At 51.0% G+C, this 46,720-nt stretch carries 33 protein-coding genes (1 of these 33 running past the window's edge); 16 read left to right on the forward strand and 17 right to left on the reverse strand.

Translation table 11 applies throughout. The annotated features are described in order from the left end of the window. The 5 genes from MRY86_RS25330 to MRY86_RS27270 form a co-directional block, all read right to left on the reverse strand. On the reverse strand, positions 1–573 hold the 5' end (the start) of the coding sequence (locus MRY86_RS25330; protein WP_293563471.1) for an S-adenosylmethionine:tRNA ribosyltransferase-isomerase. 657 nt of this gene lie to the left of the window's left edge; the window shows 573 of its 1,230 coding nt (coding positions 1–573); its start codon is at positions 571–573; its stop codon lies off the left edge, out of view. A gap of 102 nt (positions 574–675) precedes the next feature. Further along, on the reverse strand, positions 676–3,114 hold the full coding sequence (locus MRY86_RS25335) for a heavy metal translocating P-type ATPase metal-binding domain-containing protein (RefSeq protein ID WP_293563472.1): 2,439 nt from the start codon (positions 3,112–3,114) through the stop codon (positions 676–678). Positions 3,115–3,306: 192 nt separating this feature from the next. Continuing rightward, on the reverse strand, positions 3,307–4,605 hold the full coding sequence (locus tag MRY86_RS25340) for a hypothetical protein (protein WP_293563473.1): 1,299 nt from the start codon (positions 4,603–4,605) through the stop codon (positions 3,307–3,309). Positions 4,606–4,742: 137 nt separating this feature from the next. Then, positions 4,743–5,960: a tRNA (adenosine(37)-N6)-dimethylallyltransferase MiaA gene (miaA, locus tag MRY86_RS25345; RefSeq protein ID WP_293563474.1), complete on the reverse strand. Its 1,218-nt coding sequence runs from the start codon at positions 5,958–5,960 to the stop codon at positions 4,743–4,745. A 302-nt stretch (positions 5,961–6,262) separates the two neighbouring features. After that, positions 6,263–6,337, reverse strand: coding sequence for a zinc finger domain-containing protein (locus MRY86_RS27270; protein ID WP_363325366.1), 75 nt, complete (start codon positions 6,335–6,337; stop codon positions 6,263–6,265). A gap of 827 nt (positions 6,338–7,164) precedes the next feature. Between MRY86_RS27270 and MRY86_RS25355 the strand changes: the two genes are divergently transcribed. After that, complete coding sequence (locus tag MRY86_RS25355) at positions 7,165–7,956, forward strand: helix-turn-helix transcriptional regulator (RefSeq protein WP_293563476.1); 792 nt, start codon at positions 7,165–7,167, stop codon at positions 7,954–7,956. A gap of 55 nt (positions 7,957–8,011) precedes the next feature. Then, on the forward strand, positions 8,012–9,322 hold the full coding sequence (locus MRY86_RS25360; RefSeq protein ID WP_293563477.1) for an aspartate aminotransferase family protein: 1,311 nt from the start codon (positions 8,012–8,014) through the stop codon (positions 9,320–9,322). A gap of 289 nt (positions 9,323–9,611) precedes the next feature. On the opposite strand, the gene MRY86_RS25365 is transcribed toward MRY86_RS25360, so the two are convergent. Continuing rightward, positions 9,612–13,649: an ATP-binding protein gene (locus MRY86_RS25365; RefSeq protein ID WP_293563478.1), complete on the reverse strand. Its 4,038-nt coding sequence runs from the start codon at positions 13,647–13,649 to the stop codon at positions 9,612–9,614. A 274-nt stretch (positions 13,650–13,923) separates the two neighbouring features. Between MRY86_RS25365 and MRY86_RS25370 the strand changes: the two genes are divergently transcribed. Continuing rightward, positions 13,924–14,457: a DUF1573 domain-containing protein gene (locus MRY86_RS25370; protein WP_293563479.1), complete on the forward strand. Its 534-nt coding sequence runs from the start codon at positions 13,924–13,926 to the stop codon at positions 14,455–14,457. Positions 14,458–14,538: 81 nt separating this feature from the next. Further along, complete coding sequence (locus tag MRY86_RS25375) at positions 14,539–15,402, forward strand: UbiA-like polyprenyltransferase (protein WP_293563480.1); 864 nt, start codon at positions 14,539–14,541, stop codon at positions 15,400–15,402. 3 nt (positions 15,403–15,405) lie between these two features. Here MRY86_RS25375 and MRY86_RS25380 read toward each other — a convergent pair whose 3' ends face one another. After that, complete coding sequence (locus tag MRY86_RS25380) at positions 15,406–16,887, reverse strand: deoxyribodipyrimidine photo-lyase (RefSeq protein WP_293563481.1); 1,482 nt, start codon at positions 16,885–16,887, stop codon at positions 15,406–15,408. A gap of 330 nt (positions 16,888–17,217) precedes the next feature. Here MRY86_RS25380 and MRY86_RS25385 point away from each other — a divergent pair, with 330 nt between their 5' ends. Together MRY86_RS25385 and MRY86_RS25390 are read left to right on the forward strand one after the other, a co-directional pair. Continuing rightward, positions 17,218–17,688 carry a ribonuclease H-like YkuK family protein gene (locus tag MRY86_RS25385; RefSeq protein WP_282777471.1) on the forward strand — a complete coding sequence of 157 codons (471 nt, stop codon included), beginning with the start codon at positions 17,218–17,220 and terminating at the stop codon, positions 17,686–17,688. A 537-nt stretch (positions 17,689–18,225) separates the two neighbouring features. Continuing rightward, positions 18,226–18,960, forward strand: coding sequence for an MIP/aquaporin family protein (locus tag MRY86_RS25390; RefSeq protein WP_293563482.1), 735 nt, complete (start codon positions 18,226–18,228; stop codon positions 18,958–18,960). 135 nt (positions 18,961–19,095) lie between these two features. On the opposite strand, the gene MRY86_RS25395 is transcribed toward MRY86_RS25390, so the two are convergent. Then, entirely contained in the window at positions 19,096–20,280 is a 1,185-nt protein-coding gene (locus MRY86_RS25395) for a Gfo/Idh/MocA family oxidoreductase (protein WP_293563483.1), read from the reverse strand. Positions 20,281–20,438: 158 nt separating this feature from the next. Between MRY86_RS25395 and MRY86_RS25400 the strand changes: the two genes are divergently transcribed. From MRY86_RS25400 to MRY86_RS25415, 4 genes are all read left to right on the forward strand, one after another. After that, complete coding sequence (locus MRY86_RS25400; protein WP_293563484.1) at positions 20,439–21,833, forward strand: DUF1080 domain-containing protein; 1,395 nt, start codon at positions 20,439–20,441, stop codon at positions 21,831–21,833. 218 nt (positions 21,834–22,051) lie between these two features. Continuing rightward, on the forward strand, positions 22,052–26,938 hold the full coding sequence (locus MRY86_RS25405; RefSeq protein WP_293572038.1) for a translocation/assembly module TamB domain-containing protein: 4,887 nt from the start codon (positions 22,052–22,054) through the stop codon (positions 26,936–26,938). Positions 26,939–27,006: 68 nt separating this feature from the next. Continuing rightward, positions 27,007–27,246, forward strand: coding sequence for a Rho termination factor N-terminal domain-containing protein (locus MRY86_RS25410; protein WP_293572040.1), 240 nt, complete (start codon positions 27,007–27,009; stop codon positions 27,244–27,246). A gap of 6 nt (positions 27,247–27,252) precedes the next feature. Further along, complete coding sequence (locus MRY86_RS25415; protein WP_293572042.1) at positions 27,253–28,614, forward strand: deoxyribodipyrimidine photo-lyase; 1,362 nt, start codon at positions 27,253–27,255, stop codon at positions 28,612–28,614. Position 28,615: 1 nt separating this feature from the next. Here the strand turns inward: MRY86_RS25415 and MRY86_RS25420 are convergent, their stop codons facing one another. Together MRY86_RS25420 and MRY86_RS25425 are read right to left on the reverse strand one after the other, a co-directional pair. Further along, positions 28,616–29,368 carry a GNAT family N-acetyltransferase gene (locus tag MRY86_RS25420; RefSeq protein WP_293566880.1) on the reverse strand — a complete coding sequence of 251 codons (753 nt, stop codon included), beginning with the start codon at positions 29,366–29,368 and terminating at the stop codon, positions 28,616–28,618. A gap of 155 nt (positions 29,369–29,523) precedes the next feature. Beyond that, entirely contained in the window at positions 29,524–30,699 is a 1,176-nt protein-coding gene (locus tag MRY86_RS25425) for a hypothetical protein (protein WP_293566881.1), read from the reverse strand. A gap of 159 nt (positions 30,700–30,858) precedes the next feature. Here MRY86_RS25425 and MRY86_RS25430 point away from each other — a divergent pair, with 159 nt between their 5' ends. The 3 genes from MRY86_RS25430 (at position 30,859) to MRY86_RS25440 (ending at position 35,606) form a co-directional block, all read left to right on the forward strand. Beyond that, the gene (locus MRY86_RS25430; RefSeq protein WP_293566882.1) at positions 30,859–32,337 is read left to right on the forward strand and encodes a magnesium chelatase; all 1,479 of its coding nucleotides are present in this window, start codon (positions 30,859–30,861) and stop codon (positions 32,335–32,337) included. Positions 32,338–32,500: 163 nt separating this feature from the next. Further along, entirely contained in the window at positions 32,501–33,115 is a 615-nt protein-coding gene (locus tag MRY86_RS25435) for an L-threonylcarbamoyladenylate synthase (protein ID WP_293566883.1), read from the forward strand. Positions 33,116–33,272: 157 nt separating this feature from the next. Beyond that, on the forward strand, positions 33,273–35,606 hold the full coding sequence (locus MRY86_RS25440) for a TonB-dependent receptor (RefSeq protein ID WP_293566884.1): 2,334 nt from the start codon (positions 33,273–33,275) through the stop codon (positions 35,604–35,606). A 58-nt stretch (positions 35,607–35,664) separates the two neighbouring features. Here the strand turns inward: MRY86_RS25440 and MRY86_RS25445 are convergent, their stop codons facing one another. Next, positions 35,665–37,602: a T9SS type A sorting domain-containing protein gene (locus tag MRY86_RS25445; RefSeq protein WP_293566885.1), complete on the reverse strand. Its 1,938-nt coding sequence runs from the start codon at positions 37,600–37,602 to the stop codon at positions 35,665–35,667. 148 nt (positions 37,603–37,750) lie between these two features. Between MRY86_RS25445 and MRY86_RS25450 the strand changes: the two genes are divergently transcribed. Beyond that, the gene (locus tag MRY86_RS25450) at positions 37,751–38,251 is read left to right on the forward strand and encodes a hypothetical protein (protein WP_293566886.1); all 501 of its coding nucleotides are present in this window, start codon (positions 37,751–37,753) and stop codon (positions 38,249–38,251) included. 23 nt (positions 38,252–38,274) lie between these two features. Here MRY86_RS25450 and msrB read toward each other — a convergent pair whose 3' ends face one another. From msrB to MRY86_RS25470, 4 genes are all read right to left on the reverse strand, one after another. Next, positions 38,275–38,832: a peptide-methionine (R)-S-oxide reductase MsrB gene (msrB, locus tag MRY86_RS25455; RefSeq protein WP_293566887.1), complete on the reverse strand. Its 558-nt coding sequence runs from the start codon at positions 38,830–38,832 to the stop codon at positions 38,275–38,277. A 172-nt stretch (positions 38,833–39,004) separates the two neighbouring features. Further along, a complete protein-coding gene (locus MRY86_RS25460; protein ID WP_293566888.1) occupies positions 39,005–39,259 on the reverse strand; it encodes a DUF4235 domain-containing protein in 255 nt (84 codons plus the stop codon). An 11-nt stretch (positions 39,260–39,270) separates the two neighbouring features. Then, the gene (locus MRY86_RS25465; protein WP_293566889.1) at positions 39,271–40,074 is read right to left on the reverse strand and encodes a DUF1206 domain-containing protein; all 804 of its coding nucleotides are present in this window, start codon (positions 40,072–40,074) and stop codon (positions 39,271–39,273) included. 103 nt (positions 40,075–40,177) lie between these two features. Next, complete coding sequence (locus MRY86_RS25470; RefSeq protein WP_293566890.1) at positions 40,178–40,801, reverse strand: hypothetical protein; 624 nt, start codon at positions 40,799–40,801, stop codon at positions 40,178–40,180. A 348-nt stretch (positions 40,802–41,149) separates the two neighbouring features. On the opposite strand from MRY86_RS25470, the gene MRY86_RS25475 reads away from it, so the two are divergent. Continuing rightward, positions 41,150–41,998, forward strand: a complete 849-nt coding sequence (locus MRY86_RS25475) for a sulfurtransferase (protein ID WP_293566891.1) — start codon at positions 41,150–41,152, stop codon at positions 41,996–41,998. 15 nt (positions 41,999–42,013) lie between these two features. Here MRY86_RS25475 and MRY86_RS25480 read toward each other — a convergent pair whose 3' ends face one another. Continuing rightward, complete coding sequence (locus MRY86_RS25480; protein ID WP_293566892.1) at positions 42,014–42,712, reverse strand: hypothetical protein; 699 nt, start codon at positions 42,710–42,712, stop codon at positions 42,014–42,016. Between the two features lie 283 nt (positions 42,713–42,995). On the opposite strand from MRY86_RS25480, the gene MRY86_RS25485 reads away from it, so the two are divergent. Further along, positions 42,996–45,341, forward strand: a complete 2,346-nt coding sequence (locus MRY86_RS25485) for a TonB-dependent receptor (RefSeq protein WP_293566893.1) — start codon at positions 42,996–42,998, stop codon at positions 45,339–45,341. A 435-nt stretch (positions 45,342–45,776) separates the two neighbouring features. Here the strand turns inward: MRY86_RS25485 and MRY86_RS25490 are convergent, their stop codons facing one another. Then, positions 45,777–46,373 (reverse strand): porin family protein, encoded by a 597-nt coding sequence (locus MRY86_RS25490; protein ID WP_293566894.1) that lies wholly within the window; start codon positions 46,371–46,373, stop codon positions 45,777–45,779. Positions 46,374–46,720: the final 347 nt, after the last annotated feature.

Genomic DNA, 46,720 nt, shown 5'->3' on the forward strand with positions numbered 1-46,720 from the left:
GTAGACGGTTTGGTAACGGTCTTCGTCTTCCGGCACGTTTTCCCGGTTGAGGTAGGGGGGCAAGGGGATAATGCCCGCCGCCGCGAGTAATGATCCGAATGCAATGCGGTCATTATTCCATTCGAATTCGATTTCGAAAGCATTTTCCATGCGGCCGATCCGCGTGGCTTTGAGTTGTACATCGCCGGATTCGGTAGCGATGCTCTTTTCGATTACTCCGGTTTTCCATTTCCGGTTGCCGCCTACGAGGCATTTCCAGCGCACGTTCTGCGTACTGGAAAAGTTTTGCTGGTATTCAGCCGGTGTCAGGGGCTCCAGGCAGAGGATCTCCAGCCGTTTGTCGTTGGGCAGGGTAAAATGCAGGCGTGCGTGGATGACCTTGGTGTTGTTGAAAACGAGCAGTGCTCCCTCGGGTAGCAGTTCCGGCAGCGCCCGAAAGGAATGAGCATCGATTTTTCCGCCCTTATAGAGCAGCAGCTTGGAGGCATCCCGCTCTTCTAGAGGGAATTTAGCAATCCGGGACTCGGGCAGTTCGTAGGAGAAATCCTTAATGTTGATAGTCTTGGGATCCACTAGGCTCTGGTAATTGGTTCGCAATCGCGCAAATGTAAAAAATCACATAACAACTCCAGTGCTTTTGGGTTCGCAAGCCTGATTTGTAAGCACCTGCAACGCTTAAAGCTTCAGCTTTCGGGCCAGGATGTTGCTGGACAGCGTCCCAAACAATACGATGCTTATAGAACTGAGTGGCATCAAAATGGCTGCTACGATGGGCGACAAAGCACCCTGCACGGCAAAGCTCAGCCCGATAATATTGTAGATGAGTGCAAAACCATAGGCATAGTACACCAGCCGGATACTCTTACGCGCAAACTCAACGAAGTCGGGCAGGCGGTCGAAGTGAGCTGCATCGAGGATCGCATCACAGGCCGGGGTGAAGTTATTGGTGTTTTCTGCTACCACGATTCCGGCATCGCTCTGCTTCAGCGCACCGGCATCGTTCAGCCCATCGCCCAGCATCATCACATTTTCTCCCTTCGCCTGCAGTTTGCGGACGAATTGCAGTTTATCCTGTGGGTTCTGCCGGAAAAACATTTCCCCTTTGCCTTCGAATGCAGGTTCCAGCAAGCTCCGTTCCCGGTCGTTGTCGCCGGATAGGAGGAAAAGGCGGGCGCGCTGAGCAAAGTAATGCACGACTTCCCAAAGACCGGTACGGAAATGGTTTTCCAGACGGAACGCCCCTCTTACGTGTCCGTTGATTTGGATGTACACCCCGCTTTCTGCCGCCACTTTCTTATCCATAAATGCAGCGGAGCCGGCTTTCAGGTGATAATGAGATACGTTGCCGGCCACACCTTGCCCGACCACTTCCTCCCAGTTGGAGACCGGGTACAAAGTGGCATCCTGAGCGGGTTCATCGGCGCTGAGGTAGGCTACGATTTGCTGGCTCAGGGTATGGCTCGAAGGCTTGAGCAGGGCTCGGACCATTTGCTTTTCGTGGGCATCGAGCGGTGCGCCCTCGAAGTGGATGGAACTTTGATGGCGATCGGTGAGGGTGCCGGTTTTATCAAAAATGACGGATTGTACGTTGCTTACCGCTTCGATTACTGCCGTGTTTTTCAGGAAAAACCGGTTGCGGGCCAGCACGCGCAGCGCATTACCAAAAATAAAGGGCACTGCCAGTGCCACGGCACAGGGGCAGGCGATGATCAATACTGCTGTAAAGGCATTAATCGCGAGGCCGGTATCGTACTGCAGCCAGTAACCCAGTGTGGTGAAGGCGATAATCAGGATGGCAAAGGTGAAGTACTTGCCCACCCGGTTTGCGAGTTCACTGGTGCGGGAATCGGTGGCCTTGGTGAAGGCTTCATCGTTCCACAGCTGAGTCAGGTAGCTCTGGGAAACGCGGCGGGTCAGGCTGACTTCAATGCTGCTGCCGGTTTGCCGCCCTCCGGCATACACTTTCTCCCCGCTGTTACGCCCAACGGGTTCCGATTCGCCAGTCACAAAACTGTAGTCAATCGCTGCTTCTCCGTTAAGCAGGACACCATCGGCAGGGATGAGCTCGCCATTTTTGACCTCTATGATGTCGCCCGGGTCCAGCTTGTCGAGGGTGGTGGAGGTGGTGCTGCCGTCCTCGTTTTTACGGTGGGCCGCAATAGGGAAATAGGACTTGTAATCGCGCTCGAAGGAAATACTATGGTAGGTCCGTTGCTGAAACCATTTGCCAGCCAGCAGGAAGAAGACGAGCCCGGCAAGGCTGTCGAGGTAGCCCGCTCCGGTATGGGTCAGGATTTCAAATGCAGAACGGCCGAAAAGGGTCAATACGCCCAGCGCAATCGGCACGTCAATATTCAGGTTGCGGTTTTTCAGGCCCAGCCATGCAGATTTGAGGTAGTCGCTGCCGGAATAAAAGACCAGGGGCAGCGCCAGGAGGATGTTCAGGTACCCAAACAGTTGGAAAAACTCGCCTTCCAGCGTCTTGTCCAGCCCCAGGTATTCCGGGAAGCTGAGCAGCATGATGTTGCCAAATGCAAAACCAGCCACCCCAAATTTGTAGTAAAAGGAGCGGTCGACCAAAGGTTTCTGATCACCGTCCAGGTTGCTGAGGTTGATGGCAGGGGTGTAGGCAATGCTGTCCAGCAGTTCGACCAGTTGCCGGAGGCTGATCACCGACTCGTCAAAGGTGACATACACTTCCTTTTTGACGAAGTTGACGGTAGTCGCCTGAATGCCAGGATTGAACTTGTAGAGGTTTTCCAGCAGCCAAAGGCAGGAAGCGCAGTGGATGGCCGGGATGAAGAAAGTGACGCGGGTCTGGTCATCATTGGCAAAATCGATGAGCTTTTCGCGGACATCAGGATCGTCCAGATAAGCAAAGGCGGCCTGCTTTTTGCCCTTGAGGCTCATACCAGCCTGCTCATCAATATCGTAATAACGGCACATGCCATTATCATCCAGTATTTCGAAGACCGTCTTGCAGCCTTCGCAGCAGAAGTCTTTGTCGTCCAGCTGAATATGGGTGGGCGCACAGGGCTCACCACAGTGGAAACACGCGGGTGCAATATTGGGCACAGCCCCTTGTGTCATTGGCTTAGTGCTAACGGTCGGCATGTTTGGCTTTTTTCATTGGTTACGGCCCGGGCCGTTTACCTTTTGCGAACTAGAAAAACAGTTGTCTTTCGTTTGTTTTGTGCCATAAATGTACGATACCGTGAAGGGCAGGCGGGTGACTTTTGTCACTGGTTTCTGATGATTCTTGTTGGTAAAGGGGATTTGCTTTTTATGTTTCCGGCAACAGAGGTTTTACAGGCTTTTATTCCCTGCTTCCACCGGTTCCAGCTTGGTTTGCTGACCTTCAGAATGTTCCCCCTGCCGCTCCCGTTCATACTGCCGGATGAGGTAGGCGTACCAGGCCACGCCAACAATGTACATAGCTACGGTAATGAGAAAGATGCTTACATAGCGGAACTCCATTTGCCGCAGCCAGCCGAACAGTTTCATGGAAATGAACCAGCTGCCCGACCAGACAGAAGCGTTGAGGGCACTCATGATTTCCTGGTTTCTGGGGCCCACGTAGTACATCGTAAGTTCGGAAGTCATGGGCGCCGCAGCGCTCATAAGGGGCTGTCGCAGCACATAGGCTCCGATGGCAATGCCCAGGGCGAATGGCAGGTGGGCGTAGTACTCCGTGGTGGCCAGGGCAAACAGCATAAAAATGGAAGCCGACTGAAAAAAGGTAATGGCGACCTTGTATCCAAAGCTGCGCCGGACATACGGCATGATGGCCACAGTCATGGCGACCAGGAAAAAGGTCAGGGAGCCTACCAATGAGAACTGATCGGAAGGCAGCCCATGCACATTGAGGAAAAACAGATTGATAACGGGTATGGTAAAACCGGCACCAACGGCTATGATCAGAGTGGGCGTGAGGGCTTTGAAAATCGTGCCGCAGTCGTACCCGTGCAGCACTTTCCGGAAAGGCACTTTTTGCGAAAGCTGTTCCGGCACCCGAATCCGGGAGACAAAGAAGGCACCGGTGAGCCCCAAAACAGAGATGCCCTGCAGTACCCGCTTTTCTGTAAAAAATGCCGGGTCGATCTGAGTCAGGATGAAATTGCCAATACCGATCAGGCAAATGGTACCGGAGAAGGACAAAAAGGAAAGCGAAATGGCTTCTGAGTGGGCCTCTTTACGGGCATTCAACAAGATAAAGGGCAGCACTGTGATTTGCATGCAGGTATAAGCCAGCCCCCAGAGCATGGCAGAAGCATTCACCACCTGCGTCCAGCCTGCTCCGATAGCGTGCAGCAACACCAGCGACATGACCGGGGTAGCAATCGTAGCCACGTAGAAGAAGGGCTTCAAACGCCGCCCTTTGATGAATAAACCGATTAGGAAAGCCAGGCAAAAGACCGCCAGGAACCGGTAGGAAAGCACTTCCGCCACTTCATAATCTGCAAAGCCTTCCTCTGCCATGTAGTAATTGAGGAGCAGGAAGAAAGCCGTATTGATGCCCTGCACAAAGAACTGCGCCACAATCAGATAGATGACGTGGCGGGGAACTTGCCTATAGCCGTTAAGTACGCTTTGCAGTGGGCTCATGCTTAGTAAAAGGTCTGGAAATTAAAAACCGATGTGCCAGCAGACAGGGCCGTCATCGGTTTGGAATAGGGCACGCTGAGGTGCTTGATTCAAAGACAGGAACGCATAAGGATGAGGATAGTTTGGAGGGGCCTGCTTTATCCCGGGATGCGGTAAGTATTGCCGGTGGGAGAGATAGCGGCTTGCATCCAGTTTGGGAGGTTTTCCGGTAGGGCAATCGGCCATTTTAATTCATCGGTGGGCAAGGCGGTATGAAGAAAAGCAGCTTCGTCTTCCAGCGCCAGGAGCCGTACTTGATGCCATAGTATCCAAGACAAGGGAGGAGGAGGCGCCTGGTCAACCACCGTTAGGCTTTGGTCTTTGCGCGAGGCCCTTTCAAATCGGGCAATACAAGTGCCATCCTGATAGAGCTTGCCATCCAAATTATCCTCGTGGCGCGCTTGCGACCAGGTCAACCGGTGTTGTATGGCCTGGTCCGTGTATTTTCGGATCTCCTCCCACTCAGAAGGGTGGAAAAGCTTCCAAAACCCGTCTCTGCGAAACCACGTCATTTGCCGTTTGGCATAGCGGCGGCTGTTGCGCTTGATGAGGTCTATGGCTTCCTCCAGGTTGGTTTGCTGGCTGAAGTAGTCGAATAATTCCTGGTAGCCGACGGTCTGCAGGGCAGTGAGTTGGCGTTTAGGGAATAAGGAGCGGGCTTCTTCCAGGAGTCCGGCCTCAAGCATCATGTCCACTCGTTGGTTGATGCGCTCGTAAAGCGTTGCTCTTGGCCACTGCAGCTGCAGGTAGATGGGTTGGAAGGGCCGCTGCCCAGCTGCTTTTTGGCGAAAGCTGGAAAAAGGCTTTCCGCTGGAACGGCAAACGGATAGCGCACGGATGAGCCGGTGCGGGTTATCGAGGTCCACCTCAGCGTAGTAGTCCGGATCGGCGGTTTTCAGGGCTTCCTGCAGATAGGCAAGCCCATGGGCACGAAAGTCGGCCTCCACACCTGCCTGTACCGCTTTCGGGACGTCCGGGAAAGTATCCAGCCCTTCACAAACGGCTTTCAGGTAGAGCCCGCTGCCACCGGTGAGGATGACGACCTCGTGTTTAGTGAAAAGCCCTTGCAGCAGCTTCAGCGCCTCTGTTTCATATTGCCCTACGCTGTAGTTGGTTTCTATGCTATGGCTGTCAATAAAGTAATGTTTAGCAGCCGCTAGCTCCTCTGCGTCAGGCTTGGCGGTCCCAATCGTCATCTCCCGAAAAAACTGACGGCTGTCGGCAGAGACAATAACGGTATCGTAGTGCTGTGCCAGTTGAATGGCGAGCCTTGTCTTACCACTTGCCGTAGGGCCGGAAAGGACAATGAGGTGCATAACGCTGAAGGTTGTTCGTTGCGGCCAAAGTAGGGAAAATCCCGGATTCCATCGGTCAGGGACAACATTCAAAGCCGTGCAGCGGTTTATTCCCCTGAAAAAATGATCTATCTTTGCCAAAAAGGACCTTCATATAATGATGAACCAATCCCGACTATTACTTTTCTTTTTTGCGCTGTCCACTTTGACTTATATGGCATGCGATGACGATGGCGATATGCGTGCGCCCGTAGATTACAACCCAAATTGCTGCGTGTACAGCACGATGCAACGCGATGATGTGAACCAGCGATGGGAAGCTGTTATCGAATTAGCAACTGGCAATTGGGACACCATACCGGAGACCGTCCGGCCAGCTGCGAGCTTTCAGTTGCCAATTGGGGTCAACCGCCTGAATGACTTTTCCGGCAACCGTCATCTGTACACCGATTTCAACGGGGTTAATCTGGTGGTGCAGGACCTGACCACCTTCGACACCACGAGGCTTGCACTGAATGATCCGGAGACCGGACAGAAAATTGAGGGTTCGCTCTTTTTACAGGAGGGCCGGAACAGCGATGAGTACTTCCTGTACAGCGGACTGGAAGGGCGCGTGTACGGTATTGACCTGGCAGCCCGGTCTTTAAGCGTAGCTTTAGATACCTTCCCTCTGGGATTTGATTTGCTGAACGACTTCGTCTACAGCCCTTCTGAAAATTACTTTGTTTTTATGGGGCAGATCAATCAGGGGTTCACCGAGCGGCTGTACACGGCTACGATTTACGATAATGCCAGCAAGAACCTTGTGGCCCGCGATACCTTCCCGCAGCGGCTATTTGGTTTTGTCCCCGACCCGGATGCCGGACGGATGTTTGCCCTGACCTTCCCGGAGAATCAATTCGGCTATCGGTTGTATGAGGTGGAATTTCGTGGAACAGACGGGCTGTCCTACACGGAGCTTTCGGCTGAGAACCTCGCGATCGGACAGTTGTCAGAGCAGCTGCAAACCCTGCACACCGCCAGCAACAGCTACCTTTGCTATGGCGAATCTCCGCCCTTCAAAGTGATCTATCAGCTGGACCTTGATAGTGGGGATTTGAGGTCGCAGATTGTGCTTGAGGAATATGGCACAATGGTTAAATTGGATGGGGAGTAAGCCGCAGCAACAAAACCTCGGTAAGGAGAAATAGCTGAATCTCAGAGAAGAAAACCTTATTTTAGCCTCATGGAGGCTTACTACAGGACCTTTCGGCTTGGTATTGATGATCAGCTCAGCCCTTTCGTATTGAAAAAGGAAAGGCGGAATGCCGTTGAGTTGCTAACGGTACCTTTTCCTTCTCTGGAGTTTATCTTCCCGGTAAATCTGTCCCTCTTTGAAACTACGGGGTATCACCGTGTCCATTCCGCCATGATCGGGCGCATTCAGGTACAGCCTATCAGGACTTATCTTCAGGCTGATTACGAGGCGTTTTGCTTTTTTCTGCATCCCGTAACTTTTTTTGAGGCAACAGGATTAAGTGCTGAGCACCTTTCTGATGCGGAGGTGATGGAGGCTTTCCTTACGCCGCTTTCACAGATAGTAGAAGTGGGTCCCTTGCCTGGCCCCGAAAAGTTTGAGCAGCTAGTCCGTGAAAAGTGCCTGAGTCTTCCAAAGCGCCGTTCCTGTTATCGTGTCGTGGATCATTTTCTGCAGGAAGTCCATGCTCTGCCAAATTACCGTATTCAGGAAGCCGCTGATTCTATTTCTTTTTCCGGGAAGCACCTCCGGTCCACCTTCCGCTCCATTTGCGGTATTTCTCCTAAGAAGTACCTGCAACTGCTGCAACTACAGGGCGTGCTTCGGGACATGGTCAGTTCAAATCACTATAGCCTGACGGAGATCGCTTTGCGCAATGGCTTTTACGACCAATCGCACTTTAACAGGGTCTTCCGCAAATATGCCGGGCTTACCCCACGGCAGTTCCGGCAGGGCTATATTCCCTATTCGAAGAAATATAAAAACACAATTGTGCTGTAGGTGCGTTTTTTCCTATTCCAGGATTCGGGAAAAGAAGATATTTCCGGAAAAAAGTATGAGCACCGAGTCCACCCATCCCGAATGGCTTCAGGAAGCCGAGCAGCACCTCATCCGCTACTGTGAAAACTTCAGTGATGTCCTGATCACCAAAGCATCAGGGGCTTATCTTTATACCGATGATGGGCGTCAGATATTGGATTTCACCTCCGGGCAAATGTGCGCCATCTTTGGCCACAGCCATCCTCGTATTGTGGAGGCCTTGCACCGGGGCACGCAGTCTTCCATTCATTTGCTGAGCGCGATGTTGTCGCCTTCCGTCATTGAGCTGTCCCGGCGTTTAGCGGAATTGCTGCCGCCCGAGCTGTCCCGGGCTATGTTCCTTTCCACCGGGGGCGAATCTAATGAGATGGCGATCCGGATGGCGAAGCTGGCAACGGGCGGCTTTGAGGTGATTGGGTTCACGGGTTCCTGGCATGGCATGACAGCAGGTGCACAGTCCTATACCTACTCCCTCACGCGCCGGTCTTATGGCCCGGTTATGCCCGGCAGTTACGCTATTCCTGCGCCGAACAGTTACCGGTGCCCGGTGAAGCACTGCTCCGGGCAATGCGACAATACCTGTCTCGATATAGGTATGGATCTTGTTGACCGGCAGTCCGTTGGTGCTTATGCGGCGGTGATTGTGGAGCCGGTGTTGAGTGCAGCTGGCATCATCGAACTGACTCCGGAATACCTGAAAGCCCTGAAGATGCATTGTGATGCCCGGGGGCTGCTGCTGATTTTCGATGAGGCTCAAACCGGTATTGGCCGGCTTGGGGATAATTTTGGATTTGAGCAAAGTGGGGTAGTGCCCGATTTTCTTACGCTCTCTAAAACGCTCGGTGGAGGGCTGCCGCTTTCTGCTGTGGTTACCAGCGACACGCTGGAGCAGGATTGCTACGATAAAGGCTTCATCAGTGTTACATCTCATGTATCTGATCCACTACCTGCTGAAGTAGGCGTGACAGTGCTGTCTATTCTGGTGGAAGAAAAAATGCGGGAACGCGCTCAGAAAATGGGGGATTACCTCAAAAGAGGGCTCGAAGCGTTGCAGGAGCGCTACGACTGTATAGGGGACGTAAGAGGCAGGGGGCTGTTGCTGGGGATGGAAATCGTGAAAGACCGGGCATCAAAAGTGCCGGACTCCGAACTAGGCAGCAAAATTGCAGAGCAGTGCCTGAAAAATGGGCTGAGTATGAATATCGTCCGCATCAAAGGCTACGGAGGGGTATTCCGCATCGCTCCTCCGCTGACGATCACACAGGAGGAGCTTGATCAGGGAATTGATATTCTGAACCGGTCCATTCGTGAAGTTTTGAGCATCTAGGCCAGGTGGATTAGTTTTCTACCCAAATAAACAGCTGTTGCTAACAGAGAGGAAAATCAGCCCATAAAAAAAGGGAAGCCGAAATGGCTTCCCGAAATATTGAATCGATATTTTGTCGATTCCCCCTTGCTTGTTGCTTTTGTGTTGTGTTGGGACAATTTGGTTGCACACTGGTTAGTAGTGCTCTTGCAACTGTTAGTACAAATTTAGGGTACAACAGCACAGGGTTCGTTAACATATGTTGCAATCTTGTTCACTTATGTTGCATTTCAGTCTTTTTTACTGAAAATCAAGCTTTTCCAGAGGCTTCGCTGGGAGGGTAGCCATATCTTTCCTTAAATTTCGTGGCAAAGTACTGAGGGCTGCCAAAGCCCACTTTATGGCTTATTTCCCCAATGGTGAGGCCGGGTTGGCGAAGCAATTCCAGGGCTTTTTTTAACCGGTAGTTGCGCAGGAACTCCGATGCGGTCTGACCGGTCAGGGCTTTAAGCTTGCGGTGCAACTGAGACCGGCTGAGTAAGAGGGTACTGCTCAGTTGCTCAACGGAAAATTGCTCATCAGTGAGGTGGTCTTCTATTGCGGCGTAAGCTTTTTGCAGGAACTCGTGTTCGAGATCCGGGACAGCGGGTGCAGGTGCCCCTTCACTTTCTCCCTTAAAGTATTGTTGGAGCCGGGCGCGCTGCTCCAGCAAATTGTGGATTTGTGCCATCAGCTCCTCCGCGTAAAAAGGTTTGGATAAATAAGCATCTGCCCCCTTTTTGAGGCCGGTCAGCCGGCTTTTGAGTGCAGATTTGGCGGTCAGCATCACCACAGGTATGTGACTGGTACGAATGTCCGCTTTCAATTGAGCCGTCATTGCATAACCATCTAATCGAGGCATCATCACATCGCTGATGATGATATCCGGCTGTGTGGCAGTGGCCATTTGTAAGCCTTCAACACCATCCTTTGCAGTAGACAGGTCAAATGCTTTACCAAGGATACTGCATAAAAAATCCCGGAGGTCCTTATTGTCTTCTACAATCAGAATCGTAGTGCCCTGTTTTGCGGCTTCAGGAATCGGCGGTTTGACTGTTTCGCCGGCTGTACTGTCGCCGCCCGCAGCGTTTTCGTCGGCAAGCGTGGTGTATAACGGCAGCCCAAGGGTGAACCGTGATCCTTTACCGGGCTCACTTTCCAGATGGATACTGCCGCCAAGCTTTTGGGCGAGCTCATTGCAAAGGGCAAGGCCTATGCCTGTCCCTCCGGCAGACTTGGTGGAAGAATCATCAACCTGGTAAAACCGGTCGAAGACCCGTTCGTGGTGCTCCGGCGCGATGCCCGGCCCAGTGTCCTCTACACTGATTTCAACTTTCTGGCGGTCGGGCATACCCGTTGCTGAGACCTTGATCTCACCGCCTTCTGGTGTGAATTTTAGCGCATTCGACAGTAAGTTGTGTATGATTTTGCTCACCTTTTCCGTATCCATTTCCACCCACTTCAGATGGGGGCGCCCGGTTATTTCCAGTTCAAGTTTGATGCTTTTATCCTGGGCAGCGCCTTCATAATCCTTCAAAATAGAGATCAGCAACTGATTGAGGTCTGCCTGCTGCAGCTTTACGGAGATCAGCCCTTCTTCCAGCCGGTTGATATCTAAAAGTTGATTGACCAGTTGGAGCATGCGCTCACTATTGCTGATGATTAGCTCTGCCCAGTTTTTTGCGTTTTTGTTTTGCAGCTGTGCACCCAATCTCCTTGCCGGTTCTAAAATGAGCGTGAGCGGAGTGCGGAATTCATGGGTGATATTGGAGAAGAAATTGGACTTCATACGGTCTAATGCAGCAAGGCGTTCCGCTTCACGTTGCTCATAGGCCAACTGCGTCTTCAGGCGGTCCCGGTTGACCTGGAACCGGTAGGCAGAGAAGAACAAAGTAAAAAACAACGCCAGATACAAAAGGTAGGCCCAGTTGGTTGCCCACCAGGGAGGGCTAATCGTGATTTTCAATACCGCTGGTTCTGTACTCCAGATATCTTCATTATTGGCGCCCCACACTTTAAAGGTATACTGTCCGGGCGTAAGGTTAGCATAGGCTACTTCCCGCCGCGTTTTTGCATCGACGGGGGCATTGTCCAGCCCAACCATCTGATACCGGTACCGGTTATTTTGGGATGCTGCGAAATCCAGAGCTGCAAACTGAAAAAAGAGCTGATCCTGATGGTGCCTGAGCTGAATGTGATCAATGAGCTCAATAGGCTTGAAGGCATTGGCATCCTCAACGGCTTCCCGCCAGGGCATATTATTAATGTTCAGCCCGGTAAGGTAAACCTTTGGGGGCAGGCTCCTTAGTTTGACCGCTTTGGGGTGGAATACATGTACGCCATTAACACCACCGATAAGGAAACGGCCGTCCCTGGCCCGGTGATAGGACGAGGTGTTGAACTCATTGCTTTGGAGCCCATCGGCGGAGGTATAGTTCTTAAAGGTACCCAGCTCAGGATGGTATTTGGACAGCCCGCGGTTGGTGGTGATCCATAGGTAGCCTTCCTGATCGGGCAGCAGGCCATAGGCTACATTATTGGGCAGCCCATCTTTCGTCGTAATAGTTTTAAAGGTCCCAGTCTGCGTGTCAAATTGGTTTAAACCGCCCCCCTTTGTACCAATCCAAAGCTTATTGGTCTCTCCGGGGCGCTTGCCAATGCTGAGGACATAGTTTTCGCTGATACTCTGAGGGTTATTGATGTCAAAATCGTAAACCCGATGATCAAAACCATCCGTTGAGGTCCGTTGCAGACGCAGCAAGCCATATTGCGTACCCGCCCAAACGATGTCTGATGCGTCTTCGTAATGGAAAACTGTGATGGTTGCATTTTCCTGCCGCTCGTCAAACCAGTCTGACATGGCGTAATAATGGAAGGTTTCTGTGTCCGGTTGGAAAATTGCCAGCTGCCCGTCCCTGCTGGAGAACCATATATTGCCCGCCCGGTCGATAAGCAAAGGGGAATTGGGATTGGGCTTACAGGTATAGGGGTAGAATTGGACTTCACCCGTTCGTTCATTTATTTTTACCAGAGCAGTTTGTTTTTCAATAATCGGGTAGTGAAACCAGAAGATATCAGGCTCCGTATTGAGGACCCAAGTGGCTTTCTCTATCCAGGAAGGGAAGGCGGCAGGTAGTTCATAATTTCCGTTGTCCGGGTTCAGGACTCTAAGTGAAACAGATACCCACACCCAGCACCTGCCTTTGAGGTCGGTATAGAGTTGCCGGGTACTGGTGCCTGGCAGTAAGTGGTTAAAGCGGGTATTGGAGGGATTGTATTTCCGGATACCATAGCCATTGGTGCCAAGCCATACCACCCCGGTACGGTCAACATACACGGTGGGCGTGAAATAGGCGTTTTTGGTTGTGAACAAAATTTCAAGTTGCGCCTCGCGGCCACGCTCGGGGTGTATTTTATACAGTCCTGCTGAGACGCCCCATACCGTGCCTGATTTGTCGATGGTTATATCCGGCAGAAAGCCCTGTAGTTCTTCAGGAAGTGGGATATCCCAGCTTTTGCCTTCGCGGTAAATTTTTATCTCCTGGTTGGTTGGCATGATCAGGTACCCATCGCTGGTCATTTCCATATTCCGGAAACCAAAAGGAATTTCTATACTAAGCGCACGAACTTCATCTGACATCTCTTCCCATTCCTGGTAGTTGTTCCGGTCCAGCCGGAAAAGCCGGTTGCTGATGGCAAAATAGAGGGTGTCGGATACGGTGGACAGGCAAGTGGCAACGCTACTGAGGTTAGGGTTTGGAATAGGCTCAATAGGGTAGCTTTCGATTTTGCTGCTGAGTTGGACACTTTCCAATCCTTCCCAGAGGGCTTCGCCTTCAGGGACAACGAGCCGGCATAAGCCTCTGCCGGTGCCTACCCAGAAAATGCTGTCGTTTTCCTGTTCGATGCTGAAAATTCGATTGGAATTTAACCCACGGCCAGGAGCCTCTTCATAATCCAGTTTGTAAAAGCGCTCTTTTGTGCGGTCAAAAACATTAAGCCCGTTGTTGTGCGTGCCGACCCATATCCGGCCAAAGGAATCTTCAAATAAAACATTCACGACATGCCCGGAAAGTGAAAAAGAATCAGCTGGGAAATGGCTGTACAGCTTAAAGTCATAGCCATCATAGCGGTTGAGGCCATCTTTGGTGGCGAACCACATAAAGCCAAGACTATCCTGAAGGATATCATGGATCATACCCTGCGTTAGCCCGTCCTCGATGGTCAGTTCATCGAGCTTAACAGTCTGTGCATACTTGGTTGTCAGGCTAGCCAGCAACAAGAATATCGTAACAGTGAGGCTTTTCATCAGGTTAAAAATAGCGATTTAGGACGAAGTAACTTACCATCGGACAATCTTCTACATATCCTTGACAAAGGTTTACGGTATTCTTGCACAGAAAGATACGCAAACAGGCAAGAATCCGGATTAACAGCTCGTTAACAAAACTTCAATGCTGATTAACGGGAGCTTCTGTAGCATTCCCTACCTTTGTAATTGTAATAAAAAGGGAATTGACCGGGAGAACTATTTATAAAGCCCATTGTTCCCACTTTTATCTTAAATCCAAAACTAAAGTAAAATGTTGAAGCAAATCAAAGTTCTGATGTTCGCCCTGTTGGCGGTAGGTTTTGTAGCAAGCTGTAACAACAGCGAAAGCGCAGCTCAGGAAGAGGCGCGTGAGGATCTGTCTAGCAATACTGTACAGCCTGCCAATCAAGCTGCTGCCCAGCCTGCTGCTGCACAGCCTGCTGCTCCTGCTGGCCCAACGACAACCATGACCTTTGAAGAAACAGAATTCGACTTCGGTACCGTTAACGAAGGCGAGAAAGTTTCTCACACTTATACTTTTACCAATACTGGTGATGAGCCATTGATCCTCAGCAACGCTAAAGGCAGCTGTGGTTGCACCGTTCCTAGCTGGCCACGTGAGCCAATCGCTCCAGGCGCTACCGGCGAAATCACTGTTGAGTTCAACTCTAAGAACAAGAAAGGTAAGCGTAACCAGAAGGTGACCATTACTGCAAACACGAACCCACCACAGAGCTTCATCTACCTCAAAGGTGATGTAACGCCTGCAGCTGGTGGTGATGCAACTCCTGCAGTAACACAGTAAGCTGAAAAGACTTTTAAAAGTCAAATAAACAAAGAGGCTCGCAAATCCATATGGTTTTGCGGGCTTTCTTATTTTTGCGGCATGAAGAACTACCTCTCGCTGGTCAAATTCAGCCATACCATCTTTGCCCTGCCATTTGCTTTGCTGGGCTTCTTTCTGGCCACTCTGGAATCAGAGCAGGTGCTTAGCATCCGTTTGTTTTCGCTGGTTGTCCTATGTATGGTTTTTGCCCGCAGTGCGGCAATGGCCTTCAACCGCTATCTCGACCGGGACATAGATGAGAAAAACCCCCGCACCGCCACCCGGGAAATCCCCGCCGGCGTGATCTCTCCCAAAGCGGCCCTGGCTTTTGTCTTCATCAACAGCTTGCTATTCATCGCGACTACCTGGTTTATAAACGAACTGTGTTTTCTGCTTTCACCGGTAGCCCTGCTGGTCATTTTAGGCTACAGCTACACCAAGCGGTTTACCTTCCTTTGCCACTTTGTACTTGGGCTGGGGCTTTCACTCGCTCCAATCGGGGCTTATCTATCGGTCATGGGGCAGTTTGACCTGATCCCGGTGCTGTATTCAGGCGCTGTATTGTTATGGGTATCTGGCTTTGATATCATTTATGCTTTGCAGGACGATGACTTCGACCGCTCCCTTTCCTTAAACTCTGTACCGGTAAAAATGGGCCGCCCGGGCGCACTTCGCCTTTCGAATCTCCTGCATGCCGGAAGCGCCATTTTTATAATCACTGCAGCCTGGCAACTACAGGCGACCTACCCGGAATTCCAGTGGTTGCATTGGCTGGCTGCCGCCATTTTCCTTGGGCTGCTATTCTATCAGCACACCCTGGTCCGCCCAGATGACCTCAGCAAAGTGAATATCGCCTTCTTTACCACTAATGGCATCGCCAGCCTGCTATTTGGTGCTTTGGTTATCCTCGATATCTACCTGTAATACTTATTCCTGCCGCCGTTCCCCGGGGTTCACATGCCTGGCTTTGATGCGGGCGCCCTCTTGCTGAGCGGTTTGACTATTCTTTAGCCCCCAAAGCTGATCGCTGGCATGGCGCATGGCTTTTTTCAGGTCCACAATTGGATTGGGGTAGTCTTCGCCCAGTTCAAAGCCAAGAAACTGCCGCTCCAGAGGCGGAATTTCCCAAGGGGCGTGTACGTATTCATCCGGCAGCTTTGCGAGTTCAGGCACCCATTGCCGGATGAAGTCGCCGTGAGGGTCATGTTTGCGGGAATTGAATACCGGATTATAAACCCGGATGGTGTGAATTCCGGTAGTGCTGGCCTGCATCTGAAATTGAGGGTAGTGGATGCCGGGCTCAAAATCCAGAAACTGCCTGGCCAGATGGTGCGCCCCTGCCTGCCAGGGCTGCCAGAGCGTGTGCGTAAGGAAGGAAACCAGCATGGCCCGCATCCGGAAGTTGATGTAGCCGGTGGCGTTCACACAGCGCATCGCAGCATCTACCAGCGGGAAGCCCGTTTGTCCGGTCTTCCAGGCTTCTACCTTGGCTCCATCCGTTTCGGTACGCAAGTGATTGAAGGCGGGGTTGAAATTTTCAAACTCAATACGGCACTCGCTTTCAAATTTCTGAATAAAGTGGTCGCGCCAGCGCAGGCGGGACAGGAAGTTATTGAGGTCGCGTTTGTCCGTCACCAGATGCCGGTGCTGCCAGCTGTACTGATAAGCTTGCCGGAGGCTGATGTTGCCCCAGGCCAGATAGGGTGAAATCCGGCTGCAGGACCGGCGGCTTGCCAATGGCTTGGAAATCAAACGGGAGTAGCCGTTGATCCTTTCTCCTTTGAAAAAGCTGCGCAGGTACCGCCATGCATTGCGCTCACCACCGGGCTGAAAAGTGGCGTCAGCTTCTTGGTAGGTTTCGGGAAGAGGTGGACCAGCGAGTTTCTTGTGTAAAGCTTCCGGAAGCTTAATCAAATGGAGTTTATCGACCGGACAGGCAGGTACCGGAGATTCAATGTAGTCATACCACTGTTCCCTCCACCCATCCCGGTTGGGGCGACCTCTTTGTACGCCTGAGAATGGAATCTCCTGCCAGTTGATGCGATGTTCCTTAAGCCATTGGGCGCAGGCAATATCCCGGTCGAAGGTGGTCTTCACGCCAATCTCCTCATGGCTGTATACGTTGCGTACCTTAAAGTGTGCACATAAATCCCGGAACAACGGTAGTACTTCCCGGTGTGCGATAAGCATAGCGCCTGGCAAGCGGGATGCCATACACTGCAGAGACTGCCAGACAAAGCGCCAGTGCCGGTCGCTGTAGTCAGGGTGCTGCAGCAAACCGGGCTCAAAGCAATAGAGCAGCAACAAAGGCCGCCCACCTTTCGCTGCTGTTTCCAGAGGCGGATGATCGTTGAGGCGCAGGTCGCGCTTCAGCCAGACAATGTCTATTTCGGTTTTGCTCTGCTTCACGATCCAATTAACAGAGCAGCGCTTATTTTGTTAATCCAAAGCAGGTTACTACAGCAGCTTTCCGTTTTTACATGGCTGGTCCGAAATATTTTTACAAACCGCGGACAATGATTCAAGTATTTGAAAACTAGTCGGTTATCATCTGTTTAGGTTAAAAAATTTTAGGTCCGATCGGTGATTTTAGCAAAAAAGTCCGCTGGCGGGAACCCTTGCCGTTTATTTTGATGTTTAGGTGGTTGTTAATCCAATATTAATTCTGTTTTATTTTTCAAAAACCGTACACCGTATGGTTTGGGGAATTTGTATTTTAGTCAAAAATCCACCTAATTCATGAAATGGCGAAAACTAAACGGCGAAAGAATTGAGTTGCCCATTAAGGAAGCGGTAGAGCAAACGATTCTTCGGGAGAAAGCCGCCGGGCACCGCCTGAAGGTCTGCATCGGTTCAGATTCTCAGGTGCGGGGCACGCACATTGAATTTGCGAGCGTCATCGTTTTTCTGCGCGAAAAGAAAGGCGGCTTCATGTTTATCCACAATACACGGGAGCGGGCAGGCATGGGGCTGCGCGAGCGTATGATCACTGAGGTAGCCAAGTCGGTAGAAGTGGCCTACAGCCTTTGTGACTTGCTGGATAAGCATAATGTAGAACTGGAAGTCCACGCCGACATCAATACCGACCCTGAGTTCCAGTCCAATGTGGCACTCAAAGAGGCGATGGGCTACATCCTGAGCATGGGCTTTGTCTTCAAAGCAAAACCCAATGCTTTTGCCAGTTCTTCCTGCGCCGACAAAGTCGTATAATCTAACCCGGGCCCCTCGCCCGGGTTATTTGTTTCGAGGTCATCGAAAGGTACAGCCTTTAATTTAGGTTCGGGTACCGTTAAACTTGGGCGCTCAAAGGCCAACCTTCGCTGCTCCAGTTTCCAGGCTTTTTCCTGGAGATCTTTTATCAGGTTCGTGGTCTCGTTTGGATCCTTTGACAGGTTGAGCAATATCGGGGCATGCGGTTCCAGGTGCTGCCAGTAAGGATTGTCTGGAACCGGGCGCATGTATACTGACAATCAAGTGGTCTCCAATAAAGATCGGAGCGCCAACCTAATCAATGCCTGCCCGTGTCTCGTCGCCTGTGGGCTTCGGCCACCGGAGGTCTATATTTCCATTCGCCGGATCGTATGCTGGGCAGGCCTTTATTGAAAAAAGAAAAAGGCTCGGCTCTTCAGAATTTCATAGCCGAGGAGCCATTCATTAACATCCCTGCCGTCATAGGGGCGGTCTTAGGGCATCTGTCTGCCTCTAAACAATCAATATTTTATATCTTTCCTGCAAAAATCAGCCCCTATGACTCCATTTATAGCAGAATTCATTGGCACCTTTTTGCTTATTTTATTAGGTAACGGCGTGGTTGCTAACGTTGTACTACAAGATACGAAAGGGCACAACGGAGGATGGATTGTCATTACGGTGGGTTGGGCCATGGCGGTTTTCGTCGGCGTTCTTGTGGCACAGGATTACAGTGGCGCGCACATTAATCCAGCCGTAACGGTCGCTCTGGCAGTGGGCGGCAAGTTTGCCTGGTCAAAGGTTGGGGGGTATGTACTGGCGCAGGTGTTAGGAGCTGCTGCGGGGGCAAGTTGTGTGTGGCTGACCTATATTCAGCATTACCGCACCACAAAGGACCCTGTGCTTAAGCTGGCAACGTTCAGCACCATCCCCCAAATCCGCCACAATGGTGCCAACCTTTTTTCGGAAGTCATCGGTACATTTGTGCTTCTGATTGCCGTGTTTTTCCTTACTGGTCCCAATATTCCGGTAGGCGATCCGAGTCGCCCGGTCGGACTAGGCTCACTGGGGGCATTGCCAGTTAGTCTTGTGGTTTTAGCTATCGGCCTTAGCCTTGGCGGCACCACCGGCTACGCCATCAACCCGGCGCGCGATCTGGGGCCGCGAATCGCACATGCCTTACTGCCTATTCAGGGCAAAGGCAGTAGTAACTGGGATTATGCATGGATTCCCATACTGGGGCCTTTGGCTGGTGGAGGATTAGCGGCTTTCTTATTTGAAGCATTGCAATGATAGTAACCCACCCCGAAAAGAGGAACTCCAGAGACCTGCTACCCAGGTCATGGGCAGGGAAATGAAAGAAAGCTCAACACCGTAGCTTTCGCTATTCCACCTTGGTGGGAGAGATCTTGTGTTTTGGTGGCCATTCTATCCCGGCCAGACCATGGTTTTATTCTCCCGCATGGCATCAATTGCCATCCGCACACATTTGGCGGTCGTAGCACCGGTCCTGACATTAGAGACGGGCTCCCGGTTGTCCCGAATGCATTCGTAGAACTCCTGAAAAGCATAATGGGTGCCGCCCCAGCCTTCCGTGGTGTGCTCAAAGCTGATGGCGTACTTATCTTCTTTGGCGCGGTTTAGGGTGGCGCCGGAGACACCATCTACCATGCCTTTTTCCTTCTTATTGAGCGGCTCGAAGTAGATCCAGCCTTCGTCTATCCCCATTTCGATGGTGCCCTTGCTGCCCCTGAAAATCATCTGATACCCTTCGTGCGCATTGGAAGTCAGGGAAATACAGTTGACCTTCATGCCGTTTGGGTAGCTGAACATCGAATTGACGTTGTCAAAAGTTTCCCGGCCGTCCTTCCAGTAGTCGATTCCGCCAAAACCAACGGCTTTTTCCGGGTGAGTGCCCAGCACCCAGTTTACAAAATCAATTTGGTGGGAATGCAGCTCAGCCGTCAACCCGCCAGAGTACTCGGTGTACATCCGCCAGTTGATCATGCGCTCATATTTGGGCTTGGGCACAGGACGGCGCCAGTCACCGTTACGGTTCCATTGAATGTAGACATTCGCGATATCGCCTATTTTACCGCTGCGGATCAGATCAGCTACCCGGAAGTAAAGGGGGTGATAGCGGTATTGGTGCCCAACCAAGAATACCCTGCCGTTAGCCTCCACCTGCTCCACCAGCCGGTCTGCTTCGGATATTTGGTACGTCATCGTCTTTTCGCAGTAGACATGCTTGCCTGCCTGTGCCGCTGCCACAGCCATCTCGTAATGCATTGACAGGGGCGTGGCAATTAGGACAGCGTCTACATTTGGGTCCTCCAACAGCCTGCGGTAATCGGTATAAGCCTTTGCTTTTTGATCGGCATTTTCCATGGCGCTGTCCAGCCGGAAGGGCAGGATATCGCAGCAAGCAACGGTTTTGAATTGTGGCATGCTGTTCAGTAGCCTGATTATCCCACCGCCTCTTGCTCCGGTACCGATGACCCCGAGCTGTATGGTCTCGTTTTTAGAAAAGGTGCCGGGGGCCATGCTCAGGGAGCCCAGGGTGAGCCCCGCTGTAGCCATGCTGCTTTTTCTGATGAAGTCTCGTCTGTCCATTTGCTTCGAGTCTGTATCTTTGGTTACAATAGTAGGTATGGTTTGTCCTCCTATGAGAACCAGGGGTTAAATACAACATAAATCCAAAAAATGACAAAGTGTCCTGCACTATGCCACCCTGAATGATCTCATTTTGACCTTTAAACAACAAAATAATAATGAAAAACCGAATTCAATTACTGGCATTGTTTCTGATGGTGAGCAGTGGGCTAAGTGTTTCCCTGGCAGCACAATCCAATGAGGGTTGGCGGGATTTGTTCAACGGCAAAGACCTGAGCGGATGGGAAAAACGCAATGGCTCCGCAGAGTACGAGGTAAGGGAAGGTGTGATTGTTGGGGTCACGGAAACCCAAACGCCGAACACTTTTTTGTGCACCAAAGAAATATTCAGCAATTTTATTTTGGAGTTGGAAATGTGGGGCGATGCAGCGATCAATTCCGGTATTCAGTTCCGTAGCAATAGCCTGCCTGAGTACAAAAACGGAAGAGTGCACGGCTATCAGGCAGAGGCGGACCCCAGTCAGCGTGCTTACAGCGGCGGCATTTACGACGAAGGTCGTCGCGGATGGCTCTACCCGCTAAGCCTCAACCCGGAGGCCCGGACAGCCTATAAATTGGGGCAGTGGAACAAGTACAGGATTGAAGCGGTAGGCAATGAACTCCGTGTATGGATCAATGGGGTAAATACCGCTAATGTCGTGGACGACATGACAGCTTCCGGCTTCATCGGACTACAGGTACACGGCATTGGCAATGACATAGAAAAAGCCGGGCGGGAAATCCGTTGGCGCAATATCCGCATCAAAACGGACAACCTGGAAGCAGAACGCTGGCCTATGGCGCCGCACGCGATGGAGCTCAACTACATTCCGAATTCCCTGACACCATACGAAATCAGCAAAGGCTGGCGCATGCTTTGGGATGGCAAAACTACTGAGGGGTGGCGCAGTGCACGTGCACAGGATTTTCCTGAAAAGGGCTGGGAAATTGAAGAGGGCGTACTTACCGTCCTGGAATCCGATGGTGGCGAATCCACGAACGGTGGAGATATCATTACCCGCGATAAGTTCAGCAGCTTTGAACTGATGCTGGAGTTTAAAATCACAGAAGGGGCCAATAGCGGCATTAAATACTTCGTTGACCCGGAGCTCAACAAAGGGCCCGGCTCTTCCATAGGGCTGGAATACCAAATTTTGGATGACCAGGAGCACCCCGATGCCCAAAAAGGAGTGAAAGGCAACCGCACGCTGGCCTCCCTTTACGATCTGATCCCGGCTGAGAACCTTTCGGTGCCAGGCCGGGATAAGCCGTTTCGTGGGGTTGGGGAATGGAATCAGGCCCGGCTGGTTGTCAAAGGACATCACATTGAGCACTGGCTGAATGGGTTTAAAGTCCTCGAATACGAAAGGAATACCCCTATGTACCGGGCATTGGTAGCGTACAGTAAGTATAAAGACTGGCCAGACTTCGGTGAACTGCCTCAGGGGCATATCTTGTTGCAGGATCATGGCAACCGGGTGTCTTTCCGTAGTATTAAAATCCGGGAGTTTTAATCAGGGGGCCAATCATTCCTGTTCAAAAGGTGATTTCAAAGCCCGCGTTTATCCGGAATGAAGTGGCCCAAAAAAGAAGCGCCGCAGCAGACTGAAGCGCATGGTTGTCTGCGGCTTTTATTTTGCCGGGCTACCCGAAGCTGTCCAAATATGCTAATTCTACGTTAAATCTGGCATTCAATCAATATATTCGCGGGATGTTTGGTTGAACGTAGTAGATGGAAGATCAAGGACAAAAGCAACCGCAGGAAAAACAGCCTCAGTCCCGCTCGTGGCTGCGCCTGCTATGGCTATGGACCAGGCGCCTGGTCGTAGGACTTATCCTGTTTTTCCTGATCCTGTCAGGCGTCCTTCAAATCCCCGCTGTACAAAACTACCTGGCAGACCGGGTAACCACCGCGCTTAGCGACGCCATGAAAACTACGGTCTCCATCGATCGTCTGAATATCAAGTTTTTGGACCAGCTGGTATTGGAGGACTTTTACGTGGAAGACCTGACGCCGGGCGATACCGCCATTTTCAGCAAATACCTGTACGCTGATTTTAGCCTCAATCCACTCGTTTACCTGCGCCGGGGGCTGGTTATTGAAGACCTGGCCCTGGACAGTGCTACCGTCAATATCCGTAAGGCTGCAGATGATGATTACAACAACATGCAGGTACTGCTTGGCCGTCTGTTCCCGCCGGATACCTCCTCCACTACAGGTGAAAAACGCCCCTTTTATCTGGATGTGCAGGGGCTGACCCTCAGTAAAATCCGTTTCCTGAAAGAAGACAAAGCGAGAGGGCAGGACATGGATATCTACCTTGCCGAAGGTTCCGCTGTATTTGATGAATTTTCCCTCCCTGACCGTACCCTTCATGCCGAATCAGTCATTCTTGAAGGCCCCTACTTTCGGATTGATGAGTATGACTATGTGATTTGGCCACAGGATACGATGAGCAGCAACACGCCACCCACTGAGCCTTCCTTGCCCTTTTTCGCTACCATAGGGGAGTTTGTCCTGAAAGACGGTAAGTTTTCCCTTCATAACTGGCGTAATGACCCGGAAAACGACGGGCCTGTAGACGAACTCAATTACCAGCATATGGATGTCTTTGACATTAATATTGGGATTAATGCGTTTTCCTTCTGTTCTGATAGCCTGGATTTTTCCGGGCAGGTGGAGGAGTTTAATCTTCGGGATTTAAGCGGGTTTGTGCTGGAAGATCTTACCGTAAGCAACGGCCGGGTTTGGAACAGGGGGCTCGAGCTCTACGGCCTTCAGTTGAAGACGCCCTACAGTGATATCGGGGACACTTTAATTTTCAGGTATGACACCTACGAAGCCTTCAAGTCTTTCCCGGATGAGGTGGAAATGGAAGCCCATCTCAGCAATGCTTCCGTTACTTTGAAAGATATTATGACTTTTGCGCCCAAGCTTAAGTCCAACGCTTTCTTCTGGGATAACCGGGACCGCAAACTGTACATTGACGGGCTGATAGAAGGCACCGTCAATGACCTGGATGCGGAAGATATGTACCTGGCTCTGGAGAACCGGCGGCTGGTGGCTCAGGGTAACCTTCGGACCCGCGACCTTACCTACCCGGACTTCCGGACCATTAATCTCCAATTGGATGAGTTGCGGACCAACATGACGGCGCTCCGGCAGCTATTCCCAAAGTTTCAGCCTCCAGAAGCCTTCGACCGGCTGGGCTGGCTGTACTTTACCGGCCGTTTTGATGTCCTGTTTTCCGACTATATCGCTTACGGAACGCTCAATTCTGCTCTGGGGCGGGCCGAAATGGACATGAAAGTCCGTAACCTGACCGGCAACCGTGCTGAGGCTTCCTACAGTGGAAGCTTGTCTTTAATTGATTTTGACCTTGGAGGCTTTACGCAGAATCAGGACCTCGGGCTTGTGAATTTCTCCTCCAGTGTGCGCAACGGTAAAGGGCTAACGGCAGAAACGGCAACCGCTGACCTTAGCGCAGAGGTGCAAAGCTTCATTTACAAAGGCTACAACTACACCAATGCCAATCTGACAGGGCTCCTGAAAAAGAACCAGTTCTCCGGTGATTTTTTGATTCAGGACGAGCACATCGACTTTTCGTTCAACGGGCAGGTCGATATGACGGATAGCGTGCCGCGGTTTAACTTTTTTGCATCGGTGAACCAACTTTCGTTACTGCCGCTCAATCTTAGCCAAAAGGATATCAATTTTTCCGGAGATGTCAGCCTTAATCTGCAAAACAGTACTTTATCCGAACTGGAAGGCCGGGGTCGGATAAAGGGAGTAGAAATATTACACCGCAATCAGGATACTATTCAGGTGGATTCAGTGGTCTTCATTTCCCTATTCGAACCCGGTGGGCGAAAACGGTTCAGCGTGACTTCCGATTTGGTGAATGGCTACCTGCTTGGGCAGTTCGACGTACTGGATATCGGCCCTGCTCTTATGGATTACCTGGACCGGAACCACCACGGTTTCTTTGAGCGGCTGGGCATGAAAAAGCCCGGGCGGCAACCAAAAGGCAATGAATTTATCTACGATTTTGATATTGTGGACACAAAAGGCGTCCTGGCCTTATTTGAGCCCAAACTGGGGCCTCTGGAAGGGGTAGCCCTAAACGGCTACTTCGACAATCAAAAAGACAGCATCACTGTGGAGCTGCGGGTACCCCGCTTCCGGTTTGGCAATATTGAATTGAATGATGCCGGTTTGTTCGCAAGGCTCGTGGACTCGGCAGGCTCCATCAATTTTAGGGTGGAAGAGCCGGTGCTCAACGATAAACGACGGTTTGCCCCGGTTCATGTATTGGCCGACCTGGACCGTGATACCCTGGATATTGGTTTGGCCTATCAGGTAGAAGGGTTGTCGATGCTGGATAACCTCAATTTGAACGCCGAACTTTACCTACTGGACAGCCTGAACTACCAGCTGCGTTTCAAGCGTTCTAATCTGGTTTTGCTGCAGAAGCTGTGGGAAATTGAACCCGATAACTACATCACCTTCCGAAAAGGCTACGTAGCCACTGAGCATTTCCGCCTCAAAAACGAAGAACGGATTATTCAGCTCCGGTCCAAAGGAGAAAAAGGGCTGCAATTGGCGCTGAACAACTTCGACTTTTCTTTTATCGACGATATTTGGGAGTATGAAGAGCTGGATTTCGGCGGCCCTTTCAATATGGTAGCTGAAGTTGATAACATCTTTAAAATGGAAGGGCTCAACGCCACCGTTATGGCAGATACCTTCCGGGTGAATGACGACGACTGGGGTGCCCTGCGCCTGGATGCCAATGCAGCTGACCTTAAAAGCCGGTTCGAAGGCTATCTGGCAATTACCAAAGACACCTCGCAACTCATTGCGGAGGGCTTTTTCAATCCGGAAGATACCCGCCGGGCCCGGAGAGGGGGGGACAGAGAAAAAGCCCAGTATTTTAATATCGATCTCGATGTCACGAGTTTTCCGGTAAATATTGGAGAATACTGGCTGGAGGGCACCATCAAAAATACGGTGGGGTACTTCGATGCCAGTGCAAGTATCTTTGGCTTTCCCGGGGAGCCTCATATTGATGGAGAGATCAAAGTGCGCGATGGAGCGACTACCATAGATTTCCTGCAAACCCGCTACTACTTTGATGATGCCCGGATAGAGGCAAGGGACTTTCTGTTTGACGCCTCAGACGTTGTGGTCAAAGATAAGTACGGCAACACCGCTACAATTTCCGGAGGCATCACCCACAGTTACCTGAAGGACCTGGGCATTAACGCTGAGATCAATACCGATCGTTTCCTGGCGCTCGACACAGATAAAGAGGACAACGACCTTTTTTACGGGCATGCCCTGGGCGATGGGGAAGTCACCTTCAATGGCCCGCTGCGGAAAATAGATATTTACGTCAACGCCTCGGTAGGAAAAGATACCCGCCTTGTCATCCCGGTGAGTTATGGCAGTGATGCTTCCGAGCTGAGCTTTATCAACTTCAAAAAGCAGGAAGCGGAAGTCCCCTTAGATCAACAAAGCAATACCGAGCTGAATGGCGTCAGCCTGGAGATGGACCTCAATATCACTGAGGAAGCACAGGGTGAAATCATCTTTGATGAACAGGCTGGTGATATCATCAAGGGGACTGGCCGCGGCAATATCCGGATACTGGTCCCCCGGAACGGTGAGTTTGAAATGTTTGGGGATTACACCATCGAACAAGGCGAGTACCTCTTTACCCTGTACAACGTTGTCAACAAAGATTTCGACATCAACCGGGGCGGGGTGATCTCCTGGTCCGGCGACCCTTTTGAGGCCCAAATCCGGCTGGAGGCAGAGTATGCTGGTTTGTCCACACCGGTCGCCAATTTTATACAGGAATACCTCATTGATGCACCTGATGACTTAAAGCAGGGCGCCAGCCAGCCAACGGAGGTAGAGTTGACCATGGAGCTTCGGGGAGATTTGCTGCGCCCAATTATCAACTTCGATATTGAATTCCCAGAGCTGATCGGCGGGCTTAAAACGTTAACCGACAGCAAGCTCCGTATACTAAGGCAAGACCCCAATGAGCTAAACCGCCAGGTGTTCGGTCTGATTGTGGTGGGGCAGTTTTTGCCTTCAGATATTGCCATACAGGGTGCTGACATCTTCTACAATACGGTAAGCGAATTCGTGTCCAATCAGTTGTCGCTCCTGCTTACAGAGTTGTTTTCTGAGTTTTTTGGAGAGCAAAGCGCACTGTCCGGCATTGATTTCGACATCGCCTACAATCAGTATCAGGCCAATTTTGGTGAGAGCCAGGACTTCCGGCGGGGCGATGAGTTTCAGCTACGGATGCGGCAGGAGTTCTTCAATGACCGGCTTTCCGTTTTGGTCGGGGGCAATGTTGATATAGGCAACAGTGCACGTGTACCGGATCAAAGTGGCACCTTTGTAGGCAATGACCTCGTCATCGAGTATGTTCTCAACCGGGACCGCACGCTTAAGCTCCGCATTTATCAGCGCCTGGAACCCGATATCGGCGGGGGTAGCCGGCTAGAGGTAGGCACGGGCCTGAGCTACCGGAAAGAGTTTGATTCCTTTGGAGAATTCCTGCGCAGTTTCCGGCGGGCTGCCGGGAAAATCCGGGATTGATGATTAAAGCTTCCTTGGGGTGCTACCTTTCGAACATGGGTTGTGGTTTAGCGCTTACATAGAAAAAGATGCCCAATCCTTCCATTAAGAACGAAGAACAGTATCAGGCCCTGAGAGATAAAGGCTACAGCAAGGAAAAAGCCGCTCGTATTGCCAATGCCAGCAACACCGGTGAAAAAGGTGGGCAGGCACCTCCCTACGAAGAACGGACCAAAGAGGAACTTTACCAAAAAGCGAGGGAGATCGGCATCGAAGGCCGGTCTGGTATGAGTAAATCAGAATTGATCAAAGCCCTGAGAAACCATTAGCTAGTTATGAAGAACATTCACCCTGACCGGGTTCACCTGCTGGGTGAATCCTCCTGCCGCGATCAGGGGCAATACGTCCTTTACTGGATGAGCCTGAGTTTTCGTGCGCACTGGAATTATGCATTGGAATACGCTGTAGGTTTAGCTGAAGCAACAGATAGCAAAGTAGTTGTACTGGTCAGTCTGGAACCCCAACAGACTCATCTCAATGCCCGCCACCTTACCTTTCTTCTGGAAAGCCTGCCGGAAATAGAACAAGCCCTGGCCGACCGGGGTATAAAGTGCATCACGCGGGTAGCCCCGATTGAGAAAAACATTGAAGCTCTGACAGCAGATGCTTTCGCCATAGTGACAGACTGCCCCTATCTTGATGAGGACCGTGACTGGTTAGAGCGCGCTTTGAATGTGGCACAATGCCCGGTTACACAAATTGAGGGTAACATAATCGTCCCGGTTGAAGCAGTTTCCAGCCATCAGGAGTATGCCGCCCGAACACTGCGGCCTAAAATAACCGAATGCTATACCGATTACCTGGAGAAACCTACCTCCAGTATGCTACCTAAGTCCAGCCTGAATATGTCCCTGAAGGGAGAAGATACAAGCGCGCCTGGAAACCTGCTGCAACAAATAGAATTTGAGCAGTCGGTCGCTCCGGTGACTGAATATTACACAGGAGGGTTTTCGGCTGCAAAATCCCGGCTTGACCATTTCCTGCACAACGACCTGGAAGCCTATGAGGATCAGCGGCAGTCTCCAACCCAGCCAGCAGTGACCCAGCTCAGCATGTACCTTTCCATGGGAATGATTGCACCAGCGTATGTTTTAAAGCGTATAGAAGCCTATCTTCCTTCAGAAAATGCAGCAGCTCTTAGGGAAGAACTATTGGTCCGGCGTGAGCTGGCCTGCAATTTTGTATACTATGCAGATCATTATGACCGGCTGAGTGCACTACCAGATTGGGCGCAGCAAACCCTGGATGAGCACGAAAGAGATCAGCGCCCTCACCGCTACACCCGCAGTGAGCTGGAAGCCGGAGCAACCCATGACGATGCGTGGAATGCCTGCATGAACCGGATGAAGGAATATGGTTACCTGCACAATCATATGCGGATGTACTGGGGCAAGCAAATTCTGATCTGGTGCAATACTCCCGATTATGCCCATCAAACGCTTCTGTACCTCAATAATAAGTATTTTCTGGACGGTAACGACCCGAACAGCTATGCCAACGCGCTGTGGGTATTTGGGCTGCACGACCGGGCATGGAAAGAACGGAAAGTGTTTGGCAAGGTCCGCCCGATGAACCACAATGGTCTGCAGCGCAAAATAGATTTGGAAACCTGGTTGCAGATGGACCCGGCTCAGTAGCTTACCAGCCAACGGGTCCCCAAAGCGTTTTACCGCAAATTTTCATTCCTGCCTTGAGCAAAGTTTCCCGGGATGCCGAATTGTCTGTCTGACAACGGGCAACCGGCAAATGCCCCGAAAGGTAGCAGGCTTTTTTCAATTCCTGGACAAAGTAGGTGCCAATACCCCGGCCCTGAAAGGAAGGAGCTACACTCATGTGGATATCTGCGTAGGGAGGATTGTAGTGCATCAATAAGCCGCCTTCTGCTACTATTTTTTCGCCCATCAATAGCAGGTAATCTCCAGGCGACTCCTGGTGCCACGGGACGCGTTCGGCAGCCCGCCGCCTTCGAAAGAGGGCACCGGGCAGGTGATGGTGCGTAACATGATCATCGGTCAGGAGCCAGAGTTCTTCTGTTAGGGTTTCAGCAAAAGCGTGGGCTACTGCTGTCAGCATCGGTTCATTAGTCTGGCACTCCACAAACCGTGCTTTGGTCTCTTCCAGAAGTTTTCTGAAAAAATGAGCTGCGTGCTGCCGGTAGCCGGGGAGAAGGTAATATTCGAAAATGGTGTCCCGGTGTTCCAGCTTTTCCATTCCTTTCAACGCGGCATAGCCTACGATTTGCTCTTCAATAATGAGGTGATAGTAACCTGCCCAGCCCTGATCATGACAAGCCTCATAGCATACCTGTGCATGCAGGCTTTCCAGAAATAGCCGTCGAAGGGGGATAATGGCCTGGTATCGGGCGGCTTCGGCTTTAATGGTGAATGGCATATAGGGCGCTTCGGGTTGTTGGGACCAAATTAGTCGATTTTTTCGGATTTCAAAGGAATCACGACCTGAGCAAGTTATATCGGGCCGCTGTAGACAATGAGCCAGCGGGGGGTGGAAGAAGTGGTAATGCGCTCAGGCAACCCATATTGGTTGGACTATAGATATGCAATCGAAGCTAAATAAAACAGGGCCGCTGTGCCTGCACTTATAACAATTGTAAACCAGGAAACACCTTGCTTTTGCTGCATCAAAAGCAGCAAGGCGGCATATTGGAGCGGTAGCAGGTTACGGGCAAAGGAGAAGGGGTCCTCGTAAATGGCTTTGGACAACAGCAACATAAACACCAGGTTGAAGAGAAAAATGAGCGTAATGGGCTGAAATAAGCTGGATAGGCGGCTCTTCCATAGCTCCAGGAGCCCTTCCAGTGAGATAAGGACGATGGGAGCCAATGCCCCTAGCCAGAAGAGTGGAAACGTTAGCGTTTCGGCATACCCTCGGGCTATTCCCGCAAAGGGCCAGTCAAAGTGTTTGAGCAGCGTGCCATCTGAAGGGGCATTCCAGCCCAAAAAGGTGCTCCATCCAAAATAAGCCACAAAGGGAAAGGTCAGAAGCACGAGGGGCCCGTATTGTTTTTGCCGAAAGGCGCGCAGCCCTGTAGAAAAAGCGCTCCCAAGTAATAGGAAAATAACCGTTTCCTTTGTGAGCATAGCGGCGGTGGCCATTAAGGTGAAAGCCCAAAATCTTTTTTTAAGTACAAAGTAGAGGCTCAGTAATCCAAAAGCGACACCAAGGTGGTCGGACAGATCTCTGAAAAGGCATATCCATGTCCCAATAAAGGCCAGGGGCATCAGGCAATAGTAAGAAGGAGCCTTAAACAGCCTGGTCATCAGGAAGCAGGCGCTGATGGCAAGGCCAATACCAAGAATGTTGATGAGCACCAGTGCAAAAGGCAGGTAGCGGCCCTGCCCAAATCCGTTTGCTGCCCAGGCAAGTAAGGGGTAGCCAATGCGTTTGGTGCGCAGGGCCGGATTGTCTATTTTAATCCCGGGTCCAAAAGATGGGGCAAATGAATTTTCAGAAGGCGGACTGGAAATAGCTTTAATCCTTTCAAAAGGGTTTAGTGCCAATGCATAGAAAAATTGGCCATCGTACCCGTCATGCGGATAGATCTTAACCTCTTCGTTGAAGGCCGCCTGCTCGATATTGCTATTGCTTAAGAGGATAAATGCGCTAAAGTCCCGGTCCAGAAGGTGCCAGTACACTGCCGTCAGCAGGGTGGTGGCCAACAAACCGGCAAGGACCCAGCAGAAGCCCTTCTTCCAGTTGTGCATATTCTTGGTAAAATAGGTTCAGTGGGTAAGATATTAAGAAACTTTTGTAAATAGCATCCGTTGTCATCGCTTTTGCCAGCCGTTGAAAAAATTGCTAAACCATACTTTCATTCAGGCGTTACACTCATTCATACACTTCTCACGTGAAATCCGGAATACATGAACCATATTAAAACGCTGGGCGAACTAAAGCAAAGCGGTTATCAATCGCGCTCCATCAAAGAAGAGCTGCGGCAAAATCTGATTCAAAAACTTCAGGCTAAGGAAAAAGTATTCGAAGGTATCCTGGGGTTCGATGATACCGTACTTCCCGATATTGAACGGGCTATTTTGTCCCGCCATAATATCCTGTTGCTTGGGCTGCGCGGACAAGCGAAAACGCGGATTGCCCGCCTGCTGGTCAATCTGCTGGATGAGTGGATGCCTGTCGTGGGCGGAAGCGATCTGCACGACGACCCCTTAAATCCGATCTCCCGGCAGGCCAAAGCGATTATTGCTGAGCACGGCGACGATACGCCTGTTGAATGGGTGCACCGTGAGGAGCGCTATGTGGAAAAACTGGCGACTCCGGATGTGAGTGTAGCAGATCTTATTGGTGATGTAGATCCCATCAAAGCGGCTAGTTTGAAATTGTCTTACTCTGATGAGCGGGTCATCCACTTCGGGTTGGTGCCCCGTTCTCACCGCAGCATTTTCGTGATTAATGAGCTGCCTGACCTGCAGCCCCGTATTCAGGTTTCGCTTTTCAACATTCTGCAGGAAGGCGATATACAAATCCGGGGTTTCAAATTGCGCCTCCCGCTTGACATTCAGTTTGTATTTACGGCAAACCCTGAGGACTATACCAATCGGGGCAGTATCATCACACCGCTCAAAGACCGTATTGAAAGCCAAATTCTGACCCACTATCCCAAGACAATCGAGATCGCCCGGCAGATTACCAGGCAGGAGGCCGAGCTTACGGATGCACAGCGGGAAGCTACAGAAGTGCCGGATTTACTTGAAATCCTTCTGGAGCAAGTAGCCTTCGAAGCCCGTGACAGCGAATATATAGATGAGAAAAGCGGCGTTTCTGCCCGCCTGACGATCTCAGGCTACGAAAACCTCGTTTCCACAGTGGAACGCCGGATGCTGGTCAACGGAGAAAGTGCCGCCAAAGCCCGGATTACCGACTTTTGGGGCGTGGTCCCTGCCATTACCGGAAAGGTGGAACTGGTCTACGAGGGCGAGCAGGAAGGCCCCTACGGTGTGGCCATCAACCTGATCGGCAAAGCCATAAAGAAATCCTTCCTTGCCCATTTCCCGAACCCCGATAAACTCAAGAAGGGCCGGGAAAGCGATCCCTATGGCACCATCCGGGCCTGGTTTTCCGGAGGTAACGAAGTCGAGCTGCTTAATGACTGCAGTGAGAAGGATTTCCGGAAAGCACTTGATGGCGTAGCCGGGCTGCGGAAGCTCGTGGAAAGCCACCTGAAAGTGTCAGGAGACGATGCCTACCCATTCATGGAACTGGTGCTGCATGGGCTGGCAGAGTTTAATATCGTCAATAAGGATGTAATGGAATCTGCGTTTTCCTTCCGGGATATCCTGGCTAATATGCTGGATGATGATCTTTTTGATGATGAATACGATAATTAATTTGACCTTTTGTTAACCCTGTGTTAACTTAACGGGAGGTTGGAGCTGGCAAGCTGCAGCCTCCCGTTTTTAATTGAGCGGGTTGCAGCAGGAGGCGGTATTTATTTTACCGGTTCCACTCCAAAAGCTCTGCCCGGATTAAGCAACCAAAAAATTAAACCATATGCTATTAAAAATCAATCCTGACAACCCGGAAGGCCGCAAAATCGATCAGGCGGTTGACGTGCTCCGGGAAGGTGGTGTCATTATTTACCCTACAGACACGGTCTACGGGCTGGGCTGCGATATTTTCAATTCAAAGGCCGTAGACCGGATTTGTAAACTCAGGGGGCTAGACCCGGTCAAAGCCCGCCTCTCCTTTATATGTAAAGACATCAGTCAGGTAGCCGATTATGCACAACAAATCGACAATACAGTGTTCAGGCTGATGAAGAAGCATCTGCCGGGTGCCTTTACCTTCGTGCTGAATTCCAATAATAAGGTACCCAAGATGTTCAAGAACCGCAAGCGGACTATCGGGGTGCGCATCCCCGGCAACAACATTTGTCAGGCATTGGTGGAAGGGTTGGACCGGCCTATCCTCACCGCTTCGCTCAAAAGTGATGACGAAATACTGGAGTACTTTACGGACCCAATAGACATTTATGAAGATTTTGGCAAGCTCGTTGACCTGGTGATCGATGGTGGCATTGGGAATAATCAGCCCTCCACGGTAGTCGATTGCACGGGTTCAGAGCCTGTTGTGCTGCGGGAAGGGACGGGAGTCCTTGAGCTGTAGCCTTTCCATTTAGTGCTATTTACCGGCACAGTCGCGATCATGTGGCTGTGTCGGTTTGCGTTTGCAATAGAACTTTGTGTTTAAAACGACAAAATAAAGGCTTGTTTGAGTGGTTGAGGTCTTTATCTTTGTGCTTGTTTTAAAACAAACCTGCTGCATGAAATTTAAGCAATTACTGATCTTGCCCTTTGTACTCCTTGGCTTTACGCTCTCTGCACAACAGAATGGGGGTATCGTAAGAGGCAATATTTACGACGAAGAATCCGGAGAACCGATTATCTATGCGAACGTCTTGCTGCAAGGCACGGACCTTGGCGCCAATACAGACCTTGATGGCTTCTTTGCCATTTCTAATGTTCCAGCTGGCGAATATAAGTTGGTGGTAACCTATCTCGGCTACGACAGCCTTGCGGTTGATATCAAAGTCAAAGCAGGCGGTATCGTTTACGAAAGCATGGTCATGTCCCCAAGTGGGGTAGAGCTGGAAACCGTAAACGTATCGAGCAGCCGGGAGCAAGCCCGCTCGGATGTCAAAGTTTCAGAGTTGCGGGTAACCGCAAAGCAGATTCAGTCTCTGCCGTCTACCGGTGGGGAAGCGGATATTGCGCAATACCTGCCCGTATTGCCGGGTATCATCGTTTCCGGTGATCAGGGAGGGCAGTTGTACATACGCGGTGGCTCGCCGGTGCAGAATAAGATTCTGCTTGATGGAATGACCATCTACAACCCTTTCCACTCGATTGGCTTATTCTCTGTTTTCGAAACGGAAGCCGTACGGAGCGTGGATGTCCTTACCGGGGGCTTTAATGCGGAGCACGGGGGGCGTATTTCGGCAGTAGTAGATATCAAAACCAGGGAAGGAAATAAAAAACGCATGAGCGGACTGGTGTCTGGCAGCCCTTTCCTAACCAAGGCGCTTATTGAGGGCCCCATCAAGAAATTGGGAGATGATGGTGGTGGAAGTACCTCCTTCATACTGACTGGAAAACATTCCTACCTGGACCAGTCCTCAAAAATCTTTTATGACTACGCAGTAGATACTACGTTTTTCTCCTTTGCCTCCCAGGATACTTCTTTGGCGGATATTGGAGAAATCGGCCTGCCTTACACGTTTACCGATTTGTACGGAAAAATATCCTTTGTTGGAGACAACGGTAGTAAACTCAATGTTTTTGGCTTTAATTTTACTGACCGATTCGACTTTGTGGGACTGGCCAAACTCGACTGGACGAACGTTGGCGGTGGTGCTAACTTCACGCTTATTCCGCCCAACTCCAATGTCATCCTCAATGGCACGGTCGCTGTAACAGACTACGATATTTCTCTGGAAGAAGCTGACGGCAACCCTCGGCAGAGTGGGGTGAGTAGCTTCAATGCCTTGCTGAATTTCACCTACTTCGGCAATAAAAACCGCTTTGACTACGGTTTTGACTTTACCGGGTTCAATACGGATTTTACCTTCCGCAATTTCATCGGCTCTACTATACAGCAGCGGAGTTTCACAACGGAAGTAGCAGGTTATTTCAAGTATAAACAACGCCTTGGCGACCTGATCATTGAGCCAGGCTTGCGCCTCCACTACTACGCTTCACAGTCTGAGATGTCTATAGAGCCTCGCTTCGGGCTTAAATATAACATTACGGACTTCCTGCGCATCAAGTTTGGAGCAGGGGTATACTCCCAAAACGTGATCAGTACGGTCAATGACCTGGATGTGGTCAACTTCTTTATCGGCTTCCTGGCTGGTCCGGAGGAAACGCTTTTCAAGCCAGCCTCTAACGAACCGGTAGATCAGCCCCTTCAAAAGGCTATTCATGCAATCGGTGGGGTAGAGGTGGACGTAGGCGATCAGCTCACGATCAATGTGGAGCCTTACCTGAAGCGGTTCACCCAGCTCATCAATATCAACCGGAACAAGTTGTCTGATTTTGATCCGGACTTCATCACAGAAACCGGTGAAGCCTATGGTATTGATCTGTCTGCACGCTACCAGGCACAAAATGGATACCTTTGGGCGACTTACTCACTGGGTCGTGTTACCCGGGACGACGGCAATCAGGTGTACCCTACCATCTTTGACCGCCGCCATAACATCAACCTGCTTGGCGTGTATACTTTTGGAAAAGACAAGCTTTGGGAGGCAAGCCTGCGCTGGAACATGGGTTCCGGTTTCCCTTTCACGCAGACACAGGGTTTCTACGAGCAGAATGACTTTACCAATCTGCTCTTCACGAATATCCTGACGGGCAACTTTGATCTCGGCACCATTTTGAGTGATGAAATCAATGGAGGCCGTTTGCCTTACTACCATCGCCTTGATGCTTCTGTGAAGCGCACCATCGAGTTTGGTAAGCACACCTCAATGGATATCAACCTGAGTATTACGAATGTCTACAACCGGGAAAATATCTTTTACGTAGACCGCGTGACCAACAGCCGCGTCAATCAGTTGCCTATATTGCCAGCCCTTGGGGTGCAGTTTAATTTCTAATCTTACAGCAACAGCGTAAAACAGGGCTGTGACCTTAAGTGGGCGCAGCCCTGTTTTTTTACTTCGTTACTATTTGCTGAAACGTCTTTATCCCCGCCTGGCTTTGTACTTTTAAGAGGTACAGACCGGAAGTTAGATCAGGCCAGGTGCCTTGATATTGGTTGCCTTCAGGCTGCCAGTTGGTAATCAGTTGGCCGGTTAGGTTAAACAGGCTAATGTCTTCCAGGATAGTACCGCTTTTAATCAAAAAAGGGGCGCCGGGATGTGCCGGATTGGCCGTCAGGACCTGGATATCTGTTTGGCGTGTGGCAATCTGGGAGGCAATGGGAAACTCCGATTCCAGAAAAAGGACCAGCCCATCGTGGTCGGAAGCGCTGAGTGGATTCTCTAAAGATAGTTCATAGGCTTCCGGGAAGTCTGCATTCCCACGAGCGTACTGCATGCCATTGATGGTGAGCCCGTTGAAACTGCTGGTCAGGCAATGGTCAAGGGCTTGAGCACTACCCTCAAAAACATAGGAATACCGCTCTGATGCAGGAAGGCTTTGAAGCTGGTCTGAGAGAGGTGGGGCCACTATGTTTAGGGGTGGGAACTGGGCACCCAGGCTGGGCAGGCCCGCGATTTGATTGAAGACATCCACATAACCATCCGTAAACTGGAAGGCGTTGAAGTCTCCGAGCACCACGAGATTTCCGGCAGTTTGTAAATCCTGAATCATATTGGCAATGGAGATTGCTTGCTGATGGCGCTTATTGCGCACAAAGCCGGCTGTGCTGCCCTCTATCCCGATGAGGGAGCGCAGGTGGAGATTCAATACCTGTAAAGTCATCGGTGGGTCCGTTGGCAGCTCTACTTGCAGAAGCAATGGAGGCCGATCGTGCAGGAGGCCACCACTAAAGGTAAAGATTTCTTCAGCCCCCAACTGGCTAATCTGAAGATTCGTGAAATGCTCCCGGACCAGGTACCCCAGCTTCAGGTCTAGATTGGTGGGCAGCAGGTAGGCATCATACTGCGCCTGCGGGTTCTGCTGTTCCAGGTAAAAAGCCAGGTTGTTAAGTTCGGTGAAGGACCCGACTTCCTGCATAGCCAGGATATCCGGCAGCCCCATTTGTTCGTCTATGTAGCGGGCAATTTTTTGGTATTTCACCTCAATGTTTTCTTCTTCTTCCAACAGGAAAAGCGCGTTGAGAGCGCCAACTGTAAACTCGTTGGCAGCTTTGGGCCGCACTGCCGCCGCCTCCGGTCCTGGAGTAAAGGTGTAGGATTCCGCAAGTACTCTCCAGAACCGCGGCGCTGCCTCAATCATGACCCCTGTGGCACTAATCAGGCTGCCGGTGCTGAAAAAACGCTGATTTGGAGCATTGAGCCCGTTGGGGTCCAACCAAAAGAGCTCAGGGTTGCCATCCCACACTGGAAGGCCCGGGAGGCCTGGGGCTTCGATGCCCGGTTCCCGGAACACCCGTGATTCCCCTATGCGCAGAGGGACGTCCTCAAAGCTTGAACTGGGGCCATTAGCGATCGCCTCAAAACTGACGCGCATGCCTTCCACACGCTCCAGGCTATGCACTGTTGAGTAGGTTGGTGATGGAAGATTTTCGGTCAATACAACTGGTGGAGGAAGTGGTAAGTCTTCACCGGTGTTGGTAACGCTTAGCCCTGGGTTGGCGATGATGGTGAGCCCGTCTTCTTCGTGGACGGTGCCGGTTATTTCCACCACGTCGCCCGGACTGCCGAAATAGGTTCCTGCAATAACGACTGCTTCGGATGTAAGGTCATTGTTATCATAATCGACCCCGGGCGACTGAATGACAAAAAAATTGTCCCCTCTTGCGGTGACGATGTTACCCTGCAGGGTGATCAGCTGCCCAAGCAGCGGGCTTTCGTTACCAGTGCCCTGCACTTCGTGAATGGCGAAAGCAGGTTGACTGGAAAGCTTATTTGGAAAGATTCCAAATAAGCACAATGCCGCTAAAAAGGGCGGTAGAAATTTTACCATTTAGAATTAGCTTTGTTGTACTTTTTTTGTCGTGCAGCAAGGCGCAGGCATCCGGTAGCTCCTTTTTAGGAGGTTTCCGGTCACTGTCCAACCGTACCTGTTGAGGGTAATGGTCAGCCGCTGTGCCTGGACCTCCAAGTGACTTTTGATGAACACCACCGACCAGAAGACCTCCGTATTTGACCGGGCCTATGACCCTGTAATTCAAGCCGCTATAACCTTTGGGGCCGTCATACTTTTCGTACTGTCTGCAAAGTTAATCAATTTAACAGGGCTGATGGACATTCCTCAGCGTTTCCCGTGGATGACCGCTGCGTCGTTTATGTTGCTGTTCGCTATGGGCAACAGTGTGTTTTCCCTGGCTTCTGAGAATATGCTCAAATACTGGGGGCGCAGTATTTACAGCTACCTGGGGCTAGCTGTGCTTTCCGGCGTAGTGGCCTACTTTTCTTCCTCCATGTCTATCGATGAGGCAGGGTCTTACCGATGGATTTATCTGGTACTCACGGTAGGCTACCTGGTCTTTTTGGGGATGATGGCTTTCATGCGGCAAATTGTGGAATTTGCTCAAAAGGAGGAATGGAACCACCCCCGCATCCGGCGCAACCAGAAGAAACGGGGGCGGGACAAAGATAATGGGAAGCGCTGATCTGCTACTTCCCTGCCTTTAACTTATGGTTTAGCTTTGAATTTCGCTCCCGGCTTAAATTCCAGTGATACGGAATTGATACAGTAACGCAGCCCGGTAGGTTTGGGGCCGTCCTCAAATACATGGCCCTGATGCCCGCCACAGCGGGCACATTCTACTTCTATTCGGGTCATACCCAGCTTGCGGTCCTCCACAAGGTTGACGTTGGATTCCGCTACCGGCTCCCAGAAACTCGGCCATCCTGTGCCGGACTTGAATTTTGTTTCGGAAGAAAACAAGGGCAGCCCGCAGCCGGCGCAGAGGTAAATGCCTTTTTCCTTATTATCCCAGTATTTTCCTGTGAAGGCATACTCTGTCCCTTCTTCCCGCAATACATGAAAGGCTTCTTTGCTGAGAGCGGACTCCCATTCTGATTCAGTTTTTTGCACCGCGTCGAGGGTGTCGCCGTTCAACCCGATCAACGGGCCATCTGCTTCGGTAGAAGTTGTGGAAGTGGTCTGGTTTTCTGTGGATTGCGCCTGCCCGCATGCCGTGAGTAGAAGCATTGCAGCCAACGTCGTACAGTAGGATAGTCGTGTCATGGTTTACCTGTTATTATTTGTGGTAGAAAGGAAACGCAAAATCCGCCCGGGTGTTGAGAAGTGGATGTCGCCGGGAGGATATTTGGTGCAGTTTCAGGGCCGTACCGAAAAAAGTTGGGTTGTCGGACACTTTTCCGACAACCCAAGTAGTGGCGTATCGCCTTGTTAAGCTTTACAGGTGGTTTTGCTCCGTTTTGATCCCTTTTCTCCGAATTGCATTTTTGACGGCTGAGGTTACAATACCTGTTACTATCGTCCACGAGATCAATTCCAGCCAGGCGGGTTCCTCTGCTTCAATTTTATCGGGTGGGTCTTTTCGGTAGACTTTCTGGTAGCCTTTTTCCATCGTTTTCTTGACTATAAATCCGGCAGCAAGTGCTGCGGCTGAAACGCCAAGGTGCTTGATATCTTCTTTGGTGATATTCATGAGTTTGCTTTTTATCCTAATGTTGCGTATTTGGTGTAACGGGCAACCATCATATTAAAGACGCCATAACCAATCAGCCCGATGGCCACCGCTGCCAGCAGAATATGGCCGTATTCGAATTTCAGCAGGTATTGCATTGCTCCTTTCGTGCCTTCAAAGGCCTCGGCAGAATGCATGTTGATTACTCTGTACAGGAAAAAGGCAATAAGCGCAAAAACCACGCCCCGGGAGGTATACCCGATTTTGCCTGCTCTTTTGATATTCTTGTAATGTTGCCCGGGATGCTCATCCAGCTTTTTCATAAATTTCCCGCTGTAGGCCCGGTAGAATTGATAGATCGCCTGACCAATGACGATGAGTGCGATTGCTCCAATTACATAAACACCCCAGGATTGCTGAAGCAGCATGCCCAGCGCATCCTGTTTGGAGTCCCCGCCTGACCCTGAACCACCGCCGAACAGGGGCTTGGCAAAGGTGTAGGCCAGTAAACCGTATACGGCTGCGGAATAGAAGTACCGAAGCCGTTTGCCGGTCTTCTTTTCATCTTCCTGAAAGATCGCGTCTGAATTAGAGAAGGTTTCATAGAGCCTCCAAAGGGCATAGGCGGTCAGGCCAAGCGCTGTCAGGGCGAGCAGTACGAATCCACCGGGTTGTTTGCGGAAAAAATCGGCAATGCCAGAGACCCCTTTGATGTCTCCGCCCATACCAATAGCAAACATAGCGGTTAGGATGCCGACCAGGCCATATACCACACCTTTGGTGAATAGTCCGGCAGCCCGTAGCCGCTCAATAGTAGAATTTTGGGAGTTTTTCATTTTCATTTGGTTTACTTATAAAAAGGAAACCAATGGCAGATGTTTGCTCCCAGCCGGGCCAAACTTAAGGTCAGCGTATCCTATTATGGAAGGGGAGGAGGCTTTACCTCTTGAAGTGTATGGGGTGGCGGAAGTTATATTCTTTAATAAAGGCTTTGATTTTTTCTTTGCGGTTCCCTTTAGCCGACTTGTAGTTCTGATAAAGCTCTGCGTCCCTTTTGAAGATTTTTTCTACCTTGCCGGGGCGGCAGCGGAAAAATTCACCACTTTCAAAATCCAGCACATAGAGCTTGCCGGTCCCTTCCTTTCGGGCGGCCTTGTACTCGTCACCGGGATTGATAAAAGAGGAATAGCGGTCCACCTGATCGACTTCCTGTAGCAGGCAAATGGCGCCGATAATGTCAAAGCGGTAATTGGTACTGTAGTACATAGACTGCCCATCGGGGCTGTAGCCAAAAATGTCCTCCGGTTTAAGGTAAATGATTTCATTATTCCGGGGGTAGCGGAACTGGTCCTTAGCAAAGAGATACTGGAAGAATTTTCGGTTTTGCGGGTCGATGTCCACGATGATTTCCTCCGGTTTTACCGGGGTTTGGGCTTTCCAGTCCGCAAGGGTAGGGTAGATACCCCGCTCGAAGATAAAGTCAGCCGTATATCGTTCTCCCTTCTGGGCGGAAACAAAAAAAACAAAGCAGCACAAACTGAAAAGAATCGCGGTCCGTAGCATAGGTATTTCAATTTTTTCGGTCATCTGCAAAAGTAACGGTTTAGGCAGGACCAAATTGAGCAAAGGGTGGTGGATTAAGGAAAAATTAAGAACAAAAGTGAATTTCAGCCGGTCATCTGGCAGACAGGACCGGGGGTTAATTGGTCCAAATCTGCGGTTTTTACCTATTCAGCCGTTGATGAAGTCAGGTGCTTCAAAATGGTGCATATTCCAGAATTTGTTTTTTCAGGGATTCAACATAACGATGCAGAAAAAATCTACACGGGGCAATAGAAATTTAAAATAATTCAATAGGGTTCACAAACCGGGTTCTAAGGATTATATTCGCCATCAGAAAACCTGAAAATCATGTTCCGCACCATCATTAGTCCACAAGAATTACACGAAAAGCTGGGCCGCCAAACCTGGGTAATTATTGACTGCCGTTACAGCCTTGGCCATCCGGATGCCGGGGAGGAGGCTTACAAAAAGAGCCACATCCCCGGTGCGAGTTATGCACACCTCGACAGGGACTTGTCTGGCAAGGTTGTACCTGGAAAAACGGGGCGTCACCCCCTGCCTTCAATCGTAAAAATGACGCAGCGCTTTTCCAGCTGGGGCATCAGCGATGGCATTCAGGTCGTATTGTACGATGACCGCTCTGGTGCTATTGCCGCAAGGCTGTGGTGGATGCTCCGGTACCTGGGGCACGATCGCGTGGCCGTGCTCGATGGCGGATGGCGGGCCTGGGAAGCAAAGGACTATCCGGTGGAAACGGCTATTGTGGGTGCTGGACCACGGGTGTTTAAGCCCCGCGTGAGGGAGAACTGGGTAGTAGATGCTGACCACGTGCAGCGGAGACTGGGCGCTGAGAACTTCCTCCTGGTGGATTCCAGAATGCCTGAGCGCTACCGGGGCGAAGACGAGCCGATTGACCCTGTGGCCGGGCACATCCCGGGCGCTACCAACTTCCCTCATACGGATTTAGTAGACTCAGAGGGGATGTGGCTCACGCCTGATGAACTGGAGGAACGCTTTCAGACCCTCGTAGGCAATGATGTGGCTGATGAGATGGTATTTTACTGTGGCTCCGGCGTTACAGCCTGCCGCAACCTGCTGGCCCACCATCATGCGGGCTTTGGAGATGCAAAGCTGTATCCGGGGTCCTGGAGCGACTGGATTACCGATCCTGAACGGCCGATTGAGCGGAGTGTCTAAAAGCCTGTTTGGGCTTTAAGCATTTTCCTGCTTCGCCTTGCGGGCTTTTTTCTGCTCGTTGTTGCTTTCGTAAATGCAGTAGTTCTCGTACCGCACCGGGTCCTTTTCTGCCCAGATGTCCTTGCCGATATTGCAAAGGGTAATCAGCTCTTCATACAGCTTGTTGCCCTTTTCCACCCGGCGCTCCACGGAAATGTCCCGGTCGGCTACTTTGTCCTGCTGAATATTGACCGACTTCTCAAACTGACGGGTCGCCTCTGCCACGCGGCGGATGACGTTCTCATTCACACCGGTTTCTGCCAGGAAGTCCAGCTGTTGCCGGGCTACGCGTACCACACGCCGGCCGCAGAAGATCAGCTGCGCATCGGTCATATCGCCCATTTTGGCTGTACCAAATTTGCGGTAACGCCCGCTCCGGTTGCTGTACTTGATCGCTACCCGCGTCATCAGGCTACGAATGGCCGACTTGAGGTTTTCCGCAGCCGTATATTTCTTCTCGGTAGTGACCATCTGATCGCCCAGTAATTCCTCATCATCGGGCAAATCCCCGAATTTATCGCACATGGCTTTGAATTGCTTTAGCCGCTGCAGCGTGTAGCCGTATTGCTCGAACTGCTCCCGGTCCCGGTTGGCATATTTGATGCGCTCCAGGCACTGCAGGTACAAATCCGCATCGGGAAAATTATATTGCCGGTTGGTCGATTGCTTCTTCATTTGTCCATCATTTGATGCTAAAGCAAATTTATGTCCTCTTTTTGATAAAAACAAGTTTTTGTTCAAATGAAATGTCTTGGTTTTATTTAGATTTAACCTTTACTCATTTATAGTTTTCCTGAAACGTTTGGCTCAAAAATGTATACTCAAAGTGCTACCTTAGTGGTGGTTAATCGTGGACAATGCCAGCCGTGTCCTTTTTTGTGGCCTGATACCTGAGTATTGTCATTGGATCAATAAAGAAACCCTATCAACTTACCCAGTTAAATCAAAACGAAGAACTATGAAACGACTCCTTTACCTTGGGTTTTTTCTAGCGCTATTCGGTTCTCTTTCTGCCCAGACCACTACACAGACCATCCGCGGGGCCATTGTCGACAAAGACACCCGGCAGCCATTGATTGGCGCTGCGGTACAGGTTACAGATGTTGAGCCGGCTATGGGCACCGTTACGGATATGGATGGTAATTTTCTGTTGGCCAATGTGCCTACCGGCCGGCACCGAATTGAAGCAACCTACCTGGGTTACGAGCCCTACATCGTCGAGGATGCGATTCTCAATTCTGCCCGCGAACTGGTGCTGGAGATTGCCCTGTCAGAGTCGGCGGTCATGGCAGAAGAGGTGGTCGTGACCGCCCGCAGCCACGGCAACGAACCCCTTAATGAGCTTTCCATCGTCAGTACCCGCTCCTTCTCCGTGGAAGAGACACAGCGGTACGCCGCGAGTGCCAACGACCCCATGCGTATGGCCCTGGGCTTCTCCGGCGTGCAGGGCAGCCGCGATGCCCGCAACGACCTTATCATCCGTGGGAATCCGGGCTTCGGCTTGCTGTGGCGGGTGGAAGGCATTGACGTGCCCAACCCGAACCACTTTGCGCGGCGCGGCGCCTCCGGTGGCGGGATCTCGATTTTCAGCGTAAGCGTGCTAAGCAATTCGGATTTCTCCACCGGCGCTTTCCCAGCCATGTATGGCAATGCCTTTTCCGGGGTGTTCGACATTCAATTCCGTTCGGGTAACAAGGAACAGCAGGAATATTCCATCCGTGCCGGCATGCTGGGGCTGGAATTTTCGACAGAAGGGCCCATCAAAAAGGGGAGGAGTTCCTACTTGTTCAACTACCGGTACTCCACCCTTGGCATCCTCAATGCGCTGGGCATCCGGCTGGTGAGCCTGCGGGACAGCAATACCTTTCAGGACTTTTCCTTCAAGACAGACCACCGGAGCAAAAACGGGAAACACCTGTATTCTTTCTGGGGCATGGGCGGGCTGAGCGATGAGCGCCGCGACCCGGCAGATGGTGGTCCGGAAGAATGGCAGATTTACACCGACTACCTCACCCGCGACTTTGATACGGATATGGGGATTGTCGGTTTTTCCCACAGCTATCTGATTGATGACAAATCCTATCTGAAGACCAGCCTGGCGGTACAGGGGCAGCGCATCCTTTACCAGAATGACACCCTCGACCAAAATGAGGTGCCCAGCCTGATCAATGATGAGCTGTACTACAACAATCGCCTGACACTGACCTCCTATTACAACCGCAAGCTCTCTTCCAGCGCCACCATGCGGCTCGGCGCCATTGCGACCCGGATGGGCTACGATTACGATTTCCGTTATCTGGTGGATGATGCCTTCACCACTTACGTGGACGAGGAAGGCAGTACCCTGCTGCTACAGCCTTATGGGTACGTGCGCTGGCAGTTGCATCCCCGGTGGACGGTCAATGCCGGGCTTCACGCCATGTTTTTCACCCTGAATGACACCTGGAGTGCTGAGCCACGGTTAGGGGTGCAGTATCAGGCCGGGCCGGGCGCTACCCTCAGCCTGGCTTACGGGCTGCACAGCCGGATTGTCCCCATGGCGTCCTACTTTACGCAAGTGAACGGAGAACAGCCCAATTTGGACCTGGACCTGGTGAAATCGCACCATTTTGTACTGGGGTACGATCAATTGGTCGGGACCAATAAACGGCTGCGGGTGGAAGCCTACTACCAACGCCTGTTTGATGTGCCGGTGGCGGCAGATGTCAACAGCACCTTCTCCCTGCTTAATCACATTGACGGTTTTGCCACCCGCAACCTCGTGAGCGAAGGCACGGGCACTAACTACGGTCTAGATGTGACCTTTGAGCAGTTTTTCAGCAACCGCACCTTTTATATATTGTCGGGTTCGCTTTTCAGTTCCACCTACGAGGCACTCAACGGAGAAACCTACAGCACCCGCTTCGACAACACCTTTGCCACCAGCTTTATGGGCGGTAGAGAATGGCCTACGGGGCAGCGGGGTACCATACAGGGCAGTTTGCGGCTGATGTACAACGGCGGTCAGCGCATTTCACCCGTGCTGAGCCCGGTGCGCGACCCCAACGACCCCCTGAACCCAATACTGGACGAAGCCAATCCCTACAGCATACGGGTAGACAACTTCTTCCGCCCGGACCTGCGCTTCGCCTACCGCCACGATAATGAGAAGAATGCCTGGTACATTTCGCTTGATGTGCAGAATTTCATCTCCCGTCAAAACCAGGATGTGCTCAATTACAACTTTGACCCCATACTCGGAGACTGGGTATTTGGCACGCTGGGGAGCATTGTGCCTGTCCTGACCTTTCAGCTCGACTGGTAGCCTGACCGCTTCCTAAGACGTGGGGTACTGTGACGAATTAAAGCGGCCCGGAATCTAGATTGGGGCCGGGCGCGGGCACCATTTTTCTTTTCTTTGTAGTGGCAGAAGTGCCATTTGAGCGACAACTTTGCAATAAAGGGAATGCAGGTTGTTAATCGACTATAAAACGTTGCCGGAAATTATTACCTTTAGTACGTATTAATCCCATTTTACAAATTTTTTAAAGGTAAAATTCCATGAACATGAAACAAAAAAACGGCAACAGCGCGTGGACGGAAACGACGGTTTTAACTGCCCAACCCGAGCCACCGTAAGGGTACACCACCTGTAAATGGTGCGATGTACGGTATCCGCCAAAGGCTGAGCAACTTCCGGGTTGTTCAGCCTTTCGTCTTTGGGCTTGCGCCTGACCTGCCCCTTTTTGCCCCCCTCTGCCTAAAAGATCCGGTAAGCAATCCCGACGTAGAAAACGCTTCCCTTGATATCTAAGCCTTCGATAAGGTTTGTTACAGCCTGTGAATACCGAAGGCCGATCGTCCAGTCTTCAAAAACCTCGTATCCTATCCCCGCATTGACTGCCAATTCAAAGGTCTCGAAATTATCCAGGGCCAGCGATTCCGGTACAGACTCCGTTGAAGATATGGTTATGATGCCCAGTTGCGGGCCGAGTTCACTGTAAAAGTCCCCCTCCACCCATTTCAGCATCACCGGAATGTTGATGTACGACAATTTAAAACGGCCATTGCTTTTGGACTCTTCTCCCTGCAAAGACCAAATGACTTCCGGCTGCAATTTCAAAGATTTGGAAAGTTTGAAATTCACATAGCCCCCTATGGAATAGCCTTCTTTCCGGTCGCTTTCGGGGATCGCATCATCGCCAATGAGTTCGGCAAAGTTGATGCCGGCTTTGATGCCATACTGAGTGTTGTCCGGGTCCTGAGCGAAGCCCTGAAAAGCGAGGCCTAAGAACAGCAGAGCGGTGAGGAGCGGTCGTGTTTGCCGCTGGAAAGAGGCGGGGGTGTGTTTTTGCATGTGTTGGCGTATTTTGTGAGTAAATATACGGCACCTTCGGTTTTCTTTGCCAGACTTTTTGATGCCAACTGAACGACACGCCCTACTTTAGCGAACAGGAAAAGCGCTGCATAGGCTGGAAACGGTACGAGATATCCAACCACTCTCCGCTCGTCATAGCCTCTGCGAAGGCGGAAATTCTTTTTTAAGCGTTTGTCCTCAATTCATTGTCCCTTTTCGCTGTGTGTCAAAGTCATTGTATATGCTTTTAAGGAATCTAAGGCAAAATAAAAAGGAAGAACAAATTTATGGCTAATATGAAATAAATTTCCAGAATGAAGATTATCACTCTTCTGCTATTTACGATA

The sequence above is a fragment of the Phaeodactylibacter sp. genome (assembly GCF_022763345.1).
Classification (GTDB): Bacteria; Bacteroidota; Bacteroidia; order Chitinophagales; family Saprospiraceae; genus Phaeodactylibacter.

Coding starts and splice junctions, on each gene's coding strand:
- MRY86_RS25335 (WP_293563472.1), bottom strand. CDS start 3,114: ATGCCGACCGTTAGCACTAAGCCAATGACACAAGGGGCTGTGCCCAAT.
- MRY86_RS25340 (WP_293563473.1), bottom strand. CDS start 4,605: ATGAGCCCACTGCAAAGCGTACTTAACGGCTATAGGCAAGTTCCCCGC.
- miaA (WP_293563474.1), bottom strand. CDS start 5,960: ATGCACCTCATTGTCCTTTCCGGCCCTACGGCAAGTGGTAAGACAAGG.
- MRY86_RS25355 (WP_293563476.1), top strand. CDS start 7,165: ATGGAGGCTTACTACAGGACCTTTCGGCTTGGTATTGATGATCAGCTC.
- MRY86_RS25360 (WP_293563477.1), top strand. CDS start 8,012: ATGAGCACCGAGTCCACCCATCCCGAATGGCTTCAGGAAGCCGAGCAG.
- MRY86_RS25365 (WP_293563478.1), bottom strand. CDS start 13,649: ATGAAAAGCCTCACTGTTACGATATTCTTGTTGCTGGCTAGCCTGACA.
- MRY86_RS25370 (WP_293563479.1), top strand. CDS start 13,924: ATGTTGAAGCAAATCAAAGTTCTGATGTTCGCCCTGTTGGCGGTAGGT.
- MRY86_RS25375 (WP_293563480.1), top strand. CDS start 14,539: ATGAAGAACTACCTCTCGCTGGTCAAATTCAGCCATACCATCTTTGCC.
- MRY86_RS25385 (WP_282777471.1), top strand. CDS start 17,218: ATGAAATGGCGAAAACTAAACGGCGAAAGAATTGAGTTGCCCATTAAG.
- MRY86_RS25390 (WP_293563482.1), top strand. CDS start 18,226: ATGACTCCATTTATAGCAGAATTCATTGGCACCTTTTTGCTTATTTTA.
- MRY86_RS25395 (WP_293563483.1), bottom strand. CDS start 20,280: ATGGACAGACGAGACTTCATCAGAAAAAGCAGCATGGCTACAGCGGGG.
- MRY86_RS25400 (WP_293563484.1), top strand. CDS start 20,439: ATGAAAAACCGAATTCAATTACTGGCATTGTTTCTGATGGTGAGCAGT.
- MRY86_RS25405 (WP_293572038.1), top strand. CDS start 22,052: ATGGAAGATCAAGGACAAAAGCAACCGCAGGAAAAACAGCCTCAGTCC.
- MRY86_RS25410 (WP_293572040.1), top strand. CDS start 27,007: ATGCCCAATCCTTCCATTAAGAACGAAGAACAGTATCAGGCCCTGAGA.
- MRY86_RS25415 (WP_293572042.1), top strand. CDS start 27,253: ATGAAGAACATTCACCCTGACCGGGTTCACCTGCTGGGTGAATCCTCC.
- MRY86_RS25420 (WP_293566880.1), bottom strand. CDS start 29,368: ATGCCATTCACCATTAAAGCCGAAGCCGCCCGATACCAGGCCATTATC.
- MRY86_RS25425 (WP_293566881.1), bottom strand. CDS start 30,699: ATGCACAACTGGAAGAAGGGCTTCTGCTGGGTCCTTGCCGGTTTGTTG.
- MRY86_RS25430 (WP_293566882.1), top strand. CDS start 30,859: ATGAACCATATTAAAACGCTGGGCGAACTAAAGCAAAGCGGTTATCAA.
- MRY86_RS25435 (WP_293566883.1), top strand. CDS start 32,501: ATGCTATTAAAAATCAATCCTGACAACCCGGAAGGCCGCAAAATCGAT.
- MRY86_RS25440 (WP_293566884.1), top strand. CDS start 33,273: ATGAAATTTAAGCAATTACTGATCTTGCCCTTTGTACTCCTTGGCTTT.
- MRY86_RS25445 (WP_293566885.1), bottom strand. CDS start 37,602: ATGGTAAAATTTCTACCGCCCTTTTTAGCGGCATTGTGCTTATTTGGA.
- MRY86_RS25450 (WP_293566886.1), top strand. CDS start 37,751: ATGAACACCACCGACCAGAAGACCTCCGTATTTGACCGGGCCTATGAC.
- msrB (WP_293566887.1), bottom strand. CDS start 38,832: ATGACACGACTATCCTACTGTACGACGTTGGCTGCAATGCTTCTACTC.
- MRY86_RS25460 (WP_293566888.1), bottom strand. CDS start 39,259: ATGAATATCACCAAAGAAGATATCAAGCACCTTGGCGTTTCAGCCGCA.
- MRY86_RS25465 (WP_293566889.1), bottom strand. CDS start 40,074: ATGAAAAACTCCCAAAATTCTACTATTGAGCGGCTACGGGCTGCCGGA.
- MRY86_RS25470 (WP_293566890.1), bottom strand. CDS start 40,801: ATGCTACGGACCGCGATTCTTTTCAGTTTGTGCTGCTTTGTTTTTTTT.
- MRY86_RS25475 (WP_293566891.1), top strand. CDS start 41,150: ATGTTCCGCACCATCATTAGTCCACAAGAATTACACGAAAAGCTGGGC.
- MRY86_RS25480 (WP_293566892.1), bottom strand. CDS start 42,712: ATGAAGAAGCAATCGACCAACCGGCAATATAATTTTCCCGATGCGGAT.
- MRY86_RS25485 (WP_293566893.1), top strand. CDS start 42,996: ATGAAACGACTCCTTTACCTTGGGTTTTTTCTAGCGCTATTCGGTTCT.
- MRY86_RS25490 (WP_293566894.1), bottom strand. CDS start 46,373: ATGCAAAAACACACCCCCGCCTCTTTCCAGCGGCAAACACGACCGCTC.